This window comes from Serratia sp. DD3 (assembly GCF_000496755.2).
Window position 1 is genome coordinate 1 of sequence record NZ_AYKS02000041.1, and the last position, 57,671, is coordinate 57,671.

Annotated in this window: 51 protein-coding genes, 2 tRNA genes and 3 pseudogenes; 32 read left to right on the forward strand and 24 right to left on the reverse strand. The window is 49.4% G+C overall.

The features are described 5' to 3' along the window. From IO95_RS06280 to IO95_RS06290, 3 genes and pseudogenes are all read left to right on the forward strand, one after another. Window positions 1-215 (forward strand): annotated as a pseudogene (locus tag IO95_RS06280) (IS4 family transposase); the annotation flags it as partial. 511 nt (window positions 216-726) lie between these two features. Next, on the forward strand, window positions 727-5,754 hold the full coding sequence (locus IO95_RS06285; protein ID WP_081878526.1) for a phosphodiester glycosidase family protein: 5,028 nt from the start codon (window positions 727-729) through the stop codon (window positions 5,752-5,754). 155 nt (window positions 5,755-5,909) lie between these two features. Continuing rightward, window positions 5,910-6,214, forward strand: a pseudogene (locus IO95_RS06290) (RNA-guided endonuclease InsQ/TnpB family protein); the annotation flags it as partial. A 92-nt stretch (window positions 6,215-6,306) separates the two neighbouring features. On the opposite strand, the gene IO95_RS06295 reads toward IO95_RS06290, so the two are convergent. After that, on the reverse strand, window positions 6,307-6,582 hold the full coding sequence (locus IO95_RS06295; RefSeq protein ID WP_051791132.1) for a type II toxin-antitoxin system RelE/ParE family toxin: 276 nt from the start codon (window positions 6,580-6,582) through the stop codon (window positions 6,307-6,309). Further along, on the reverse strand, window positions 6,582-6,773 hold the full coding sequence (locus IO95_RS06300) for a hypothetical protein (RefSeq protein ID WP_037384417.1): 192 nt from the start codon (window positions 6,771-6,773) through the stop codon (window positions 6,582-6,584). The genes IO95_RS06295 and IO95_RS06300 overlap by 1 nt, the downstream gene beginning before the upstream one ends. Window positions 6,774-7,119: 346 nt before the next feature. On the opposite strand from IO95_RS06300, the pseudogene IO95_RS26425 reads away from it, so the two are divergent. Beyond that, a pseudogene (locus tag IO95_RS26425) lies at window positions 7,120-7,302 on the forward strand (transposase); the annotation flags it as partial. 111 nt (window positions 7,303-7,413) lie between these two features. Here IO95_RS26425 and IO95_RS23445 read toward each other — a convergent pair. From IO95_RS23445 to aspA, 9 genes are all read right to left on the reverse strand, one after another. After that, window positions 7,414-8,016, reverse strand: a complete 603-nt coding sequence (locus IO95_RS23445; RefSeq protein ID WP_051791135.1) for an FISUMP domain-containing protein — start codon at window positions 8,014-8,016, stop codon at window positions 7,414-7,416. 266 nt (window positions 8,017-8,282) lie between these two features. Beyond that, window positions 8,283-8,358: transfer RNA gene (locus tag IO95_RS06310), tRNA-Phe, on the reverse strand. A 195-nt stretch (window positions 8,359-8,553) separates the two neighbouring features. Further along, window positions 8,554-9,129 carry a transcriptional regulator gene (locus IO95_RS06315; protein ID WP_023491065.1) on the reverse strand — a complete coding sequence of 192 codons (576 nt, stop codon included), beginning with the start codon at window positions 9,127-9,129 and terminating at the stop codon, window positions 8,554-8,556. Between the two features lie 40 nt (window positions 9,130-9,169). Next, a complete protein-coding gene (locus tag IO95_RS06320) occupies window positions 9,170-10,888 on the reverse strand; it encodes a protein-disulfide reductase DsbD (protein ID WP_037384420.1) in 1,719 nt (572 codons plus the stop codon). Then, window positions 10,864-11,187: a divalent cation tolerance protein CutA gene (gene cutA, locus IO95_RS06325; protein ID WP_023491063.1), complete on the reverse strand. Its 324-nt coding sequence runs from the start codon at window positions 11,185-11,187 to the stop codon at window positions 10,864-10,866. The genes IO95_RS06320 and cutA overlap by 25 nt, the downstream gene beginning before the upstream one ends. Before the next feature lie 213 nt (window positions 11,188-11,400). Further along, entirely contained in the window at window positions 11,401-13,587 is a 2,187-nt protein-coding gene (locus IO95_RS06330) for a metallophosphoesterase (protein WP_023491062.1), read from the reverse strand. Between the two features lie 84 nt (window positions 13,588-13,671). Continuing rightward, window positions 13,672-14,025, reverse strand: a complete 354-nt coding sequence (locus IO95_RS06335; protein ID WP_037384426.1) for a hypothetical protein — start codon at window positions 14,023-14,025, stop codon at window positions 13,672-13,674. 4 nt (window positions 14,026-14,029) lie between these two features. Then, a complete protein-coding gene (locus IO95_RS06340) occupies window positions 14,030-15,331 on the reverse strand; it encodes an anaerobic C4-dicarboxylate transporter (RefSeq protein ID WP_023491061.1) in 1,302 nt (433 codons plus the stop codon). 124 nt (window positions 15,332-15,455) lie between these two features. After that, a complete protein-coding gene (gene aspA / locus IO95_RS06345; RefSeq protein WP_037384429.1) occupies window positions 15,456-16,892 on the reverse strand; it encodes an aspartate ammonia-lyase in 1,437 nt (478 codons plus the stop codon). A 348-nt stretch (window positions 16,893-17,240) separates the two neighbouring features. Here aspA and IO95_RS06350 point away from each other — a divergent pair, with 348 nt between their 5' ends. The 4 genes from IO95_RS06350 to IO95_RS06365 all read left to right on the forward strand — a co-directional run bounded on the left by IO95_RS06350 (window position 17,241) and on the right by IO95_RS06365 (window position 20,609). Beyond that, the gene (locus IO95_RS06350; protein WP_023489034.1) at window positions 17,241-17,732 is read left to right on the forward strand and encodes an FxsA family protein; all 492 of its coding nucleotides are present in this window, start codon (window positions 17,241-17,243) and stop codon (window positions 17,730-17,732) included. 248 nt (window positions 17,733-17,980) lie between these two features. Next, window positions 17,981-18,274 carry a co-chaperone GroES gene (locus IO95_RS06355; RefSeq protein ID WP_023489035.1) on the forward strand — a complete coding sequence of 98 codons (294 nt, stop codon included), beginning with the start codon at window positions 17,981-17,983 and terminating at the stop codon, window positions 18,272-18,274. 49 nt (window positions 18,275-18,323) lie between these two features. Further along, complete coding sequence (gene groL / locus IO95_RS06360; protein ID WP_023489036.1) at window positions 18,324-19,976, forward strand: chaperonin GroEL; 1,653 nt, start codon at window positions 18,324-18,326, stop codon at window positions 19,974-19,976. Window positions 19,977-20,264: 288 nt separating this feature from the next. Further along, a complete protein-coding gene (locus tag IO95_RS06365) occupies window positions 20,265-20,609 on the forward strand; it encodes a DUF4156 domain-containing protein (protein ID WP_023489037.1) in 345 nt (114 codons plus the stop codon). A 79-nt stretch (window positions 20,610-20,688) separates the two neighbouring features. Here the strand turns inward: IO95_RS06365 and epmB are convergent, their stop codons facing one another. After that, window positions 20,689-21,717, reverse strand: a complete 1,029-nt coding sequence (epmB, locus tag IO95_RS06370) for an EF-P beta-lysylation protein EpmB (protein WP_023489038.1) — start codon at window positions 21,715-21,717, stop codon at window positions 20,689-20,691. 42 nt (window positions 21,718-21,759) lie between these two features. Between epmB and efp the strand changes: the two genes are divergently transcribed. Together efp and sugE are read left to right on the forward strand one after the other, a co-directional pair. Further along, the gene (efp, locus tag IO95_RS06375) at window positions 21,760-22,326 is read left to right on the forward strand and encodes an elongation factor P (protein WP_037384432.1); all 567 of its coding nucleotides are present in this window, start codon (window positions 21,760-21,762) and stop codon (window positions 22,324-22,326) included. 153 nt (window positions 22,327-22,479) lie between these two features. Then, entirely contained in the window at window positions 22,480-22,794 is a 315-nt protein-coding gene (sugE, locus tag IO95_RS06380; RefSeq protein ID WP_023489434.1) for a quaternary ammonium compound efflux SMR transporter SugE, read from the forward strand. A gap of 11 nt (window positions 22,795-22,805) precedes the next feature. Here the strand turns inward: sugE and blc are convergent, their stop codons facing one another. The 5 genes from blc to frdA form a co-directional block, all read right to left on the reverse strand. After that, on the reverse strand, window positions 22,806-23,339 hold the full coding sequence (gene blc / locus IO95_RS06385) for an outer membrane lipoprotein Blc (RefSeq protein ID WP_023489435.1): 534 nt from the start codon (window positions 23,337-23,339) through the stop codon (window positions 22,806-22,808). Between the two features lie 127 nt (window positions 23,340-23,466). Next, window positions 23,467-23,826, reverse strand: a complete 360-nt coding sequence (gene frdD / locus IO95_RS06390; RefSeq protein WP_023489436.1) for a fumarate reductase subunit FrdD — start codon at window positions 23,824-23,826, stop codon at window positions 23,467-23,469. A gap of 12 nt (window positions 23,827-23,838) precedes the next feature. After that, entirely contained in the window at window positions 23,839-24,231 is a 393-nt protein-coding gene (gene frdC, locus IO95_RS06395; protein ID WP_023489437.1) for a fumarate reductase subunit FrdC, read from the reverse strand. Between the two features lie 16 nt (window positions 24,232-24,247). Beyond that, window positions 24,248-24,982 (reverse strand): succinate dehydrogenase/fumarate reductase iron-sulfur subunit, encoded by a 735-nt coding sequence (locus IO95_RS06400; RefSeq protein ID WP_023489438.1) that lies wholly within the window; start codon window positions 24,980-24,982, stop codon window positions 24,248-24,250. Beyond that, a complete protein-coding gene (gene frdA, locus IO95_RS06405; RefSeq protein WP_023489439.1) occupies window positions 24,975-26,771 on the reverse strand; it encodes a fumarate reductase (quinol) flavoprotein subunit in 1,797 nt (598 codons plus the stop codon). The genes IO95_RS06400 and frdA overlap by 8 nt, the downstream gene beginning before the upstream one ends. Window positions 26,772-27,179: 408 nt before the next feature. Between frdA and epmA the strand changes: the two genes are divergently transcribed. Then, window positions 27,180-28,157: an elongation factor P--(R)-beta-lysine ligase gene (epmA, locus tag IO95_RS06410; protein WP_023489440.1), complete on the forward strand. Its 978-nt coding sequence runs from the start codon at window positions 27,180-27,182 to the stop codon at window positions 28,155-28,157. A 59-nt stretch (window positions 28,158-28,216) separates the two neighbouring features. Here epmA and mscM read toward each other — a convergent pair whose 3' ends face one another. From mscM to rsgA, 3 genes are all read right to left on the reverse strand, one after another. After that, window positions 28,217-31,558, reverse strand: a complete 3,342-nt coding sequence (gene mscM, locus IO95_RS06415) for a miniconductance mechanosensitive channel MscM (RefSeq protein ID WP_023489441.1) — start codon at window positions 31,556-31,558, stop codon at window positions 28,217-28,219. Window positions 31,559-31,570: 12 nt separating this feature from the next. Continuing rightward, window positions 31,571-32,467 carry an archaetidylserine decarboxylase gene (gene asd / locus IO95_RS06420; protein ID WP_023489442.1) on the reverse strand — a complete coding sequence of 299 codons (897 nt, stop codon included), beginning with the start codon at window positions 32,465-32,467 and terminating at the stop codon, window positions 31,571-31,573. Between the two features lie 133 nt (window positions 32,468-32,600). After that, window positions 32,601-33,647 carry a small ribosomal subunit biogenesis GTPase RsgA gene (gene rsgA / locus IO95_RS06425; RefSeq protein ID WP_023489443.1) on the reverse strand — a complete coding sequence of 349 codons (1,047 nt, stop codon included), beginning with the start codon at window positions 33,645-33,647 and terminating at the stop codon, window positions 32,601-32,603. Window positions 33,648-33,829: 182 nt separating this feature from the next. Here rsgA and orn point away from each other — a divergent pair, with 182 nt between their 5' ends. Together orn and IO95_RS06435 are read left to right on the forward strand one after the other, a co-directional pair. Beyond that, on the forward strand, window positions 33,830-34,375 hold the full coding sequence (gene orn / locus IO95_RS06430; protein WP_023489444.1) for an oligoribonuclease: 546 nt from the start codon (window positions 33,830-33,832) through the stop codon (window positions 34,373-34,375). A 184-nt stretch (window positions 34,376-34,559) separates the two neighbouring features. Continuing rightward, window positions 34,560-34,635, forward strand: a tRNA-Gly gene (locus IO95_RS06435). Between the two features lie 310 nt (window positions 34,636-34,945). Here the strand turns inward: IO95_RS06435 and IO95_RS06440 are convergent. Both IO95_RS06440 and queG read right to left on the reverse strand, forming a co-directional pair. Continuing rightward, on the reverse strand, window positions 34,946-35,176 hold the full coding sequence (locus tag IO95_RS06440) for a DUF2798 domain-containing protein (RefSeq protein WP_023489445.1): 231 nt from the start codon (window positions 35,174-35,176) through the stop codon (window positions 34,946-34,948). Between the two features lie 368 nt (window positions 35,177-35,544). Then, window positions 35,545-36,684, reverse strand: coding sequence for a tRNA epoxyqueuosine(34) reductase QueG (queG, locus tag IO95_RS06445; protein WP_023489446.1), 1,140 nt, complete (start codon window positions 36,682-36,684; stop codon window positions 35,545-35,547). Here queG and nnr point away from each other — a divergent pair. From nnr to rplI, 18 genes are all read left to right on the forward strand, one after another. Further along, complete coding sequence (gene nnr / locus IO95_RS06450; RefSeq protein WP_037384437.1) at window positions 36,683-38,197, forward strand: bifunctional ADP-dependent NAD(P)H-hydrate dehydratase/NAD(P)H-hydrate epimerase; 1,515 nt, start codon at window positions 36,683-36,685, stop codon at window positions 38,195-38,197. The two genes, queG and nnr, sit on opposite strands and share 2 nt — an antisense overlap. Before the next feature lie 11 nt (window positions 38,198-38,208). Beyond that, a complete protein-coding gene (tsaE, locus tag IO95_RS06455) occupies window positions 38,209-38,679 on the forward strand; it encodes a tRNA (adenosine(37)-N6)-threonylcarbamoyltransferase complex ATPase subunit type 1 TsaE (protein ID WP_037384440.1) in 471 nt (156 codons plus the stop codon). Between the two features lie 7 nt (window positions 38,680-38,686). Continuing rightward, window positions 38,687-40,459, forward strand: a complete 1,773-nt coding sequence (amiB, locus tag IO95_RS06460; RefSeq protein WP_023489449.1) for an N-acetylmuramoyl-L-alanine amidase AmiB — start codon at window positions 38,687-38,689, stop codon at window positions 40,457-40,459. A gap of 22 nt (window positions 40,460-40,481) precedes the next feature. Beyond that, the gene (mutL, locus tag IO95_RS06465) at window positions 40,482-42,350 is read left to right on the forward strand and encodes a DNA mismatch repair endonuclease MutL (protein ID WP_023489450.1); all 1,869 of its coding nucleotides are present in this window, start codon (window positions 40,482-40,484) and stop codon (window positions 42,348-42,350) included. After that, window positions 42,343-43,284, forward strand: coding sequence for a tRNA (adenosine(37)-N6)-dimethylallyltransferase MiaA (gene miaA / locus IO95_RS06470; protein ID WP_023489451.1), 942 nt, complete (start codon window positions 42,343-42,345; stop codon window positions 43,282-43,284). Before mutL ends, miaA begins: the two co-directional genes overlap by 8 nt. A 114-nt stretch (window positions 43,285-43,398) precedes the next feature. Next, on the forward strand, window positions 43,399-43,701 hold the full coding sequence (hfq, locus tag IO95_RS06475; RefSeq protein ID WP_023489452.1) for an RNA chaperone Hfq: 303 nt from the start codon (window positions 43,399-43,401) through the stop codon (window positions 43,699-43,701). A gap of 98 nt (window positions 43,702-43,799) precedes the next feature. Beyond that, window positions 43,800-45,080 (forward strand): ribosome rescue GTPase HflX, encoded by a 1,281-nt coding sequence (hflX, locus tag IO95_RS06480; RefSeq protein ID WP_023489454.1) that lies wholly within the window; start codon window positions 43,800-43,802, stop codon window positions 45,078-45,080. Between the two features lie 234 nt (window positions 45,081-45,314). Beyond that, entirely contained in the window at window positions 45,315-46,580 is a 1,266-nt protein-coding gene (hflK, locus tag IO95_RS06485) for an FtsH protease activity modulator HflK (RefSeq protein ID WP_023489455.1), read from the forward strand. Window positions 46,581-46,583: 3 nt separating this feature from the next. Further along, the gene (hflC, locus tag IO95_RS06490; RefSeq protein ID WP_023489456.1) at window positions 46,584-47,594 is read left to right on the forward strand and encodes a protease modulator HflC; all 1,011 of its coding nucleotides are present in this window, start codon (window positions 46,584-46,586) and stop codon (window positions 47,592-47,594) included. Window positions 47,595-47,702: 108 nt separating this feature from the next. Beyond that, window positions 47,703-47,903, forward strand: coding sequence for a DUF2065 domain-containing protein (locus IO95_RS06495; protein WP_023489457.1), 201 nt, complete (start codon window positions 47,703-47,705; stop codon window positions 47,901-47,903). 97 nt (window positions 47,904-48,000) lie between these two features. Beyond that, window positions 48,001-49,299, forward strand: a complete 1,299-nt coding sequence (locus IO95_RS06500) for an adenylosuccinate synthase (protein ID WP_037384442.1) — start codon at window positions 48,001-48,003, stop codon at window positions 49,297-49,299. A gap of 345 nt (window positions 49,300-49,644) precedes the next feature. Then, window positions 49,645-50,070, forward strand: coding sequence for a nitric oxide-sensing transcriptional repressor NsrR (gene nsrR, locus IO95_RS06505; RefSeq protein ID WP_023489459.1), 426 nt, complete (start codon window positions 49,645-49,647; stop codon window positions 50,068-50,070). Between the two features lie 59 nt (window positions 50,071-50,129). Next, on the forward strand, window positions 50,130-52,616 hold the full coding sequence (gene rnr / locus IO95_RS06510; protein WP_023489460.1) for a ribonuclease R: 2,487 nt from the start codon (window positions 50,130-50,132) through the stop codon (window positions 52,614-52,616). 59 nt (window positions 52,617-52,675) lie between these two features. Further along, window positions 52,676-53,407, forward strand: coding sequence for a 23S rRNA (guanosine(2251)-2'-O)-methyltransferase RlmB (gene rlmB, locus IO95_RS06515; protein ID WP_023489461.1), 732 nt, complete (start codon window positions 52,676-52,678; stop codon window positions 53,405-53,407). 217 nt (window positions 53,408-53,624) lie between these two features. Beyond that, entirely contained in the window at window positions 53,625-54,020 is a 396-nt protein-coding gene (gene rpsF / locus IO95_RS06520; protein WP_023489462.1) for a 30S ribosomal protein S6, read from the forward strand. 8 nt (window positions 54,021-54,028) lie between these two features. After that, the gene (priB, locus tag IO95_RS06525) at window positions 54,029-54,346 is read left to right on the forward strand and encodes a primosomal replication protein N (RefSeq protein WP_037384444.1); all 318 of its coding nucleotides are present in this window, start codon (window positions 54,029-54,031) and stop codon (window positions 54,344-54,346) included. 4 nt (window positions 54,347-54,350) lie between these two features. Then, window positions 54,351-54,578, forward strand: coding sequence for a 30S ribosomal protein S18 (gene rpsR, locus IO95_RS06530; RefSeq protein ID WP_023489463.1), 228 nt, complete (start codon window positions 54,351-54,353; stop codon window positions 54,576-54,578). A gap of 39 nt (window positions 54,579-54,617) precedes the next feature. Next, window positions 54,618-55,070 (forward strand): 50S ribosomal protein L9, encoded by a 453-nt coding sequence (rplI, locus tag IO95_RS06535; protein WP_023489464.1) that lies wholly within the window; start codon window positions 54,618-54,620, stop codon window positions 55,068-55,070. A gap of 218 nt (window positions 55,071-55,288) precedes the next feature. Here rplI and IO95_RS06540 read toward each other — a convergent pair whose 3' ends face one another. Further along, window positions 55,289-55,957: an OapA family protein gene (locus IO95_RS06540; RefSeq protein ID WP_037384447.1), complete on the reverse strand. Its 669-nt coding sequence runs from the start codon at window positions 55,955-55,957 to the stop codon at window positions 55,289-55,291. A 227-nt stretch (window positions 55,958-56,184) separates the two neighbouring features. Here IO95_RS06540 and IO95_RS06545 point away from each other — a divergent pair, with 227 nt between their 5' ends. Beyond that, window positions 56,185-56,805, forward strand: a complete 621-nt coding sequence (locus tag IO95_RS06545; protein ID WP_023489466.1) for a peptidylprolyl isomerase — start codon at window positions 56,185-56,187, stop codon at window positions 56,803-56,805. Between the two features lie 45 nt (window positions 56,806-56,850). Here IO95_RS06545 and ytfE read toward each other — a convergent pair whose 3' ends face one another. After that, the gene (ytfE, locus tag IO95_RS06550) at window positions 56,851-57,525 is read right to left on the reverse strand and encodes an iron-sulfur cluster repair protein YtfE (protein WP_023489467.1); all 675 of its coding nucleotides are present in this window, start codon (window positions 57,523-57,525) and stop codon (window positions 56,851-56,853) included. Window positions 57,526-57,671 lie beyond the last annotated feature (146 nt).

The window sequence follows — 57,671 nt, forward strand, 5'->3', positions numbered from 1 at the left end:
CGCTGCTGGGCAAGGCAGGAGACAGCGCGGGTCTGGAGCGAACGATCAAGGTCAATACCAGCAAAAGCCGAACATATTCATTTTTCCGACAAGGTGTTATCTACTATCAATTACTGCCTAAAATGAAAGAAGCCTACGCGATATTGTTGATGGAGAAGTTTACTTATTACCTGAGGCAGCATCGGTTATATACCCGCACACTTGGCATTATTTGAGTCTCTAAAAATGAGGGGATCTCTGAGCTTTGGACCTCATCATTGAACGAAACGCCCGCGCAATCCCGCTCTTTTAGGGTCGGGTCAAGCGGGAGGTAAATTGTTTTTGGTCAAGGCCTTAGACCGCTGCTGCAAAATGGCGTCTGAATCGATCACGGTTTGGCATGCATCCCCGATCATGGTTTGGCATCCTGCCGATCACCCCGGGAATTAACTCTTTCTTACACGGTCTCTATGGCTGATGTTTACGCTGATGGAGGCATTGATGTCCAAAAAGAGAAAAACCAGAAGTGCCATGGAAACCTGTTTTAAGGTCCTTGTCCGCTTTAAAGCCACGTCTCTGCCATGGCCTCTCGCCACAGCAATGTCCCATTGATACCCTTGAAAAACAGCTCTTTCTGAGAAAGTCAGGTTGTTTAATATACATCAACCATAATCAAATAAATTTGTAACAAACCTTAGCTATTATCAAATCCACATTCAAATTCAAATTCAAGTACATAGGACGTTAATGATGAGAAATATGTATGTTCGCCAGTTTTGCCTGATGTTCGCAGGTTTGGCCTTGATGGCATGTGATAATGCATCATCCCCCGCTGGGGAAAACATAGAACCAGTGTCTAGTTATAAAATAACGTTGGAAGCCACCCCATCGGCGGCCGGGCATATCACTATTTCACCAGAAAAAAGTGAATATCCGCAAGGGAGTGAAGTCACTTTAACTGCGATACCTAGCAGTGAGGATTATCATTTTGCCAGTTGGGGCAACAGCGTGACTGGCAGTGAAAACCCTATCACCATTCGCGTCCAGAATAACATGGATATCACCGCACAATTCAGTGAAACGGTGAAGCCGCCAGAACCTGTTGATTATAAAGTATCACTGGATGTCGCCCCCAAAGAGGGTGGAAAGGTCACCATCAGCCCAGATAAAAGCGAGTATGCGGCAGGTTCCTTAGTCACATTAACCGCAGAAGCAGCAGAGGACGGCTATGAATTCATCGGCTGGGTTGGGGATATCACCAGTGATAAAAACCCCCTACAAATTAATGTGGATAAAAATCTGGCTCTCACAGCTAACTTCCGAAAAAAGGAAGATGAAGATTGGGTAGCTCGGGTTATTAAAACGCCAGAAAATATTGATGCACGTTTCACTGTAGCGATACCCCCTAAGGTGATAGGGACCACTAGCCATCAGAATGAAAAACAAGAAACAGAAATTACAGATTTCAATCGTTATCAAGTCAACGATGATTTTGTTATCACCATGGGGCGCTTGAATCATAGTAAAAATGAAAAAATTCTCTCGATGGAGTTCAAAACGGGAACCGGTCTTGCTTTACATCCGTTAGAGCGTTCAACGGGTCAATGGAGTATGGAATCAACCACGAAAAGCATGGGAAGTGCCCTGGCTAAAGGGGTTAACATTATAGGGGCGATCAATGCGGATCCTTATAACATGTTTAATGGCTGGAACGTGGGTATTACCACTATCAACGGGGTTAACTACTCAGGAGCCAATACTTCACATACTTCCAGAGACTTTACTGAGAGTGCAGTTATTGTAAAAAATGATGACACCGTTGAGATTTGGGGGAAAGAGCGGTTACCACTTTTCACCATGAATTGGTATCACAATGGGCAAGCTATGGGAGGAGCCAGGGCCGTTTATCATTTCGACAAAGAGAAAAATGAGAATAAATTTAAATTTTTTGCAGACCAAAGTGATAAGTCCATTAGCGTTTACAGCGGTGATAACTACCGTTCCATCGTTAATATAAACAATAAAAGGGCTGTATTGGTAAGACCAGAAGCGAATGAAGTGACCGTTATTGCCAATAAAGAGGGGTCCAATCGCGTTCAATACCCACCCTTTAGCAGCAAAGTAGTCAAAATTGTTTCCCAAAGCTCTCTGGTTATCCCTTCTGGCCACGCGCTGATTGTGACAGACGGCAATGCGCTTGCTAACGTGAACCCGGGTGATAGCCTGGATATTCGTTATGAAACGGATGATCCCGCCTGGCTTGAGGTTAAGCATGCGTTAGGCGGCGGGTTCATGAATGGTCTATTAGTAGAAAATGGTTCTCTATCCCGGGGGGCTGAGGATCAATCAGCAATCAGTTCCAGAACCGCCTTAGGCGTCAGAGCAGACGGTAGTGCTTTCTTTCTTACGGTGGATAAACCGACGCTTTCACCTTCTGATGGCGTTACTTTGAAAAAACTCGGCCAGATCATGTTGGCTTATGGCGCTAAAACCGCCATTGAGCTTGATGGTGGCGGTTCTACAACCATGGCTTACCGTATGCCAGGTAGCCAAAAGGCCAGCCTGCTAAATACCCCCTCGGATGGCAGTGAGCGCCCAGTAGCAACAAAATGGGCATTGATGCTTACCGGCAGTGGTAACTATGCCAACCAGCTTCAATTATTCCCAAAATCACTTACCGTCTTGGCTGGAGCAGAATACCGAGATTTACTGGCGATTGGTTACGATGGCAAATTTGATTCGCTATCCGGGGATCTCGTATTAGGCACCTCTGATGCCAAGCTTGGGCGGGTACACAAAAGCGATCTTGCCTTTACGGCCGGGCAGGAGGCTTTCAGCGGTTATCTTCTGCTACAGTCAGGTGAACAAACTTCTGGTTCTAAGCTTAACGTGGTGACCGAGGTAGATAGCCTGAATTTTGCTCTTGATTCCCTGGTTCTGGAAGCCGGTGAATCGCGCAGCCTACAACCTACACTGCGCAAAAATGGGGAGCCGGTTTTTTATAATCCTTCCCAACTTACTTATCACCTCGATACATTGGAAAATGGCACGATTGATCCCGAAACGGGTATTTTCACCGCTAAAAAGGTGCAGGGCGGCGAAACCAGAGTCACGATGAGCTACGGTGGTCAGTCAGCATCGATCCTGATTAAAGTAGGTGTACCACCAACGTTGATTGAAGATTTCGAAAAAGGCATCCAACACTACACTGCAAAGGGCGCTAGAGCCATTAGTCTTGCTTTGGATGAAAGTACAGATATTTTTTACTCTGGTAAAAAATCTGCAAAATTACAGTGGAAAGCAGATCCTGCGCAGCCCGGCACTTTTGGTGCTTATTTAACCGATCCTGTCAAGTTAACCAAGATAGAAGGATATCCTAAACGCTTGGGCGTTAATATTTACATTCCAGAGGAGTTGGCGGAAAAGAACTGGTGGATGCGTGGCTTGATAAGAGACAATAAAGGCAAAAGCGTCACTATTGATTACAATCAGTCTTCGGATCCTCTGCCAGCAGCGGGTTGGCACTATGTGGATGCCAAGATCCCTGAAGGTTTTGAGCCCCCATTCTTTTTCGATCAGCCGTTCCGTTTTTTAGTAACCAGTACTGCAGAACGTATAGACTCATCCATTTATCTTGATGATTTTATTGCTGTTTATAGTGATAGTACCGACCTGCATGGACCAGATATTGAAATAACGCCAGCTAAAGGCGAAACCGTGTCGACCCATTCACCCGCAATCAAATTGAAAGCTGCCGACACATCGGGGATAAATCCTGAAACCGTGCTATTAAAACTGGATGGCAAAGAGGTCTCTGCGGCAGCTCAGTTTGATGGCATAGATACCTTTACCTACCAGACTAGCGGCTTAAAAGACGGCTGGCACAAAGTTGACTACAGTCTTGGGGATCGCTATGGAAACATCACTACCGGGGATTATCTGTTTAATATTGTGACCGGCGCTCCCCGTATTTATGTTGATGACAGTCAGGTTGATTCGTTTTCTCCCGGTACTACCTTCCGCTTACCTATCAGGGTTATTGGTGGTGATGCTTTCACCCAGCTCAATTTGACATTGGGTTTTGACAGCACCAAATATGCGCTTAAGGTTGTCGATAATCACCTTAAAGGTGCCAACATCAATCTCACTTCGAATAGTTGGTCCGCTGAGTTCAGTGGTTTTTCCCAGGAAACGCAAACGCTCGCCACTATCGAAATAACATTACATGATTACATCAGCCGCGGCGATGCCGCACTGACTATCTCTGGCACCCTTGATGGCAAACCATTCTATTATCCGGTGATCAAAAAAGAGATCTCCAGTTTGTATCGCTTATTCAATCGTTGGATTGAGAAAGACGGTATTAATGAACTGATTGTGGTGGATAAAAATGGGCAGGTTGTTTCAGGCGTAAAAATTGAAAAGGTGACCTATAACGCTGCAACGGATACCGTTTCTGGTATTGAATTGCTGGGTGTGACCGACATCAATGGCCGGTTATCGTATCCCTTGGATTGTCATTCGGAGCCAGGTGACTGTTCCACCACCCATACGTTCCGTATTTTTGACAGTAAAGGAAGCTCACTGATTCATGGAATTTCAGCACTACCAGAAAACTTGACATCGCAGCCACGTTACATCTACCTGACACCAGGTAAACGTACGGATAACGTCAACCTGACTTGGTACACCAACACCGCGAATACAGACTCAACGGTCATGTTTGGCGAAGGTAGCCTGGTGAACAAAACTCAGGGAAGCAGTGAGGTTATCCCCTTCTTGTATGGCCCAGAGGCGGGTTTGGTACGTGTACATCATGCTAGTCTATCTGGATTGGCAGCAGGCACACAGTATCTTTATCAGATTGGTGAAGGTACAGATAGAAGTGAGATTTATCAGTTCACTACAGCGAGTAATAGCGATGAGGTTCGCATCCATTTATTGGGTGATACACAGACGCTGGATAACAACAATATTAATAATGGTGCCCCATTAATTGGTGAGCTTTTGGCTAAAATGGATAACCAATTGCCACAAAAAGATTTAATTCTGCATGTGGGGGATTTCACGGATGACCTAAGTCTATACCAATTGGTTCGCAAATTCTTCGAACAGGTTGAAGGGCAAGATAAGGCCTCATCAGTGCCACTGGTCATTGCCCAAGGTAACCATGAAGTGATCAATGATGGTGCTACCAAATATGCTTCTATGTTTTCCTACCCCTATGCTCGCGGTTTACCGTTTCCTGTGTCAAAAGCGGTGTACTCTTTTGATTACAACAATGTGCATATTGCAGTGATCACCGCTGAGGTAAGCACTGATAAGGGATGGCAAGATATGATGGAGTGGTTACGTAATGACATGAAAAACAGCAACAAGCAGTGGAAAATCCTGATATCTCATCGTCCTCCTTATGAAGCAAACCCTGCTTCAGGTAACGGATTGGTGAAAAAATATTTGCCTTCAGTCGTCGATGAAGTCGGAATCGATCTTGTTTTGTCTGGACATGATCATATTTATAGCCGCAGCGTGCCTTTAAAACAGGGGCAGCCAGACCCCGCTGGAGCTACGTATCTTATTGCTGGATCCGATTCGGCAAAATTCTACGATGCTGGGTTGGCGGGTATTGTTCCCGTTGCTGATGTGTTATTTGATACCAATATCCAAGTTTTCACTACGCTACATATTAAAGGTGATGCCATGGAGGTAGAAACCCGAACACTCTATGGGGAGTTGGTTGATAGCTATACATTGTATGCCAAACCTGACCAGTAACAGAAAGTGTTGATATCAACAAGGTAGAGGAGTGTTCGTGGTCCCGGGGTGATCAGCGTCTTGATTTGATCACCCCAGGCGCATCGGCTCCGGTATTTCGGGGCCATTGCAGAGGAAGACTCCTTCTTTATGATTGGGTCTCCCTGCCTCACACTCTAGCTGTCAGCCAGTCATGCGGTAAGTGGTACGTCACAGTATCCAGACGGAATACGACGTCACTGAACCAGCTCATACCTCAACGTCGATGGTGGGTCTTGATGCGGGTGTGGCAAAGCTCGTTACGCTATCAAATGACACCATTTTTGAGCCTGTAAACAGTTTTAAATCCAACCAGAATAAACTTGCCAGACTCCAGCGTGAAATGAGCCGTAAGGTGAAGTTCAGCAACAACTGGAAGAAAGCCAAACGCAAAGTACAAAACCTGCACTCACGTATCGCAAATATCCGCCGCGACTATCTTCAATTTGAATAAATTGAAAATTTCACCAGTTTCTGTCAAAAATTCGTTGTCAGAATGGATATTGACCTATTGTGCGACCAACAGGTCAGGCATTACGGGTATTCCTGACGGGCGTGTAGAACATCAAGTACTTCAATACAATCGAGCAGTACCCGATACACAACGATATAGTTGGGGTGAGCGACGATTTCTCGTGTGCCAGGAACTCGACCAGGGCGAAAAATATAGGGATGCTCCGTTGCCGGAAGCGTTGAGTCCTGAATACGATGTAGCAAAGACTCAGCAGCGAAAGGGTTTTGTTCGGCAATAAAACCGATTAGTGTGTAAAGTGCAGTTCTGGAATCGTCAGTCCACTTGACTGGTAACATCAAGCTGGTTTCCTTTTCATTTTAGCTTCTTCAATAATCTTCCACGCGCCAGCCATCACTTCATCGTGAGGTATACGTGGCTTGGTACTGTTCATCGCTGCTTCTACTCTGGCACGGAACCAGCGGTCATAGCTGTCAGCCTGCTCCTGAGTTTCAAACTCGGATACGATGGGGGACAGTTTGGTTACCATATGACTTACTCCTTTCTTTGCTGCTCTTTTGACCAGTATAGCCTGTTACGCTGTTCGGACCAAGTGGATGACAAAGGCCTGCTGTTGTTCCTTACCAAAATTTTCAACATCCCCCTTCTCGTTGTTTGCTGGTACCTAGTGGAGTGGGTTGTCAGCTCTCGGCGAAGCCAGTTCAGGGCAGCGAGAAAGACGAGTTGGCGCTGGCCCTTAAAGTATTTGAGCGGAGCCTGGAGCAGTCGAGAGGTGGGGTTCAGGGGCAGTGGCCTAGGCGGCCATAACGACCAGCAATCTACCAGCAAAAACCCAGCCATAGGCTGGGTTCTCTGAATAAGCAGTCAGCCAGTAATGCGGTAAATGGTACGTCAGTATCCAGACGGAATACGACGTCACTGAACCAGCTCATACCTCAACGTCGATGGTGGGTCTTGATGCGGGTGTGGCAAAGCTCGTTACGCTATCAAATGACACCATTTTTGAGCCTGTAAACAGTTTTAAATCCAACCAGAATAAACTTGCCAGACTCCAGCGTGACACGCAACCAGCGGTCATCGCTTTCCATAAGGGGAACTCATCAAGATGTGGGTACAAAGCTCATCGAGCTATTACCGAAGAAAAATCTGTTTCATGTTTTAACAATATGTTATTCCACTACCGGGCGAATAGACAACGCATTACTGGATGCAAGAGCATGTAGAGTTGAATGATTGCCAGCAATCATCAAGCAGACGGCAGCTTTTGATGCAAGACTATTGTTGGTATTGCTCCAATAATAACCGATTGAGCCCACCTTGTGGAGTGTGCTAAATGAACTGTCACGTAAACCTACCGCTGGTAGGAAAATGCTATTACCATTCTCTTTGTCGGTAAATTTTGTGCCGTCTATTCCGTTTTGGGTCGCTTGCTGGTAACTGACTTTTTCTTTATCAAATAAAGACATCATTTCATTCATCGTAGGTACTCGCCAACCTGGAGGGCTAGGGTCGTTATCCTTTTCCCATTCGGTACCTTCGGGGTCAGTATCATTCCAATCGGTCACTTTATTATCAGTGGTATTCCATGCCTTTTTTCTGTTCCATTGGTAAAATTTTCCTGCATTTTCTGGGGATTGGGCAAAAGTACCTACTTCGTCTACATTTCGGGTTGCCCACGTAACACCATTAATGACTACGCGGTCATCTGCTGACGCGAGTCCAGTAATAATCATTATAAAGCATAGGGTTAAAAAGGTTATTACTTTTTTCATGGTGTCATTCCTTCTAAAAAACAGTGAATCTTATCTGCCCCTTGTTGAAATTTTTGCACATATTCAGGTTTTTCAATTTTATCGTATTATCAGCACGTACACGAAAAAGCCCACCTGCGCTAACAGGTGGGCTTTTCAAGAACCGAGTTTTAACAACCGCTATACAAGTAGTCGAGCTGCCTGATAGGTTACAGTGTGTTAACAAGGTCTTATTTCGTACCCGTCATTTTATCATCCTGAAAGAATGACGGGCGCTTCTGAATAAGTGGTGCCCGGACTCGGAATCGAACCAAGGACACGGGGATTTTCAATCCCCTGCTCTACCGACTGAGCTATCCGGGCAACGGGGCGCATTAAACCGTATTGCTGATGTGGCGTCAACGGGTTTATGGAAAAAAAACTGAAAACAGAGCTGATTGCTGGCTTTTCAGTCAAGGTGTTCAAAATGCTATCTTTATCCTGCATGCCATAAAACCTCGGCTTGCAGTCCGGGGATATCAGGCACGGTTTTCCACCTAACGGGGTGTTTGCTGTTGCTTAACTTAATGCACCGAATTTACGGCACTGAGCAATCTGTAGAATATCTGCTGCTAGACGTTTAGCGACAGCGACATCCTGCAACTGCCGGTTGACGAGCAATTTACTGAGACATCCCTCTTGCACCAGTTCCATTTGTTGGGCAACCAAATCGGCATCATCGACATCCATCTCTCGCAATAGCTCACGGGTGAAATGGAAAGAAGCTAATTTCTGTTGCTCAGCTAACTGGTGAATAGGGTGGTCGCTGGCGGGGAACAAACTACAGGCGGCAATAAACAGACAACCAGGATAACGCTCATTGAGAACATGTGCGGTCAACACATCATAACGTGCCAACAGCTTTTGCTGTACGCTCAAAGCTTCATCAAGTTGCAACTGGCGGCGCCAAGTATCAATTTGTTGACCATGATAGCGTAAGCAGTCATACAGCAAAGCTTCGCGATCTGGCCAGAATGGCTGTATATCATGGATTGAAACACCCAACTTGGTGGCCAGCATATCGAGTGTGGTGATCGCCAGCCCCTGCTTTTCCAACAGCTTCAGCGCGGTATTTAAAACTTGTTCACGTTGCACTTGTGCTTCCTCTCAGAAGAATGTTGAACCACTGCACCTGTTATTGATTAATGTGTTTCTGCAAATGTGCGTTGAATGCCGCTGCATCCATAAACCCGGTGACACGAGCGGCGGGTAACTCTTGTCCCGCAGAGTCAAAAAAAAGAATGGTGGGTAGCCCAAGCACCTGCAAGTGTTTTAGCAAGGCCACCTGTTCGGCGCTATTGGCAGTAACATCAACCTGCAATAGCACTGAATTCGTTAGTTGACGTTGTACTGCTGGATCACTGAACGTGTATTTTTCAAATTCTTTGCAGGCGACGCACCAATCAGCATACAGATCCAACATCACCGATTTACCCTGTGCCTGTTGTAGTGCCAAATTCAGTTGTTCGAGGTTATTAACCTGGGTGAAACCTAGCTGGTTTTGCGCTTGTTTTTGGGGGGCGCTGCTGTGGCCAAATGCCCAGTCTTGCAAGGGGCGCCCGGCGATCACCAACATCACCAATAATATAACCTGCACAAGTCGCACCCAACCATGGGATGATTTCAAGCTGAGAACGAATGCCCAACCCAAGAATGCCAGCCCCAGTAGACTCCAAAGACGTAGCCCCCAAACGTCACCTATTACTCGCTCAAGGAGAAATACCGGTAGCGCCAGGATAACAAAACCGAAAGCTTCTTTAACATATTGCATCCAAGGGCCACTGCGTGGTAGCAGGCGGTTACCGAACAGGGTGACTATCACCAGTGGGATCCCCATCCCTAGTGCATAGAGATATAACGTACCACCACCTACCCACATATTGCCGCTTTGAGCAATGTAGAGCAGGATGGCACTGAGAGGGGCGGTGGTGCAGGGGGAACAGATCAACCCGGCCAACGCACCCATAACAAATACGCCGAGCAGTGAGCCCCCCTGTTGAGTATTGCTCCAGTTCGCCAGCCGGGTTTGTAGGCCGGCGGGCAGTTGCAAGGAGAAGCAACCAAACATGGATAAGGCCAAGGCGATAAACAGTACAGACAACCCGATCAACACATAAGGGTGTTGCAGTGCAGCCTGAAATTGTAGCCCGAGAGCGGCAACTACCAGGCCAAGCAAGGTATAGGTTAATGCCATACCTTGTACATAAACCAAGGCCAACACCAGGATGCGTCTACTACTCTGTGGTCGTTCTCGGCCAAGAATAATGCCGGAAATCAACGGGTACATGGGTAGCACGCAAGGTGTGAATGCAATGCCGATACCAACCAATAGTGCCCAGAGTGGGGAAAAGGGCAGTCCGATTGGTTCTGCGGCGGCAGGTGCTGTAGCCAGCGGCTCTGTGGCTGCGGCTGCAGCGACGGCACGCAAAGGAATGATCCGTGTCTCGGGTGGATAACAGAACCCCGCTTCGGCACACCCTTGATAGGTGACGCTCAAGCTGGCGTTACTGTCGGCTTGCAACAGCGGAATGGTCAGGGTCAACGGCTGCTTGAAAATGGCCACATCACCAAAGAACTCATCTTTATGATTCACCCCAGCCGGTAACTCAAATTGGCCCAGAGTTGCATGCTGTGGCACCAGTTTGATTTGATGGCGATACAGGTAATAGCCCGGGCGAATTTCCCAACTCAGTGTCAGTTGGTGGTCCTGCTGTTTAAAATCAAAAGCAAAGGCTTGATCGACAGGCATAAACTGGTTACCGCTGTTTTGGTTAAACAGCGAGGCCTGAACGGCTTGCGGCAAGAAAAACAGGCTGCAAAGCAGTAATATCAGTTTAATGAGGCGTTGATCCATGACAGGTAATCTTTATCTCCAGCCAACACCGGTAGCACCAATAGTTCGGGTGTTTGATATGGGTGATGTTGTTTCAGGTAGGTAAGCAGCGCTTGCTGATGTTGTTGGTCGCTCTTGAACAGCATTTGTACTTCGTATTCCTGCTCTAATTTGCCTTCCCAGTAATATAACGAGGAGGCACCGGGCAACAGTGTGGCACAGGCGGCCAGTTTTTCAGCCAGTACTCTCGCGGCCAACTCTTGCGCTGTCGCTTCATCGGGTACGGTACAAAGTATGACAATAGCTTCGCAATCAGACATATTCAGCCCTCTTAGCCAGGTTATCTGCAGGATAGCATACCCTGAGGCTATACTCTTTAATCTTCAGGTTGCCAAGATGAGGACAATGAACATTAACGCTGTCCATGAGTAGCGTTCAAAACTGTGTATTGTAGATAAAATTCAATTAGTTGGTTTCATTACCAAAAAGTGTAACACCCAACACCAATCAGCCAGCATTGGGTGTTAATACGATTATTCCGCAAATCCCTTTTTATCACTCAGATTGATAACCTCACGCTGCTCGAGATTAATCATAAAGTGGTCACTGGGTGGCAATGAAGTTCCTAATTTACGCAAAATGGCAAATAGGGCGCCAAAGCGGTTCTGAAATACTTGGCTGACACTATTGTCATCCAGCACTTTCTTATCAGAGAAATGAACGGTGGCTTGGGTATTCGCCAAGGCATCAGCCAGCACGCTGTATTGACCAATCCGTTCAGGAGTGATGTCATCCAGCGCCAGATCGCCAGCGTTAGCCAAGCGATAAAAATCGGTGGCCAGATCAAACCCGCTCCATGCAGCAAAATCATCTAGCTTGAGGTTATTTGCCTGCGCCAGTGATGCTGCCTTAGCTTGGGCACGCTCCCAGTCTGCGGTTATTGTCTCTGGCGTTACGCTTACAGGTACCTGAGGCGAAGCCGCAGTACACTTGGCTAGCGTGGTTAGCGGCGACAAAGACGGATTAGCCTGTAACTGGGCCAACGTCACAGCGGTGTCCAACTGTGAGAGGATCAGCATATCGCGCCCACTCATGCTGAACAGCATCTCGCGCATTTCACAGGGCCATTCGCTGGGTAAAAACCGCAGGCGGGTCAGCTCCGAGAGATACAGGTTATTGAACTCATGGTAATCCTTACTGGCGAGGATATCGGCATTCCATAATTTTGCCGAACCCTGAGCCGCTAGATGTTGGTGTTCCATCTGATAATGTTCAAACAGTTCGTCGAAACGCGGAACCTGATTCAATCGAACGGTTTCCACCTCGATGGTACTTTTGTTATTGAGAGTGAGTAATTTATAGGCAGGGACGTAAGCCGCCATCGAAGGTGCCTGAATGTTGACTAGAAAACCATCGTCGTACTTGCGAATACCGGTGTCATTAAAGTGCATATGGCCCCCGACGTGGATCTCGATCCCTGCTTTAGCCAATGCGTGTACAGTATCTTCTGCAGGCCGACGAGCCATTTGGAAACTGCCGGTGCCAAACAGCGCTTCAATATCGTCAGATGCCCCGTTATAAAATTCGGTCATCGGGAAATGGCTGAAGGTGATCAACTGTTTATTCTGCTCTTTGGCACGCTGCGCCACGGTTTTGATCCATTCAATCACGTGAGTTTTATGCGTCAGCATACGGTTATATCCCGCATTGCCTGAACCATTAAAGTTTTTAGGGTTGGCAGGGTCTGCGTCATCGGCGGAAGACTTGGGGATATAGACATTGGCATCAATCGCCAGCAACCAGACCCCAGAAATGGGCTCGACCAGATAGCTGGCGTCCGGCACCTGCAAGCAGTGGGTGTAATCACTTTGCTTGTAGCGGCCACCGGTTCCTTCGGCACAAATCTCATAATGGCGGTACTGCCAATCGGCCTGCTGGCGCGCGGTATCAAATGTGTAGCTGGTGGTTGAATAGGTGCTGTATGGGGTTTCCCAATAAAGATAGGAGGCTTTGGGCATAAAACCGTGTTCGGCAAGAGCCGCGGTCACCCCTTCATAGCCCAACTCACGGATATCTTCCGTACAGACGGTGGGTAATTCATATCCTGCGTCAATAATCGCCCAGGCATCGCTGTAACCAGTGCATTCAGCAGCGCCCTTGCTATAGATACGCTGTTCTTTCCCCTCCTCACCGAGAAAATCGCTTTTCCCACCGGGGCGTTCAAACGGCACATTAGGATCATGATTGCCGGGAGCGGCGAAAAACTGAATACCATAGCGCTGGGAGTATTCATCCAGAATTTTTTTCAGCCCCCGCATATGGATTGGCTGGCCATCATCACTGAAATCGCCGGGTAGCGCGACCAACTTGATCCCACGCTGTGCCGCATCGTCCAACGCCGCCAGAAAAGCGAAATAGTTCTCATTGAATAACCGGGTCGATGTCAGTTGCGCATACATGGTGCGGATCATGGCTGACTGGCCGCTTTTACTGTTCATCAGGCCAGCGAAGGCGTTGCCTTCGAAGGAACCATAAACATCATGAAAATGGACATCTGGCATAAACGCCACGGTTACCGGGCTCTTATCTATTGGAGGTTCTGTTATTGGTTTTTCTTCCGTCGGAGTAGGTGACAGTACCTGCTTGCTGTCGGTATCGCCACATCCCACCAGAAAAGCGGCGGAGATAAAGAGAGCGCCAATTGGCCAAACTGTTTTCATAAGAAACTCCATTTACAATAAAAAATTTTTTGAGCAATAGTAGATTCTCCTTGTGTCATAAATATGATGGATACAGCGTCGACGTTAAAAAAAGCAGTAAGTTAAACCGCTCTCCGGCAACAAACCGGATAGCGTTATTGAGGATGGGCACTTATTTTTTGGTAAAGAGAGAGCCCCTTCCACCAAGATGAATTTATTGCGCAGGTTCGAATATATTTTGCCCATGATCATCACCGCTGCCACAAGGAGCAGGGTGATAAATATCACCACCTTCCAGTGCCAAAGTCGCATATTTTTGGCATAAACTTCTGGCACCGACAAAAACAGCATCGCAGCAGAACGAATATTGGCTTCAATCAGGGACAGACTCAGCGGCAGATAGGCGGTATAGGCATTAATAGGCGAGAGTGCAGAAAAGCGGGGCCGAAACCCCGCCAATCAATTACAAAATCATGCCACCTATCAGGAAGCCAAAGATTACCGCAAATACCACACCCATGGTGCCAGGGATAAAGAATGGGTGGTTAAATACGAAACGCCCAATGCGTGTGGTGCCGGTATCGTCCATTTGTACTGCCGCCACCAGTGTTGGGTAAGTTGGCAGAATGAACAGGCCGGAAACCGCAGCAAAGGAAGCGATAGCCGTCAGTGGGGTAACGTTGAGTGCCAGAGCCATTGGCATCAGAGCTCTAGCGGTAGCAGCCTGAGAATAGAGCAGTGCAGAACAGAAGAAGAAAATGACTGCCAGCAACCAAGGGTGTGATTGGATCACGGTGCCTGCAGTGGCTTTGATCCAATCAAGGTTAGCCTGCACAAAGGTATCACCCAGCCAGGCAACACCCAGAATACAAACACAGGCACTCATGCCGGCTTTGAAAGTGCTGGAATTCAATATCAGGTCGGTATCAACGCGGCACAGAATAGTGGTTAGGGTGGCCACACTCAACATGATGATCAAAATGGCATTAGTGGTATTCATTAGTGGTGTTGCCACCAAACCCATGCTTGGGCTGTTGATAATGGCATAAGCCACCACACATAGCACGCCAGCCAGGAACATCAGGACCGACATTTTTGCCTTGGGTTTGATCTCCAGAACGCGGTCACCGCGCAGGGCAATCAGGCCCTCTTCAAAGCGTTTTTGGTAGACTGGATCGTCAGACAATTTGGAGTCAAACAGCCAGGTGACCAACAGCGACATCAACAACACCGCGAGGAAAGTGGATGGGATTACCACCATCAGCAAATGCAAATAGCTGACACCGTGCCCTTCCATCACCGAAGACATATACACCACGGCAGCAGAGATGGGGGATGCGGTAATGGCAATCTGGGCGGAAACAACGGCGGTAGACAGTGGGCGGCAAGGTTTGATGCCTTGCTCTTTGGCTACTTCGGCAATCACTGGCAGCGCAGAAAGCGAGATATTACCAGTACCGGCGAAGATGGTCAGAAAATAGGTGACGATCGGGGCCAGAATGGTGATGTATTTCGGGTTCTTACGTAGCAGTTTTTCCGTCTGCTGTACCAGATAATCCATCCCACCAGCGACTTGCATGGCGGCGATAGCGGCAATAACGGCCATGATGATTGAAATAACATCGAACGGTATGCTGCCTGGCTTTACGCCAATCATTGCCAGCACCAACACCCCAAGACCCCCAGCAAAACCTATTCCAATACCGCCCAGCCTAGCCCCTAGGAATATGGCCAGTAGAACGATGATTAATTCCACGACTAACATAATATTTACCCCATTCAAAATGATTTTTTATGAAAATAAAAGGTTAAAAAACTGTGACGCAAGAAAGAAAAAAGGCACGCGATCCAATGGATTTGCGTGCCTTTCGGGCTACCGGATGAGTCTATTATTGGTCATTTTCATCAGTATAGCGTTTCGCTTTATAGGCCGGGTGCATCAAGTTCTCCACAGAGAAGATATCATCCAGCTCAGCTTCGGTCAGTAACCCGCGTTCCAGCACGACTTCACGCACACTCTTACCAGTTTCGGCGCAGATCTTGCCAACAATGTCACCATTGTGGTGGCCAATGAATGGGTTTAGATAAGTGACGATGCCGATAGAGTTGAAGACATAGTGCTCGCACACTTCCTTATTGGCAGTAATGCCATTAATGCATTTTTCCAGCAGGTTATAACAGGCGTTGGTCAGAATGTGTATCGACTCAAACATCGCTTGACCAATGACTGGCTCCATTACGTTGAGTTGTAACTGGCCTGCTTCGGCTGCCATAGTAACGCAAGTGTCGTTGCCGATCACTTTAAAACACACTTGGTTGACGACTTCTGGGACTACCGGATTCACTTTGGCTGGCATAATAGAAGAACCCGCCTGTAACTCTGGTAGGTTGATTTCATTCAGACCAGCGCGTGGGCCGGAAGAAAGTAACCGTAGATCGTTACAAATTTTGGAAAGTTTCACTGCCAGGCGCTTCAGCGCGCTATGTACCATCACGTAGGCACCGCAGTCTGAGGTGGCTTCGATCAGGTCTTCTGCTGGAACGACGGGCAGGTTACTGACTTCTGCCAATTTTTGCACTGCCAGATGCTGGTAGCCTTCTGGGGTGTTCAGTGCGGTACCGATTGCTGTAGCACCCAGGTTGACTTCCAGCAACAGCTCGGCAGTGCGGTGCAGGTTGCGCGTCTCTTCTTTCAGCAGGATGCTGAAAGCATGGAACTCCTGACCCAGCGTCATCGGGACAGCATCTTGCAACTGGGTACGGCCCATTTTCAGAATGGTGGCGAACTCCTGGGCCTTGCGGTCGAAGCCTTCTCGCAGTTGGTTAATGGCATCGATCAATTTCTGGTTGGAGGCGTAGACCGCGATACGGAAGCCAGTTGGGTAGGCATCGTTGGTGGACTGGCACTTGTTGAGATGGTCGTTAGGGTTCAGGTACTGATATTCCCCCTTCTGGTGTCCCATCAACTCCAGACCGATGTTAGCCAACACTTCGTTGGTATTCATGTTCAGTGAGGTGCCAGCTCCCCCTTGAAACACATCCACGGGGAATTGGTCCATGCACTTGCCTTTATCCAGCATTTGGTCACAGGCTTGGATGATGGTGTCAGCAATTTGACGAGGAATGGTTTTCAGCTCTTTGTTGGCCATTGCTGCGGCTTTCTTCACCATAACCATGCCGCGAATAAACTCAGGAACATCGCTGATTTTACTGTTGCTGATATAGAAATTTTCAATCGCACGCAAAGTATGAATACCATAATAGGCTTCTGCGGGTACTTCACGTGTTCCTAACAGGTCTTCTTCGATACGAATGTTGTTTGACATGAGAACCTTCTCTAAATATCGCTGCCGAATAATTATATGTGTGATAACAAAATAATGTTGCCGATAGCATCAAGTATGGAAGTATTAACCACACTGATTGTTGCTGCCCAGATCATATGCTGCTTGGTAATAAATGAGTGGGCGCAGATCACTATCTGATGTTTCAAAAATGGCGGCGTGTTGTTTCTGTGGTTCACTTCACATTTTTTAACGGGGTAATAAAAATATCCGTCAGATTGAAATGACTCTATGATGTCCCCATTGTAGTAAAATAGGTCTGTTATAGAACTTATTCGTGGTGTATGCGCTATTGTGCGGATACGCCGACTCTATCGAGAGGAGAAGCCGGTGCGCTGGTTACCGTTATTTCTGATATTTCTGTTGGTTTATATAGAAATATCCTTATTTATCAAAGTGGCTGCGGTATTAGGCGTACTAACAACGCTCTTGTTGGTGCTTTTTACCTCTTGTGTTGGCGTCTCCCTGGTGCGTAATCAGGGGGTGAAAACCTTTGTGCAGATGCAACAGAAACTGGCTGTGGGGGAAAGTCCTGCAGCAGAGATGGTAAAAAGTGTTTCCTTGGTGTTGGCGGGGTTCCTGCTATTGATCCCAGGTTTTTTTACCGATTTTCTTGGCCTGCTGCTGTTGTTGCCACCCGTGCAGAAATTGCTGACATTAAAATTAATGCCACACCTTTCCATTTATCGCACAGGTGGGGGGAGCCAGAATGGGGGGGCGGCCAGTGGCAATACCTTCGACGGGGAGTTCCAGCGTAAAAATGATGAGCGTTACACGCTGGATCATCAACCGGATGATCATGATAAACCTAAAGATCGATGATTTTTTCTCGAATGCGGCTAACAGGCCGCATTTTTGTCTCTATCCCCATCATAATGTCAACCTTAGGAGCATTGCAGGACTAACAAACCTGGATAGAGAGCCGATAATTGGCAGTAATTAAAATTTTTTTTGATTTTGCCCCTTGAAGGGAAATGGAACGCCCCCATTTCAAATCCCACGGAGCCGGTATCAATAATCCGGTGAACAACCCTAAATCTGATAGAAACTTTCTTACAGGAGAGCGTTCAATGAGTATTCGTCCATTACATGACCGCGTTATCGTCAAGCGCAAAGAAGTTGAATCAAAATCTGCTGGCGGCATCGTTCTGACTGGCTCTGCAGCGGGTAAATCCACGCGTGGTGAAGTTGTAGCCGTTGGTAAAGGACGCGTTCTGGAAAGTGGTCACGTCCAGCCGCTGGATGTGAAGGTGGGTGACATCGTAATTTTCAACGACGGTTACGGCGTGAAAGCAGAGAAGATCGACAGTGAAGAAGTGTTGATCATGTCTGAAAGCGACATTTTGGCGATTGTTGAAGCCTAATTACGCTTTATATCTTCTAATAACCTGAACAAGTTGAAGGGAAATACTAATGGCAGCTAAAGACGTAAAATTTGGTAATGACGCTCGCGTGAAGATGCTCCGTGGCGTGAATGTACTCGCTGATGCAGTGAAAGTGACCTTGGGCCCTAAAGGGCGCAACGTCATACTGGATAAATCTTTCGGCGCACCTTCCATCACTAAAGATGGCGTATCTGTTGCTCGTGAAATCGAACTGGAAGACAAGTTTGAGAACATGGGTGCTCAAATGGTGAAAGAGGTTGCCTCTAAAGCCAATGATGCTGCAGGTGACGGCACCACCACTGCCACTGTTCTGGCTCAATCCATCATCACCGAAGGCCTGAAAGCTGTAGCTGCAGGTATGAACCCGATGGACCTGAAGCGTGGTATCGACAAGGCCGTTATTGCGGCGGTTGAAGAGCTGAAAAAGCAGTCTGTACCTTGCTCTGATTCTAAAGCTATCGCTCAAGTAGGTACCATCTCTGCAAACTCCGATGACACCGTGGGTAAATTGATTGCAGAAGCGATGGAAAAAGTGACTCAAGAAGGTGTTATCACCGTTGAAGAAGGCACTGGTCTGCAAGATGAGCTGGATGTAGTAGAAGGTATGCAGTTCGACCGTGGCTACCTGTCTCCTTACTTCATCAACAAGCCAGAAACCGGTTCTATTGAACTGGAAAGCCCTTATATCCTGCTGGCTGATAAGAAAATTTCCAACATCCGTGAAATGCTGCCAGTACTGGAAGCGGTTGCCAAAGCAGGTAAGCCACTGTTGATCATCGCAGAAGATGTTGAAGGTGAAGCGCTGGCGACCCTGGTGGTTAACACCATGCGTGGTATCGTCAAGGTGGCAGCGGTTAAAGCACCGGGCTTTGGTGATCGCCGTAAAGCCATGCTGCAAGATATTGCTATCCTGACAGCCGGTACCGTCATTTCTGAAGAGATTGGTCTGGAGCTGGAAAAAGCGACTCTGGAAGATCTGGGTCAGGCAAAACGCGTGGTTATCAACAAAGACACCACCACGATTATTGATGGTGTGGGTGATGAGGTTGCCATTAAAGGCCGTGTTACTCAGATCCGTCAGCAAATTGAAGAAGCGACTTCTGACTATGATCGCGAAAAACTGCAGGAACGCGCCGCTAAACTGGGCGGTGGTGTGGCAGTTATCAAAGTCGGTGCCGCAACTGAAATTGAAATGAAAGAGAAGAAAGCCCGTGTTGAAGATGCCTTGCATGCGACCCGTGCAGCGGTAGAAGAAGGCGTGGTTGCTGGTGGTGGTGTGGCCTTGATTCGTGTAGCAGGCAAGATTGCTGGCCTGAAAGGCGATAACGAAGACCAGAATGTGGGTATCAAAGTGGCTCTGCGTGCCATGGAGTCTCCACTGCGTCAAATCGTGATCAATGCGGGTGAAGAAGCCTCTGTGATTGCCAATAAAGTGAAAGCAGGTGAAGGCAGCTTCGGCTATAACGCTTACACCGAAGAATACGGCGATATGATCGCTATGGGTATTCTGGATCCAACCAAAGTGACCCGTTCTGCACTGCAGTATGCGGCTTCTGTCGCTGGTCTGATGATCACCACCGAATGTATGGTGACTGATCTGCCGAAAGACGATAAAGCCGATATGGGTGCTGGTGGTATGGGTGGCATGGGCGGTATGGGTGGTATGGGCGGTATGATGTAATCCCCCCAAGCACCGATGTGTATTGAGACCCGGCTTCGTGCCGGGTTTTTTTATGGCTATGTCCCAATAGTGTGACGGGTGAGCAGAAATTGCTTCGCGATGGGGGATAAATGCCGCTGTTGCACATATTTTTGCAGATCATGTTGATTTAGCGTGTAAACTGATAGCTCATCAACTGTCGCTCAAGGTGTTGATCAGGCTCCAGTGGCCGCTGGCAATGGATGCTAGAAACATAGCAGCGTTCTTTGATAAGTTTTGCGTCATTCTCAATATTAGATGGGGGAAAAAATGCGGATTAAAACCTTACTGGGTCTATCGGCAGCATTGTTGCTGGCGGGTTGTAGCACTAGCAACGAACTGAGTACTGCAGGGGAGCAAGTTAAATTTACTGAGACCAAACCTACCGCAGAATGCCAATTTATCGGTGAAGTAACCGGTTCTCAAAGTAACTGGTTGGCAGGCAATGACGGTGAAAGTGGTTCCATGCGGGGTGCAGCCAATGATTTGCGTAACAAGGCCGCCGCAATGGGGGGCAATGTCCTTTATGGCGTGAGCAGCCCAAGCCAGACGTTTCTCTCCAGCTTTGTGCCCGGAGAAAGCAAAATGATTGGCCAAGTGTATAAGTGTCCCTAACACCAGAATGACTACTTAGTACGACTTAGGTAGGTTCAAAGAGGAGTGCGCTGGCATTCCTCTTTCGTATAACAAGCCATTATTTTTCCATCAGATGCAGATCCAGCGGTGTTTTGCTGGCTTCCCCACCGACTTCGCGGGTTAAGCGTGGTACCAGGTAACCTGAAACCTGGCTTAACAAGCCTTTCATAATCACTCTAGCTTTATCATCACTGACCATAAAATGAGCGGCGCCTTGTACTTTATCGAGCAGATGAAGGTAGTAGGGCAAGATACCTGCATCGAACAGGGCGTGGCTGAGTGCAGCTAGCGTATCGGGACAATCATTGATGCCTCGCAGTAATACGCTTTGATTGAGTAATGTCACACCAGCGTGGCGTAACTGCGTCATCTTGGCGCACAGTTCCTGGTCAATTTCATTGGCATGATTGATATGGGTCACCATCAATACTTGCAAGCGCGATGCTGATAGACGCTGGCAAAGCGTGGTGGTGATGCGGGCGGGGATCACCACTGGTAAACGGGTATGGATACGTAGCCGCTTGAGATGCGCAATGTTCTCCAGTTCACCTATCAGCCAATCAAGCTCCTGGTCTTTGGCCATCAATGGATCGCCACCGGAGAAAATAATTTCATCCAGTTCCGGGTGTTGGCGGATATAATCCAACGCTTGTAGCCAGTTTGCTTTGTTACCCTGATTATCCTGATAAGGGAAATGGCGGCGGAAGCAGTAGCGGCAGTTGACGGCACAACCCCCTTTGACCAACAGAAGGGCGCGATTACGATATTTATGGAGTAAACCCGGTACTACGCTGCGTTGTTCATCTAACGGGTCGACAGTAAAGCCGGGGGTGTTGATAAACTCAGCACTGCTGGTTAAAACTTGTCGCAGTAATGGGTCGTTGGCATCGCCATGGCGCATACGGGCGGCAAAGGTACGGGGTACGCGCAGGGCAAATAGGCGGCGAGCGTCACCCCCCTGCAGTAGTTCGGGGTGATTATTCAGTGATAAAAGCTGCAGCAATTCATTGGGATCGGTAATAACATCGGCAAGTTGATGTAACCAATCTTCTCTATGCAGTGTATTTCGGGTTATAATGTGTGCCATTTTTTTGGCTAAGCTACCAGTTTAATTATTCAGAGGGCCATCATGGCGACTTATTCTAGCAACGATTTCCGTCCGGGTCTTAAAATCATGTTCGAAGGCGAACCTTACGCTGTCGAATCCAGCGAGTTCGTCAAGCCCGGCAAAGGTCAGGCGTTTGCACGTGTTAAAATGCGCCGTTTATTGACCGGTACCCGTGTTGAGAAAACGTTTAAATCTACCGATTCTGCCGAAGGTGCCGATGTTGTTGATATGAACCTCACCTACTTGTACAACGATGGTGAGTTCTACCACTTCATGAACAACGAAACTTTTGAACAGTTGGCTGCGGATGAAAAAGCGATTGGTGATAGTGCCAAGTGGATGCTGGATCAAGCAGAGTGTATTGTGACGTTATGGAATGGTCAGCCAATTGCGGTGACACCACCAAACTTTGTTGAACTGGAGATCGTTGATACTGATCCTGGTTTGAAAGGTGATACAGCGGGTACAGGTGGCAAACCCGCTACGCTGAGCACCGGTGCTGTTGTTAAGGTCCCACTATTCGTGCAGATTGGCGAAGTGATCAAGGTTGACACCCGCTCTGGCGAATACGTTTCTCGCGTTAAATAAGCCGTTGTTGAAAGAGGTCACCCCCTGTGGCCTCTGCAAATTATCCCCATGGTCATTCAAACCCTAGGGGATAATTATCTACTCAGCCAGATGGGACGACCCACCTGCGCTTCTTTTATCCGGGGACGACCCTATTTGTTTGGGAGCCGTTTCATGGCGTGGATTATCCTCATTTTTGCCGGGCTGTTAGAGGTCGTTTGGGCTATTGGCTTGAAGTACACCCACGGTTTTAGCCGCTTAATGCCCAGTTTGATTACGCTTGCCGCTATGGCTGCCAGTATGATATTGCTGGCCAATGCGATGAAAACATTACCAGCAGGTACCGCTTATGCCGTGTGGACCGGTATTGGGGCGGTGGGGGCGGCGATAATGGGCATGATACTACTTGGCGAATCTGCCAGTATGATGCGTATTCTTAGCCTGTGCTTAATTATCGCCGGCATTTTAGGGCTGAAATTTAGCAGTTAGTGGGTCAGTGGTTATTGGCCGGGGCGCTGCTCGACCCAGAGCAGGGCTTCAGTGTTAAAACCATATCCTTTGGCGATATGAACCAATCTTTCCCGCGTAGCGCTATCGAGTGTCGGTGTACGCGCCAGGATCCACAGATAATCTTTACTTGGCCCAGAAACCAGAGCGTAACGGTATTCAGGATCCAGTTCGATCACATGGTAGCCACCGTAAAAAGGGCCGAAGAAAGAGACCTTTAATGAGGCGGTCTGTGGTGAGCCAATGAAATAAGCTTTACCTTCGCTGGCTTTCCATTGTTGTTTTTTAACGTCAAAACCGCGGTTAATCACCTTTATACCCCCATCTTCTCGTGGGCTGTAATTGGCGCTGACTTGCTGTAAACCCCGTTCAAACCGATGGTCCAGGCGAGCGATTTCATACCAAGTACCAAGATAACGTGTGCTGTCGAAGTTATCGACAACCTTGACATCCTTTGGCGGGCTGACGCTACAGGCCACCGCAAGCAGGGCAGATAATATGACAGAAAGCTTTGACCAGAAGTTCATGGCTTATTCCTATTTATCGGTACAGATAAACAGTATAGATCCGCAATCAACTAAACAGCAGAAGAGAAAAATTCAGGTAGAGCTGTAGGGAGAATTGGCGGCCAACGAAAGTTGACCGCCAGAGAGGTTACAGAGTAGCAACCCCGATCAGGGTAACCACACTCAGGATGGCTGCCAGACCATAAAAGACCCACTTGCCAGCAGGCACATGGATTTTCAGGTCATGCATGGCGTGGTGGATGCGGTGCAGTCCACACCATAGTGGCAGAATAATCATCAGCAGCAGGAACAGGCGGCCAATCCAGCTTTGGCAAAATGCCAATACGCGGTCATAGCTCAAGGCATCGCCAGGGAACAGGCCTAGCGGTAGCAAGATCCCGACTAGCAGCACGATTGCAGGGGCAACAATCGCTCCCCACATACCACCTGCGCCAAATAATCCCCAGAAAACCGGCTCATCAGAGCGTTTAGGTGATTGATTTATCATGTTTCCTCCGGATTACAGTAACGCTACGGCGAGAATGACTACCGTAACGACAATTGTCACCGCCCACAGGGCTTTAACAATTGGCTCCGGCCCCATTTTCTCGTCTTTTACGATGATATTGGCTGCCTTGGGTGCTAAATCGAACCAGGTTTTAGTGTGCAGTGCTGCAGCCAACAGAGCCACGATATTAATCAATAGCACGATTGGGTTTTGCAGAAAACCGACAAACCCAGCCCAGCCTTCAGGGCCACCTTTAAGCGCAAATACGCCGTAGAGCAGCACGATACTGAACCACACGGCCATGAATGATGTGCTTTCACGCAGCATATAGAAACGGTAGAAACCCAACTGTTTCCACCAGGTCGGCGTCATGGTACGTACATAGGGTTTACGTTGTGTTGTCATTGCTGTCTCCCCTCCCTTATTGCGGTTTCAGCATTGCTATCATGAAGTCTTTGGCACTATCCACCTTGCCCTGCTGTACGGCAGCGGCGGGGTCGACATGCTTCGGACAGACTTCAGAGCAGTAGCCAACAAACGTACAGGCCCAGACACCGTTTTGCCCGTTGAGTTGCGGCATACGTTCTTTCTTGCCGTGGTCACGGCTGTCAAGATTATAACGGTGTGCCAGGGTAATGGCGGCTGGTCCGATAAATTCCGGATTGAGTCCAAACTGCGGGCAGGCGGCATAGCACAAGCCACAGTTGATACAACCGGAGAACTGGTGATACTTGGCCATTTGCGCAGGCGTTTGCAGGTTGGTCCCTTCTGCTGGTTTGCGATCATTGCCGATGATGTAGGGTTTAATCGCTTCCAGGCTTTCGATAAAGTGGGTCATATCGACCACTAGATCTCGCTCAATCGGGAAATTGCCTAACGCTTCTACCTTCATGCCCGCAGTGTATTCACGCAGGAAGGTTTTACATGCCAGTTTCGGCACGCTATTGACCATCATGCCGCAGGAGCCGCAGATAGCCATACGGCATGACCAGCGGTAGGACAGGTCGGGTGCCAGGTTATCTTTGATATAGCCCAGTGCATCCAGCAGCGAAGTCTGCTCATCGTAAGGTACGCTAAACGTTTCGAAATGCGGCTCAGCGTCGCTTTCCGGGTTATAGCGCATGACTTCGATTTTTATGGTTTTCATCTCAGCCATTCGCTTGCTCCTTATCCTTTTTCTCCTGTGCTTCAGCTTCTGCGCCATAAACACGCTTCGCTGGTGGCAATTTGGTAATTTTCACGTCGCTATACTCCAGGCGTGGTGCGCCATCCGGGTTATGGAACGTCAGTGTATGCTTCAGGAAGTTCACATCGTCTCGTTCGGTACAGCCTTCATCAAGACGCTGGTGTGCACCGCGTGATTCTCTACGGTTCAACGCGGAGTGGGCCATACATTCGGCAACATCCAAGCCGTGGCCCAATTCGATGGTATACAGCAAATCGGTGTTGAACACATTGGTGGAGTCGGTGATCTTGACGCGCTTGAAGCGCTCTTTCAATTCAGCCAACTTATCGACGGTCTTTTGCATCAGTTCAGGTGTACGGTAGATCCCGCAACCTTCTTCCATTGACAGACCCATTTCATCGCGGATTTTAGCCCAGTTCTCATTACCTTCTTGCTTCATCAGGTTGCTGAGACGTGTTTCAACATCGCGACCTTGTGCGTCGAGAGCACTGTCGTTAGCAGGGGGGGCTTCCAGTGCGCGACGAGCTGCATTTTCACCCGCTACACGGCCAAAGACCACCAGTTCAGCCAGTGAGTTGGAGCCCAGACGGTTGGCACCGTGCAGGCCGACGGAAGAACATTCACCGACAGCGAACAACCCTTTGATACGCGTTTCACAGTTTTGATCAGTTTCGATCCCACCCATGGTGTAGTGCGCGGTTGGACGAACCGGGATCGGCTCTTTAACCGGGTCAACGCCAACATAAGCTTTTGCCAATTCACAGATAAATGGCAAACGTTCCAGCAGCTTTTTCTCACCCAGATGACGGAGATCCAGGTAGACCACATCGCCGCGTGGCGTAGGGATGGTGCGACCAGCACGCCATTCGTGCCAGAAAGCCTGCGAAACTTTGTCACGCGGGCCCAGTTCCATATATTTGTTCTTTGGCTCGCCCAATGGGGTTTCTGGGCCCATACCGTAGTCTTGCAGGTAACGGTAGCCATCTTTGTTGACCAGAATACCGCCTTCACCACGGCAGCCTTCGGTCATCAGAATACCGGAACCCGGTAGACCTGTTGGGTGATACTGAACGAACTCCATATCACGCAAAGGAACACCGTGGTGGAATGCCATCCCCATACCGTCACCGGTGACGATGCCGCCGTTGGTGTTATAACGATAAACACGGCCAGCACCCCCGGTCGCCAGAATAACCGCATTGGAGCGGATCAGGACGCGGGTACCTTCCATCATGTTCAGGGCGACTACGCCACGAGCCTGACCATCATCCACCAGCACATCCAGTACAAAGTGCTCATCAAAGCGTTGGATTTGTGGGTATTTCAGTGAGGTCTGGAACAGGGTATGCAGCATATGGAAGCCGGTTTTATCGGCGGCGAACCAGGTACGTTCGATCTTCATGCCACCAAAACGACGAACGTTAACTGAACCATCCGGTTTACGGCTCCAAGGGCAGCCCCATAGCTCAAGCTGGGTCATTTCCTGTGGGCAACTGTGGACAAAATGATCAACAACATCTTGTTCACACAACCAGTCGCCACCAGCAACGGTGTCCTGGAAGTGATAGTCAAAGCTGTCGTGGGGCTGAGTGACTGCTGCAGATCCTCCTTCGGCGGCCACAGTGTGGCTGCGCATTGGGTAAACTTTTGATATAAGAGCAATTTTTATCTGGGGATTGGCTTCTGCGGCGGCGATTGCTGCCCGTAAACCTGCTCCCCCTGCGCCAATAATGGCTAGGTCGGCGTTAAAGGTTTGCACTGCACTCCTCCAAAGTTCTTGTTAATACTATCAATTTCATATCTATACTTAATATTTATAACATAATTCGCCTGCTAATTTATTGCGGCGATTCATTAATCTGACAACTTAAAAACTAAGGATAGATAATCCCTACTGGGTATGAGGACGTAATTATAACTAATCTTAAGTAGGATAAATTTGATGTGATCGATTATTTTGCCTTTTAACCATAAAACGAAAGGCATTTGGGCAAAAAATAATAAGATATCTTGGCGTGGCTTTCGAGCGAGGTTATTACCTGTGATTTGTATAGTTAATATGTTCTTTATGATTTTAATTAGGCGCCCAACGCTCGCTTTCTTATGATTTGTTTGCTTGGCTGGATACGAGTAGACTGCACCCCTGTTTTATTTCGGAGTAATAATCATGAGCGAAACGGCAAGCTGGCAACCCAGTGCCCCAATTGCCAATTTGTTGAAGCGTGCGGCGATATTGGCAGAAATCCGGCGTTTTTTTGCTGATCGTGGCGTGTTAGAAGTGGAAACACCGACAATGAGTCAAGCGACAGTGACTGACCTCCATCTGGTCCCCTTCCAAACACGTTTCGTTGGCCCAGGTGTGCCAGATGGCCTGACGTTATACATGATGACCAGCCCGGAATATCACATGAAACGCCTGCTGGCTGCCGGGAGCGGGCCGATTTATCAGTTGTGCCGCAGTTTCCGTAATGAAGAAGCGGGTCGGTATCACAATCCTGAATTCACTATGTTGGAATGGTATCGTCCGCATTTCGATATGTACCGTCTGATGAATGAGGTGGATGATCTGTTACAGCAGGTATTGGACTGCAGCAGTGCAGAAACACTCTCTTATCAGCAGGCTTTCCAGCGCCATTTGGCGATAGACCCCTTGTCGGCCGAGAAAGCGCAATTGCGTGAGGCTGCCGCGAAGCTTGATTTGAGTAATATCGCTGACACGGAAGAAGATCGCGATACGTTATTGCAACTGCTGTTCACCGTGGGGGTAGAGCCCTACATTGGCCAGGATAAACCGGCATTCGTTTATCATTTTCCTGCTTCTCAGGCGGCTTTGGCCGAGATTAGTACCGAGGATCACCGCGTAGCGGAACGATTTGAGGTCTATTTCAAAGGCATTGAACTGGCGAATGGTTTTCGTGAACTGACGGATGGTAATGAACAGCGTCAGCGATTTGAGCAGGAAAACCGTAAGCGCGTGGCGCGCGGTTTGACGGCTCAGCCGATTGATAATAACTTGCTGGACGCGTTGCAAAAGGGCATGCCTGAGTGTGCTGGGGTCGCGGTGGGTGTTGACCGCCTGGTGATGTTGGCCTTAGGGGCGGAAAAGTTAAGTGACGTGATCGCGTTTCCGGTTGATCGAGCATAAGCGTGAGTGGGTATTGTCACTTGTGTTATCAGGGTTCAGTTGACTGAACCCTGATTGTTTTATAGCTCACCAGGTTCGCGGCCAGGGTTTCCTTGCGCGGGGCGGCCATTATTGTTCAGGCGTGAGAGGGTTTCGCGACGAACCTGGAAGGGCGGGTATGGCAAGGTGATACCGTGCTCACGGTAACCGCTGAGGATCAACTGGTGGAGCTCGTGACGCAGCGGCATACGATGCACCATTTCGGCGGCATAAATACGCAGCTCGAAGATTTGAATACCCTGTTGCAGATCCACCAGATAGGCTTCCGGTGCCGGGTTATCCAGCACCAGCGCGCAGCGTTCTGCTGCCGTCATCAGGAGCCTGGTGACCTCTTCACTGTCAGCCTCAGCGGGGGCCGGGACGGTCAACACCACACGAGAGATGGAGTCAGACAGCGACCAGTTGATAAACTGCTCGGTGATAAATGCCTTGTTGGGCACGATGATCTCTTTGCGGTCCCAATCTGAAATGGTGGTCGCCCGGGTGTTGATTTTGGTGATATTCCCCGTCAGGTTGCGGATGGTCACTGTATCGCCGATACGAATCGGCTTTTCAAACAAAATAATCAGGCCCGAGATAAAGTTGGAGAAGATCTCTTGCATACCAAAGCCCAAGCCCACACTGAGTGCGGTAACTACCCATTGCAACTTTGACCATTCAATACCAATCCAAGAAAAACTGAGAATTGCGCCAAATAGCAGCAGCAAATATTTAGTGATGGTGGTGATGGCGTAGCCAGTGCCAGGGGTCAGATCCAAGTGCTGCAACACCACCAATTCCAGCAGTGCAGGCAAATTACGCACCAGTTGCATGGTAACGGTGATGACCAGAATGGCGATCAACACGGCACCCATGGTGATGGGTAGGGCGGTCTCGACTCCATTGACGGTAGACATCACATCCCAGAGCTTAATATTTTCCAGAAAAGCGAATGCGGAATGTATTTCGGACCATAAAACAATCACTGAAACCAGGGCAATCATGGTCAGGATTGAGCGTACCAACTGCAGTGACTGTGCACTGATTGTATCAAGATCAATTTCTGTCTCATCAACCTCAATTGCCCCCTCTGTGCTGCTGGGCGCCGGTGTTGACTCACCTTCACCTTTGGCTCGTTGGGCCAGAATATCAGCACGGCGCTGCTTGGCTCGTTCAAATGCAATGCGGCGCCGCTGGATCAACATCCAACGGCGGATAATATGATAAACCACTAATAGCAGGAACCAGATGGCCACCGAGGTTTCTAAACGTGCCAGTAGTTTCTGGGCGGTAGTCAGGTAGCCGATGGCCGAAGCAAATGCGGCAATCAGTGGGGCGGAGAGTAATAATCCCCACAATGCGCTATTGACGATATTCTCACCACTCCCTTTTTTATCCAGGTACAACGGAATACCGGCGCGTTTCAGGCTGTTAGTAAGTAGTGCCAGCGCCAGGCATAACAAGATAAAACACAGGCGTCCGAGGGTGCTGGCAAATTCACGATCATTAAAATTGTCAAAAGTAATCAATGCCATAATCAGCGGCACAATCAGCCAGATCGACATCTTGTAATAACGCATGGCGAGGGAGATCTGTTTCACTGGCCAACCGAAATGAGCGATAAACAGCCCCTGCGGATGGGCAAAGGCTGCGCTGATCATACACACCCATAACACGGGCAGTGTCGCGGTGACGCCATCCCCTATCGCGACAGCGACGGGATACGGCCAAGCATTTTGCAGGCCAAAACCCATTGCCGCCCATAATACCGGTAGGGGTAAGGCCACCAGAATTGACCAGAATACAGTACGTAACGTTAGCGAAAATTCGTCTTGTGTCACCTTACCCACTTTACTGCTGGCCCGGGCGAGAAATGCGTGGTAGTGCCTGCGTGAACTGATGCTCAAGATCACCAACAAGACGGCCCCAAAAAGGGGGATTATTGTTTCCCGGCTGGTCACCATCATCATAAAGGCGCCGCTGAGCTGGGTGAGGGTATCCAGTGACAGCAGTCGGGTCAGGTCAGAGGCGACATTAAGTGGGTAAGAGAGTGTTATCGGGCTGACATCCGCGACCCAAAACAGGTAGCGATGTGTCGCATCACGGATGTCATTAAGTGCATCCACCAACTGAGTGTTGGCAACTTTTAGCTTGGTCAGCTCAAGAATTTGGGTATCACAGCCAGACAGGAGTGAATTCAGCAGTTCACGTTGTGTTCGTATCTGGGCATCAACAATGCGTTGTTGGGCATCGGTCAGTGGAGAACCATCATCCTGTTTCAGATTTCTCGCCTGCTGGGGTAACTTTTCCAACTGACTTTCAAACTGTAAACGTTGTACCCGCAGATTGGCCATAGTGCGATCCAACTGCTGTGGTTTGGGTGCATCTGGCAACGTAGCTACTTGTGCACGCAGTGTCTCGCCCAAGGCCGTAGAGGCTCCAAGCCATTGTGCTTGCTCCCTGATTGAGGTGAGCGCCTGACGGACCTGCAGTGTCTGAGCCGCGGCTTGGCGTTGTTGGGAAGAGATCAACTCCATCTGCTGAGCCTGATTGTTCAGGGCGGTAGACAGCTCGCGGTTGATTTGTAACTGCTGGCTGATGCTTTTGGGCAGATCGTTATTCTGCTCTGCTAATTGCTCGGTTTTCTCTAGTGCGAGCTCAGCTTCACGCTGGCGTTGGCTATTAAGGCTATTGCGCAAGGCCTGCAGTTGTATATCTGTTTTTTCATGGCGTTTTTTATGGATTTCGGCACGGACACGTGCCAATTCCTGACGGTTATTAGCGGAAAGTTGCGCCAGTTCCAGTTCATCGACTCTCGCTTTTCTGGCTGCCAATTCAGCTTGTGATTGTGCCAACTGCGCCAGTGCCAGTGGCGTAGTTTGGTTTTTCCCATGGGATTGTAGCCGCTGTTGCACTTCTGCTAATAAGCGTCTCGCCTCACTTTGCTGGTGTGGCAATTGGTTGAGAGAGTCGCTGATATCCCGTGAGCGTTCCTGCTCTTGTTGTAACAGACGTGCCTGCTCTAATAACTGACTACTGGTTTGCAGGATCAGTTGTTCCAGTTCGCTGGTTGGCAGATTGTCGCCATTGGACGGGGTTTTGCTTTCTTCTTCGGCGAGTTGCTTATGCAACTCTTGTATCATCTTCGGAAAGCCGTCGATCACCCGCTGGAACTGTTCAGCGTTGCTTTGTGACTCTTTACGCTCATTAAGCCAGTTTAGCGCACTTTGCAACGCCTCAATGGTTTCCGCCTGATTAGGGGCATTTTTGTTACTCTCAACCTGTTTTAATTCCTGCTGTAATTGCGATTCGTTGGGGACCGTCGCCCCCAGAACCGGTTGAACGAATAACAGGCTGAACAGTAATGAAATAATCAGGCGCACAGCGTCAGCTCCTTAGCTTGGCGAAGTGATGTTAGCGTCTGGCATGGACACGATTTGCGCGAAAGCCTGGCCCATACGGGTCACGGTGCCATTGTTCAGATGAGGGGCGAACTCCACGCTGCCGGCAGTGAACAGATTGATCACAGTAGACCCCAGTTTGAAACGGCCCATCTCGTCACCTTTGACCAACGAAATTGCACCTTCCATCCCTTCTGCAGGATAGGCCCAGCGTTTGATAATGCCTTCACGTGGCGGTGTGACAGTACCTGCCCAGACGGTTTCGATACTGCCAACAATAGTTGCACCTACCAGGATCTGCACCATTGGGCCAACGACGGTATCAAACACGCAGATCACGCGTTCATTACGGGCAAACAGGTTTGGCACGTTGGCGGCAGTTAATGGGTTCACGGAGAACAGATCCCCTGGCACGTAAATCATTTCACGCAATGTGCCATCACAAGGCATATGAACACGGTGATAGTCACGGGGGGCGAGATAGGTGGTAGCAAACAGGCCATTGCGGAATGATTCCGCGAGCAAGTAGTTGCCTGCCAATAAGGCTTCTAGCCCATAGTGGTGGCCTTTAGCCTGGAAAATCTGATCATCAAGGATCGGGCCTAATTGGCTGATAGCACCATCGGCAGGCAGGGTTAGCACATCAGGTTCTGCAACGATGGGGCGCGCACCCTCGCGCAATGGACGCACGAAAAAGTCATTGAAGGTAGCGTAGGAATTCAGGTCAGGGTTCTGTGCTTCCTGCATATCCACACGATAATAGCGGGCGAAGAGTTTCACCACCTGTTGCGTCAGCCAACCGGCTTCTTTTTCTGCTCCCCAACCCGCAAGACGGGTCAGTGCCAGTTTTGGCAGCCAATACTGTAATTTAATTTTGAGACTATCTAGCACGTTAACCTCTTGAAAACGTATAAAAATGCACATAATCATAATGTCGAAAACACAACACCATTGTGTTGCTGGTTTTACCAGCGAATTGCCTTTTAGTGGTCGCTTGCGTGAACCTGTGTTCTATACCAGCAGATCAGTTATCGCTATCTGGGAAGTGTTTGCGAGTTTTAACTTGCTCCATGCTTTCCAGAATACGGTGATAATTATCAAAACGTTCTTGCGCTATGGCTCCATTCTCGACGGCTTGGCGAATAGCGCAGCCCGGATCGGTATCGTGGCGGCAATCGCGGAATTTGCACCCGCCTAAATAGTCGCGGAATTCCACATAGGCACGCGTGATTTGTTCAGGTTCCAGATGCCACAGACCAAACTCACGCACGCCAGGGGAGTCGATAACATCCCCGCCATGTTGAAAGTGATACAGTCGTGCCGCTGTAGTGGTATGTTGCCCCAGGCCGGATACCTCAGAAACCTCATTTACCAGAATTTGCTTTTCTGTCGATGGTAGCAAGGCATTCAGTAAACTGGATTTTCCAACGCCGGATTGCCCGGCGAAGATGCTGATACGCCCAACCAGTGCCTGCTCAAAAACGTCCATACCTTCACGGGTCTGGCTGGAGACTTCCAGAACGCGATAACCGAGATGACGGTAGATACCCATCATGTTATTGACCCGCTTGCGCCCACCATCATCCAACAGATCGATTTTGTTCAGCACAATCAATGGTTCCACAGCCAGTGTTTCACAGGCAACCAAGTAACGATCAATCATGTTGAGTGAAAGTTCCGGTAGAATCGCTGAGACGATGACGATCTGATCAATGTTGGCGGCGATGGGTTTGACACCATCGTAGAAATCTGGGCGATTGAGCACTGAAGTGCGTTCATGTACCGCTTCGACGATGCCTTTGACACCTTCGAACGGCCCCACCCCTGGGCGCCATACTACACGATCACCGGTGACCAGTGAACGAATGGTACGGCGGATATTACAACGATGTTGTTTGCCATCGGCTGCTTCCACGTCGGCATGCATGCCGAAACGGCTGATGACGATACCATCCTGCGGTTCACCGAGTTGGTTGTCATCCAGCTCAGGTTTATTGTCACTGCGGAGGCGGCGCTGATGATTCGCCTGCACTCGACGCTGTTGGCCTTTGGACAGTTTGTTCTTAGTCACTACGCCTCACTTGAGTCTTGGGCTTTTATCGCTCGGGGTGAGCAAAAAGGCTATGATACACACTATTTTATACCCAAGTTCACTCAAGTTGCAGTCAGAGGGTAAATTACCTGTCCCGATGAGCTTGAAAGGACAATCTATACCCAAAATAATCCGATTTACTTGTTAAGTGGGGAAGCATCATGGCAGGAAAAGAGAATAACCTGATTTGGATCGATCTGGAGATGACAGGGCTGGATCCTGAACGTGACCGTATTATCGAGATTGCGACTCTCGTGACGGATGCAGATTTGAATATCTTGGCTGAAGGCCCGGTGATCGCCGTACACCAATCTGATGAGCAACTGGCGTTGATGGATGATTGGAATGTTCGCACTCATACCGGGAGTGGGTTAGTGGAACGGGTCAAAGCCAGCCAGTTTGATGATCGTGCCGCTGAACTGGCGACGATTGCTTTCTTGCAAGAGTGGGTTCCTGCGGGTAAATCCCCCATTTGTGGTAACAGCGTTGGCCAGGATCGCCGTTTCCTGTTCCGTTATATGCCGCTATTAGAAGCCTATTTCCACTACCGTTATCTTGACGTCAGTACCTTGAAAGAACTGGCTCGCCGCTGGAAACCGCAAATATTGCCCGGTTTTCAGAAACAGGGGACTCACCAGGCACTGGATGATATCCGTGAGTCAGTGGCAGAACTGGCTTATTATCGCGAACATTTTATTCAGTTGTAATGCGTCAAATCCCCCTGCAATGCCTTGCCGTGGAGATTAATTATTCACCTTGGCGCTTAAAACAGCGATTAAACAAAATTCGCGATTTTTTTGCTTTCGGGGGCTTGCGGCGAAAAAGATTTCTCGTATAATGCGCACCCCGTACCGATGAACAATTATGACATTGCCACCATCGATACGCCGGGCGGGAATAGCTCAGTTGGTAGAGCACGACCTTGCCAAGGTCGGGGTCGCGAGTTCGAGTCTCGTTTCCCGCTCCAATTTTCCGGTTTTAGACTTCCATTGATGTCTAAAACCGTTTGAAAATTAAAGTGATAAGTCATTTTTAAATTCAGGGTTATCCCCTAAAAGCCATGTGCAAGAAGTCCCTATTCAAGTACATCGGCCTGTTGCAATAACATCGTCCGTACTTTTCTCTATTGCCAGTCTAAGCACACAATGCCGCCCTGTGGTTTGCTGTAACCAACGTCAAAATACGCGGTGCCAAACCTCAACTCACCCCTTGAGCCTCAAAGAATAACAACAGCAAGATCTTCGCGGTTAACGAAGACCTTACTCTGTGAGGAAGGGTCAAGACTCGGATTGTAATAATCGGCGAGTGATTTTTTGCACTGTCGGGGCAAATAAAGCAACGACAGTGAAACCGACTGGCCATGCCAGCAGAAAAGCGTGCATCCATTGCCGGAAAAAACCGGGGTGATAACCGAGGTTGATAAAAGTCACCCAGGCAGGGATTAAAAAAGTCATTAAACCTGACATTAATAATGAAAACAGCAAACGGTACCGTAATGCTTCAGACATTTCTTTCTCCTGTAAGACGTCATTCGTCAGCCTGAATAAGAATGTTATTGTTGACTTGATTAATGGTGAGCAGATACCGATCACCACGCAAGTGGCAGAGGGATTAACTGCAACTTGAAACATATCCAGATAAAATGTTGTGAACAGAGTTATCCACAACTTGTGTACATTCCGCCTGTCGCTAAAAAATACAACGCAATCTAAGTGAATTTTATATCTCATTGATAAATATTTAGTTTTATTTATCAAAAAATGTTATCCAGATCACTTGTTCTTTTTGTGACGGTTGAAAGACAACACATTTTTATTTTTATGCACAAATCCACAAAGGGCATTGCGAGGTGGGAATGATAGGCCTGCCATTGGCCTTAAGCATCCCTTGGTAATCCTTTTTCTATGGTGCGAACTAAACGTTTTTGCTGTGTGGTTTGTACCTCAATCCCTAATGTTTCACGTCGCGTCAGTTGTTGTGTCACTGCCCAGGTGATGTGTTCATCCAACATCGGATTTTCACCCAGTCGGGAGCGTAATGCGATGACAATAATATCCTGATAAGAGGCGTTACCGAGAGCCACTGCGATATTACGTAGCCAGCGCAGATGTCCGATACGGCGGATGGCGGAACCTTCGGTGATGCGCAGGAATTTTTCTTCGTTCCAACTGAATAACTCGATGAGAGGTGGGGCATGTAACGCCGCCCGTGGGCTAAAATCTGCTTCATCGCTGAGTGGTGAAAAGCGATTCCATGGGCAAATCAGCTGGCAATCGTCGCAGCCATAGATACGGTTACCTATCAATGGACGGAATTCTTCAGGGATTGTGCCTTCCAGCTCGATGGTCAGGTAAGAAATACAGCGGCGGGCATCAACGGTGTAAGGTGCGACAATCGCCCCTGTGGGGCAAGTGGTGATACAGGCGACACAACGGCCACAGTGATCTTCCACGGGCTTATCCACTGGCAAGGGCAGATCAATCAGCAATTCCCCGAGAAAGAACCATGAACCCACCTCACGGTTGAGGAGTAGTGAGTGTTTACCCACCCAGCCAATACCGGCCTTGGCGGCCAGAGGGCGCTCCATGATGGGGGCCGAATCAACAAACGGGCGGAAATTTAATTCACCGCAATAGGCCTGGATCTGCTCTCCCAGCTTTTTTAGTCGTTGGCGTAATAGCTTGTGGTAATCACGCCCCAGTGCATAGCGGCTGATATAACCCAACTCGCTGTTTTTCAACGTACTGGCGAATCGTGCGTTGGCAGGCAGGTAATTCATACGTACTGTGATAACCCGCAGTGTACCGGGTAATAACTCGTGTGGTCGCGCACGTAACATGCCATGCCGTGCCATCCAGGCCATTTCACCGTGGTACTGCTGATCCAGCCAGGCCTGCAATTTAGGTTCTTCAGCAGTCAGATCGGTATCGCAGATCCCGACTTGTTGGAATCCTAGCGATTGCCCCCATTGCTTGATATGTTGGGCAAGTTGATTGAGATCGAAGGGGTGTGTCATGACGAGCCATAATAAGGAACAGTACAGCTCCAGTTTACCACACTCTGTCTGGTCTGCAGATTGGATCAGGCAGGCGGAGCCGCTAGCGGCAGCAGCACAGGGTATTTCACTCTATTCATTGATGCAGCGAGCAGGTGCTGCGGCTTATACGCTGGCCCATGAGCGCTACCCGCACAGTAACCATTGGTTGGTTTTGTGTGGGCACGGTAACAATGGGGGTGATGGCTATGTTGTCGCTCGTTTGGCTGCAGCAGTAGGTACTCAGGTCACGGTTATTGCGGTACAAAGCGCTCACCCCCTACCGCCGGAAGCTGCGGCTGCACGGCAAGCCTGGCTTGAGTGTGGTGGCGAAATTCAGTCGGCCAATAGCCACTGGCCAGAGAATATTGACCTGATTATTGATGGTTTGTTAGGGACCGGATTAGCGGCTGCGCCAAGAGCACCTTATGATGGGTTGATCGAAACGGCTAATAAAGTGGGTGTACCGATTATTTCATTGGATATCCCTTCTGGCTTGCTGGCTGAAAGTGGTGCCACACCAGGAGCCGTGGTTCGCGCGACACAGACATTAACGTTTATTGCGCTCAAACCGGGGTTACTTACCGGGCAAGCCCGCGATTGGGTGGGGCAATTGCACTGTAATACGCTAGGATTAGCAGACTGGTTGGTAACACAACCGCTACAAATTCAGCGGATTACCGCGGACAACCTGGGGCAGTGGCTGAAACCGCGTCGTCCATGTTCCCATAAAGGGGATCATGGGCGCTTGCTGCTGGTGGGGGGCGATCATGGTTTGGGTGGTGCGATACGCATGGCCGCCGAAGCCGCACTGCGTAGCGGTGCAGGTTTAGTGCGAGTACTTACTCACCATGAACATGTCGCGCCGTTATTAACCGCTCGCCCAGAACTGATGGTGCAGCCGTTAACGGATGATAGCTTGCACCAGGCTATCGAGTGGGCGGATGTGATCGTGGTGGGGCCAGGGCTAGGCCAAGGTGATTGGGGCAGGAATGCGTTGCAGCGGTTGCAATCCAGTGATAAACCAGCGTTATGGGATGCTGATGCACTTAACATGCTGGCATTAGCGCCAGAGAAGCGTCAGAATCGTGTGATTACCCCACACCCAGGTGAAGCCGCGCGTTTATTAGGCTGTAGCACCGCTGATATTGAGAGTGACCGCTTACTAGCAGTACGTAAACTGGCTGTGCAATATGGCGGTGTGGCGGTGCTGAAAGGGGCGGGTACATTGATTGCCGGGCCGCAAGGGGAAATGGCGATTGCCGATGTGGGCAATGCAGGTATGGCGTCCGGTGGTATGGGCGATGTGCTGTCGGGTATTATCGGTGGTTTGCTGGCACAAAAGCTCTCACTGTATGATGCCGCCTGTGCAGGTTGTGTGGTTCATGGCGCAGTGGCAGACAACATTGCGGCGAAGCAAGGAACAAGAGGATTATTGGCAACCGATTTGTTGCCGATGATTCCCCATTACGTTAACCCTGAATGGGTAAAATAGACATTAATCGAATGAAAGAGCTTGTTTTACCTCTGCCGGATGAGGCAGCGACAGTGGCATTAGGGGCCACTTTGGCCAAGGCATGTGATCGTGCCAGTGTTATTTATCTTTATGGCGACTTAGGTGCCGGTAAAACCACCTTTAGCCGGGGTTTTCTGCAGGCATTGGGGCACCAAGGTAAGGTGAAAAGCCCCACTTATACCTTAGTTGAGCCTTATACCTTGCAGCCGCTACCCGTCTATCACTTTGATTTGTATCGTCTGGCCTCACCAGAAGAGCTTGAATTTATGGGGGTTCGTGATTATTTCGCCCAAGATGCCATTTGTTTGGTTGAATGGCCGCAGCAGGGGTCTGGTGTACTCCCTACTCCAGACCTGGAGTTACATCTTGCTTATCATGACCAAGGTCGACAAGCGCAGATCCAGGCTGTTTCCTCCTATGGTGGGCAGTTGCTAGAACGAATTCACCGACAGCAAGGATGACAGGGCAATGATGCATAGATTAAGAACATTTGCTGTCATCGCCTTGCTTGCACTGTGTTGGCCAATGGGGGCCTGGGCAGCGTCTTTTTTAGCTGATATCAAAGTGACCAATGAGCAACGCGAGGCCGTCGTATCGGTAAGCTTTACCGGCCCACCAGAGTATACGTTTTCTTCGGCGCATAGCCCGGAGCGCGTCCTGCTGGATGTGAAACAGAGTGGGAAAGTGGGTGGCCTACCCTTAAATTTTAGTGGTAAGAATCTGGTCAAAGGCATTCGTAGCGCTAAGGCGCCGGATGCTCAGAAGGTACGCTTGGTGTTTGATCTCACCCAACGGGCGAAAACCCAGGCGGTTATGCGTCAGGAGGGGAACACCTATATTGTGGTCTTCACCATTACTGCCGAAGAGAGCCCGAAGCAGGACATAGCTGGTAAGGAAACAGTTGGCAAGGACATTGTACGTCGAGTGCCCACGTCAACTTCGACAGTCAGCGAGGCTGGGCGTAAAGCACCTGCAGGGGTTAACCCCTTTACCAATAAGCCAGCAGTAACATCCACGTCCACATCGACTACCACGACAACGCAACCGACAGCGCGCAGTAGCCGCTCTTCTGGCGGCTCTGGCGATCGTGTGGTGGTAGCGATCGATGCGGGTCATGGTGGGCAAGACCCAGGCGCCATCGGGCCCAATGGGCTCAAAGAGAAAAACGTGACCATCGCTATTGCCCAGCGTCTACGAGCCCTGCTGGAAGCTGATCCGATGTTCAAACCGGTAATGACACGTAATGGCGATTATTTTATCTCGGTGATGGGGCGCTCCGATGTGGCGCGCCAGCAGGCGGCTAATGTCTTGGTGTCCATCCATGCCGATGCGGCACCTAACCGTAAGGCCAGTGGTGCTTCGGTTTGGGTTCTCTCTAATCGTCGGGCGAACAGTGAAATGGCGGGTTGGTTGGAACAAAACGAGAAACAATCTGAGCTATTGGGGGGAGCGGGTGATTTGCTGGCAAATAGCAAAGCAGACCCTTATCTTAGCCAGGCGGTGCTCGACCTGCAATTTGGTCATTCACAACGCGTCGGTTACGACGTCGCAGTGAGGGTGCTGAACCAATTGCAAACTGTGGGTGCAATACACAAACGCCGCCCGGAGCATGCCAGTCTGGGGGTGCTGCGTTCACCAGATATTCCATCGCTGTTGGTAGAAACCGGTTTTATCAGTAATAGCAGAGAGGAGCGACTGCTGGGCAGTGGCGCTTATCAGGATAAAATTGCGCGGGCAATCCATAACGGTTTGCGCAATTATTTCCTGGCGCATCCGCTACAAGCCGACCCAAAGGTGGAAGACCGTCCGCTGGGCGTCACAGCGGCGGTTAGTCCAAGGACGCAAGATTTAAGACAACCTCAGCCTGTGGGCCGCGCCAGCAGTGCGAAAGTGAGTGTCGGGAAAACGCAAATCCATGTGGTAAAACCTGCAGAGACACTTTCTGGTATTGCCGAAAGTTACGGTACTAGCATGGCGACGCTGCGCGAGCTGAATAAATTGAAGAAAGAGGGAGTCTGGGTCGGCCAACGTTTGAAAGTGCCCGCTGGGAATAAAACAGCCGCACCAGCGCAAACCAAGGCAAAAAGTACCAAGGCGACTAAACACAAAGTGACGCGTGGCGATACGTTATCATCCATCGCGACGCGCTATGGTGTTAGTGTGAGTGAGCTTAAACGGGTTAACAAATTAAAATCGGACGTAGCGCCGCTCGATCGCACGCTCATTATTCCGCAGGATTGATGCCAAAAACAGAGGGGTCCGTATGCCTATCCAGGTATTACCGCCACAATTAGCTAACCAGATTGCTGCCGGGGAAGTGGTTGAACGCCCGGCATCGGTAGTGAAAGAACTGGTCGAGAACAGCCTGGATGCAGGGGCGACGCGTATTGATATCGATATTGAACGTGGTGGTGCCAAGCTGATTCGTATCCGTGATAATGGCTGTGGAATTGGTAAAACGGATTTGGCTTTGGCGCTGGCCCGTCATGCAACCAGCAAAATCAGCACGTTGGATGACCTTGAAGCGATCATCAGCCTGGGTTTTCGTGGTGAGGCGCTCGCCAGTATCAGTTCAGTATCACGTTTGGTATTAACTTCACGGACCGCCGAGCAAGGGGAAGCCTGGCAGGCGTATGCGGAAGGGCGAGATCAGCAAGTGACCGTCAAACCGGCCGCACACCCAGTGGGTTGTACGGTTGAAGTGCTGGACCTGTTTTACAACACACCCGCCAGGCGTAAGTTTATGCGCACGGAAAAAACCGAATTTGGTCATATCGATGAAGTGGTGCGGCGTATCGCTCTGGCTCGTTTGGATGTGACCCTCAATTTGAGTCACAACGGCAAACTGATACGCCAATATCGAGCTGCCAAAGATCAGAGCCAGCATGAGCGACGTTTGGCAAGCATTTGTGGCCCGGCTTTTTTACAACATGCGTTAGCGGTGTCCTGGCAGCATGGTGAGCTCAGTATCCGTGGTTGGGTTGCCGATCCACAAGGGTCGGCCCAACTGGGTGAAATGCAGTATTGCTATGTTAATAGCCGAATGATGCGTGATCGACTGATCAATCATGCCATTCGTCAGGCGTATCAGGACCAGTTGAAAGACGAGCAGCAACCTGCCTATGTACTCTATCTGGAGGTGGATCCTCACCAGGTGGATGTCAATGTTCATCCAGCCAAGCATGAAGTGCGCTTTCACCAAGCACGGTTGGTGCATGATTTTATTTACCAGGCGGTGACCACGGTACTTCAGCAGGCGGCCCATATGCCATTGCCACTTGCCGAACCCAACGGACAACCCACGCCAGCCTGGCAACCGGAAAACCGCATTGCTGCTGGTGGTAACCATTTTGCACAGCCAGCGCCACAGCGAGAGCCATCGCCAGCGACGGAAACGACAGCAACGACAGAGGCGCGTGAGCGTGCGCCGCAACCGAGCTATCAGGCAGGTCCTGGTTATCAAAAGCGTGAAGGTGAATTGTACGGTAAGTTATTGCAGGCCACACCAATAGGTGAGGCAAAAAAACCGCTATTTCCAGCAGCCAAGACCGAACAACAAATACCGCTGGCGGGTAACCAACATAGTTTTGGTCGGGTATTGATGATTTATCCCCCCAGTTATGCGTTGTTGGAGCAACGCCAGCAGTTGGTGCTACTCAATTTGACGATTGCTGAGCAGGGGTTACGCCAGGTGCAGTTATGCCCCCCGGAAGAGGGATTACGACCACAACCATTACTGATCCCGATTAAGCTGACGTTGAATAAAAATGAAGTGGCTGCGTGTGTACAGCATCAGGCTTTACTGGTCAGCATGGGGCTGGAACTACAACCTGAACATGGGTATGTGATGTTGCGCGCAGTCCCTTTACCATTACGCCAACAAAATTTACAAAAGTTGATACCTGAGCTGTTAGGCTACCTCGCCGAATGTCAGGAGGTATCACCTGCCTCATTGGCTTGCTGGGTTGCGGGGCAACTCAGCAGTGAGCATGAGCAGTGGAACAACTCGCAAGCGATACAATTGTTGACTGACCTTGAGCGGTTGTGCCCACAATTAGTAAAGTCTCCGCCAGGTAACCTTTTACAGCCTGTAGATTTACACGTTGCTTTGGCGGCACTGAAACATGACTGAAATTGAAATGAACTCTCGTCCATCGGCTATTTTTATTATGGGCCCGACCGCATCCGGCAAGACTGCGTTGGCAATGGCACTACGTGAGCACTTGCCAGTGGAGCTGATCAGTGTAGATTCTGCATTGATTTATCGTGGTATGGATGTGGGTACCGCCAAGCCCTCGGCAGAAGAGTTGGCTCGAGCACCACACCGGTTGATAGATATTCGTGATCCGGCACAAGCCTATTCAGCGGCAGATTTTCGTCGCGATGCGCTGCAACAGATGCACGACATCACTGCTGCTGGTCGTATTCCCCTGTTGGTGGGGGGGACCATGCTTTATTTCAAAGCACTATTAGAAGGATTATCGCCGTTGCCCTCGGCGGATCCGGCGGTGCGTGAACAGATTGAACAGCAAGCTGCGGAGCAGGGTTGGCAAGCGATGCATCGTCAATTGCAGCAAATTGACCCAGTGGCGGCAGAGCGTATTCATCCAAATGATCCGCAGAGACTGACCAGAGCACTGGAAGTTTTTTGTATTTCGGGTAAAACTTTAACGGAACTGACTAAAATTGCAGGTGAATCGTTGCCGTATCAAGTTCACCAATTTGCAATAGCGCCATCCAGTCGGGAGTTGTTACATCAACGTATCGAACTGCGGTTCAAGCAAATGTTGGCTGCAGGGTTTGAAGCGGAATCGCGTGCTCTGTTCTCTCGGGGTGATTTGCATCAGGATTTGCCCGCTATTCGCTGTGTTGGTTATCGCCAGATGTGGTCATATTTATCGGGCGATATTAGTTATGATGAGATGGTTTTTCGTGGTATTTGTGCAACACGTCAATTGGCTAAACGCCAAATGACCTGGTTACGGGGTTGGGAGTCGGTTTATTGGCTAGACAGTGATAAACAGGGAGAGGCTTTGAACACAGTAATACAGGTTGTTAGTGCATAGGTTGGGCGATTGTGTACAATTGACAGATATTCGGCGCGCAAATTTTTTAGGTCGTTTATTTTAGAGCCAATAGGTTCTTTGTTACAAACAACAAGCAAATAAGGAAAAGATAGAATGGCTAAGGGGCAATCTTTGCAAGATCCGTTCCTGAACGCATTGCGTCGTGAACGAGTTCCGGTTTCTATTTATTTGGTGAATGGTATTAAGCTGCAAGGCCAGATTGAGTCTTTTGACCAGTTTGTCATTCTGTTGAAGAACACGGTAAGCCAGATGGTTTATAAGCATGCGATCTCTACCGTTGTTCCATCGCGCCCGGTGTCGCATCACAGTAACAATCCGAGTGGCGGTACGACAGGTGGTTATCACCATGGTAATAATCCATCTGCACCGCAGCAGGAAAGCGATGACGCTGAATAAAGCTTATCGCGAATTAACCATGACGGGGAGCCTAGGCTGCAATGTGCGGTTTATGCCCCCCGAACCCGCGGTTTTTTTCCGTTTGAGAGGTCGCACGTTTGTTTGACCGCTATGAAACTGGTGAACAGGCCGTACTGGTTCATATTTATTTCTCGCAAGATAAAGATAGTGAAGATCTCAGTGAGTTTGAATCACTGGTCTCTTCTGCCGGTGTCGAAGCTTTGCAGGTGGTGACAGGTAGTCGCAAAGCGCCGCATCCTAAATACTTTGTCGGTGAAGGAAAGGCCCAAGAAATCGCCGAGGCGGTGAAAGCTGCTGGTGCGTCTGTTGTTTTGTTTGATCATGCCCTTTCCGCTGCGCAGGAGAGAAATCTTGAGCGCTTATGTGAATGTCGGGTGATTGACCGTACGGGTTTGATTTTAGATATTTTTGCTCAGCGTGCTCGTACCCACGAAGGTAAGCTGCAGGTAGAGCTGGCGCAGTTACGCCATATTGCTACGCGTTTGGTGCGTGGTTGGACCCATCTGGAACGTCAGAAAGGTGGCATAGGCTTGCGGGGGCCGGGAGAAACCCAGTTAGAAACTGACCGCCGTCTGTTGAGAGACCGCATCAGTTTGATTCTGCGCCGTCTGGAACGCGTAGAGAAGCAACGTGAACAGGGCCGGCGAGCTCGCACCCGTGCTGATGTACCGACAGTCTCATTGGTAGGTTATACCAACGCCGGTAAGTCAACCTTGTTTAACCGAATTACTTCTGCCGATGTTTATGCGGCGGACCAGCTATTTGCCACCTTGGATCCCACCTTACGACGTATTGAAGTAGCGGATGTGGGTGATACCGTGTTGGCGGATACAGTAGGTTTTATCCGGCATTTGCCGCATGATCTTGTTGCTGCTTTTAAGGCCACTTTACAGGAAACGCGCCAAGCCTCTTTATTGTTACATGTGATCGACGCAGCGGATAACCGGGTGGATGAGAACATTGAGGCAGTGAATAGCGTGTTGGCAGAGATTGAGTCGGATGAGATCCCGACACTGTTAGTGATGAACAAAATAGATATGCTGGATGATTTTGTCCCGCGTATCGATCGCAACGATGAAAATTTACCCATCCGAGTGTGGTTATCCGCCGCCAGTGGTGAAGGTATTCCGTTGTTATTTCAGGCGTTGACAGAACGCTTATCGGGGCAGATCGTGCATCACCAACTGCGATTGCCACCACAGGCCGGTCGTCTGCGTAGTCGTTTTTATCAGCTTCAGGCAATCGAGAAAGAATGGAATGAAGAGGACGGTAGTATCGGTGTGATAATACGTATGCCGATCGTGGAGTGGCGTCGCCTCTGTAAACAGGAACAGGATCTGATTAACTTTATCGTATGATTGTATCCTGTTACATTTAGCCGCTCGTTTTAACAATTGACTAGGCTATACCCATAGTTTTCAACATGTCATTGGCAGAGTGAGGCCCCTGGCTCTCGGTAAATCCGGTAACAGGGGAATGAGGATCTCTCTTCCTGCCGTTGGCATGACAATGGGGATAACCCTTGCATTTTCAAAGACGAAGGGCAAAGCGTTAGCCTGAAGTACCTAATCACAGAATAATGGAGCTAAAACATGGCGTGGAATCAGCCCGGTAATAACGGACAAGACCGCGACCCGTGGGGGAGCGGCAATAATAATGGCGGCAACTCTGGCGGTAACAATAATAAAGGTGGGCGCGACCAAGGGCCCCCGGATTTAGATGATATTTTCCGTAAGCTGAGCAAGAAATTGAGCAGCCTGGGCGGGAATAAGGGCTCCAACAGCAATAACAGTGGTGGTACTGGTTCAGCCAAGAATTTCAGTGGCAGAATCATCGTTATTGCCGTGGTTGCCGCTGTGGTGGTTTGGGCCGCAAGTGGCTTCTATACCATTAGAGAAGCTGAACGTGGTGTCGTCACTCGATTCGGTAAATTGAGTCATCTGGTACAACCGGGTTTGAACTGGAAACCGACATTTATTGATCAGGTGATCGCGGTCAACGTGGAGTCCGTGCGTGAACTGGCGGCATCAGGCGTGATGCTCACGTCGGATGAGAACGTGGTGCGCGTGGAAATGAACGTTCAGTATCGTGTCACGGATCCGGCGGCTTATCTGTTCAGCGTTACAGATCCCAATGATAGCTTAAGACAAGCGACAGATAGCGCATTGCGTGGTGTTATTGGTAAATACACCATGGACAAGATCCTCACCGAAGGCCGTACCATTGTACGTAGCGATACGCAGCGTGTACTGGAAGAAACCATTCGTCCGTACAAAATGGGGATCACTTTGCTTGACGTCAACTTCCAGGCTGCTCGTCCGCCGGAAGAGGTGAAAGCGGCGTTTGATGATGCTATTGCCGCACGTGAAAATGAACAGCAATTCATCCGTGAAGCAGAGGCTTACGCCAACGAAGTTCAGCCGCGCGCCAATGGTGCGGCACAGCGTTTGTTGGAAGACGCCAGAGCTTATGAAGCACGTACTGTTCTGGAAGCTCAGGGTGAAGTAGCGAAGTTTACCAAGCTGCTGCCGGAGTATAAGTCTGCACCAGAACTTACGCGTGAACGTCTGTATATCGAGACCATGGAAAAAGTCTTTAGCCATACCCGTAAGGTGTTGGTGAATGACAAAGGCAACAATAATCTGATGGTGTTACCACTGGATCAAATGTTGCGTAACCAGGCCGGTCCGACAGTAAGCCAAGGTAATAGTGATACCAGCCTGATTCGTCTCAACCCTGCTCCATCCACTGACAGTGTTTCGGATGCCAGTCCCAACAATACCACGAGTGGTTCAACTATGGACCAACGCCGTGTCAATACGCAGCGTAGCGACAATACTCGCGTAGGGAGAGAATAATCAATGCGTAAGTCATTTATAGTTATCGTTGCCGTGGTGCTGGTAGCGCTGTATACCTCCTTGTTTGTGGTACAGGAAGGTGAGCGTGGCATTGTGTTGCGTTTTGGCAAAGTACTGCGTGACAACGAAAATAAACCACAGGTGTATGCACCAGGGTTACATTTCAAGATTCCGTTTATTGAAACTGTGAAAACCTTGGATGCACGTATTCAGACCATGGATAACCAGGCGGATCGCTTTGTCACTAGCGAGAAGAAAGATCTGATCGTTGACTCCTTCCTGAAGTGGCGCATCAGTGATTTTAGCCGTTACTACCTGGCAACGGGTGGTGGTGATGTTTCTCAGGCCGAGGTTCTGTTGAAGCGTAAATTTAGTGACCGTCTACGTTCGGAGATTGGTCGTCTGGATGTGCGTGATATTGTTACTGACTCCCGTGGCCGCTTGATGGCCGATGTCCGTGACGCATTGAATACTGGTACTGTGGGTGATGGTGAGGTGGTGGCTACCACTGAAGCTGATGATGCTATCGCTTCTGCTGCAGCCCGCGTTGATCGCGAAACCACCGGTAAGCAGCCACAGATTAACCCGAACAGCATGGCTGCATTGGGTATTGAGGTGGTTGATGTGCGTATCAAACAGATCAACCTGCCAGCGGAAGTGTCTGATGCAATATTCCAGCGTATGCGTGCAGAACGTGAAGCAGTAGCACGTCGTCATCGTTCTCAGGGTAAAGAAGCTGCGGAGAAGCTGAAAGCGACTGCCGACTATGAGGTGACCCGCACCATTGCAGAAGCTGAGCGTCAGGCACGTATTACTCGTGGTGCTGGTGATGCACAAGCCGCCAGATTGTTTGCGGATGCATTTAGCCAGGATCCTGATTTTTACTCCTTTATCCGTAGCCTGCGTGCTTATGAAACCAGTTTTGGTTCAGGTAACCAGGATGTGCTGGTATTGAGTCCGGACAGCGATTTCTTCCGCTATATGAAGTCGCCGGAAGCAACACGAAATAGATAAAATACCTAATGTCTTTCTGACCATGTATTGAAAGAGAACGGTTTTGAAAGAGAAGGGTAGGTATCGGGGCTCGTTAAATGCGAGCCCTGATTTTTTTGAGGGATCATGATGAATTTAACGATCTGGCTGGCACTCGGATTGGTTTTGGTACTCGAAGGGTTGGGGCCAATGCTGTTTCCACAGGCTTGGCGTAAAATGATCCTGGCGATGACCCAGTTGCCAGATTCAACTTTACGGCGTTTTGGTGGTGGACTAGTGGTTGCTGGCTGCGTGATCTACTACATGTTGAGTAGCCGTGCCGGGGGATAAACGGGAGTCGAAAAAGTAGGCAGTTGTCGGTTAAAAGTGCTGAAACTCACAAATTACGGTGTTAGAATCCATTTTTAAGCAACCGGTGATGGTAAAAATGGGTAACAACGTCGTCGTACTGGGCACCCAATGGGGTGACGAAGGTAAGGGTAAGGTCGTAGACCTGCTGACCGAACGGGCTAAATATGTTGTGCGCTACCAAGGTGGCCATAATGCAGGCCATACTCTCGTTATCGACGGTGAAAAAACCGTTCTTCATTTAATTCCCTCAGGTATCTTGCGTGAAAACGTGACCAGTATCATTGGCAATGGTGTGGTTCTGGCTCCAGATGCATTGATGAAAGAAATGGGGGAGCTCGAAGCGCGTGGTATCCCGGTGCGTGAGCGGCTGTTATTGTCTGAAGCCTGTCCGCTGATCCTGCCTTACCACGTCGCCTTGGATAATGCGCGTGAGAAAGCGCGTGGTGCTAAAGCGATCGGGACCACGGGTCGTGGTATCGGCCCGGCTTATGAAGATAAAGTGGCTCGTCGTGGTCTGCGTGTGGGTGATCTGTTTGATAAAGAGACCTTCGCGGTTAAGCTGAAGGAGGTCATCGATTACCACAACTTCCAGTTGGTTAACTACTACAAGGTCGATGCGGTTGATTACCAGGCAACGCTTGATTACGTGATGTCTATCGCAGATGTCCTGACCTCAATGGTGGTGGATGTTTCCGAATTGCTGGACGGTGCGCGTAAACGCGGTGAACGCGTGATGTTCGAAGGCGCACAGGGTACCTTGCTGGATATTGACCACGGTACTTATCCCTATGTTACCTCGTCTAATACCACCGCAGGTGGTGTCGCAACCGGTTCTGGCATTGGCCCACGTTATGTGAATTATGTGCTGGGCATCGTGAAAGCCTATTCTACCCGCGTGGGGGCTGGCCCATTCCCAACTGAACTGTTCGATGAAACAGGTGAATATCTGTGTAAGCAAGGCAATGAGTTTGGTGCTACCACTGGTCGCCGTCGTCGTACCGGTTGGTTGGATGCAGTTGCAGTACGCCGTGCTGTGCAACTGAACTCGTTATCGGGCTTCTGTTTGACCAAACTGGATGTTCTCGATGGTCTGAAAGAAGTGAAGATCTGTGTGGGTTACCGCATGCCAGATGGTTCTGAAATCACCACTACGCCGCTGGCGGCAGAAGGTTGGGAAGGTATTGAACCGATTTATGAGAGCATGCCTGGCTGGAGTGAAACCACCTTTGGGGTGAAAGACTACAGCCAATTGCCACAGCCGGCGCTAAATTATATCAAACGTATCGAAGAGCTGACGGGCGTGCCAGTAGATATTATTTCTACCGGGCCAGACCGTAGCGAAACCATGATATTACGTGACCCGTTTGATGCATAATCTGTTGTTATGTTTGGATGTACCTGTCGTTCAGGTTGCAGAAGGTATTTCTGTAACTTGAATGATACTAGCGATAAAGCAAACCGGGTTCTGTCCCGGTTTGTCTGATCACCGTTCCCCGATAACCCCTTCGTATTGAAAATTCTTTATACCTAAAATCATCTGGCTCTCTGTCGCTTGGATGATAACCGGTAGAAATAATTAGCAACGGGCTCTCTGGCTGGTTTATTATCCAATCAGATATCAATTCCAGGTTGTGTCTCAGCGGCCTGCATGATGATGAAATATTAAGAAATCGCCGAGAATCGGCATATTAAATGGGTAAACAGTTACCCAGAGGTAGACGTGCAGTTAACCAGTTTTACGGACTATGGCCTGCGGGCATTGATCTATATGGCATCATTACCGGCAGAGAGAATGACCAGTATCTCTGAGGTGACGGAAGTGTACGGTCTTTCACGCAACCATATGGTAAAAATTATCAATCAGTTAAGCCATACAGGCTTTGTCACTACCGTGCGGGGCAAAAACGGCGGTATTCGCCTGGGTAAACCTGCCAGCACTATTCGTTTGGGCGATGTAGTACGTGCCCTGGAGCCACTTTCACTGGTGAATTGTACCAGTGATTTTTGCCACATAACGCCAGCCTGTCGCTTGAAGTCGGTACTTCAACAGGCGGTACAGAATTTCCTTAAGGAGCTGGACAATTATACTTTGGCCGATATGGTTGAAGACAACTCACAGCTCTACAGGCTTTTGCTTGTCAAATAAAGCGTTGCTGAGCCAATCAGGCTCAATGACATCCTGCTGATGACAACCGAGGAATCCTAATGTCACAAGATCCATTTTTGGAACGAGAAGCAGAAAAATATGAATCCCCAATTCCGAGTCGCGAATTTATTCTGGCTCATTTGGCGAAACGTGAAACGCCAGCCAGCCGCGAAGAGTTGGGTAATGAACTGAATTTATCTGGAGAAGAACAACTTGAAGCTTTGCGCCGTCGTCTACGGGCGATGGAGCGTGATGGCCAGTTAGTGTTTACTCGCCGCCAGTGCTATGCCTTGCCAGAGCGACTGGACTTGCTGCGTGGCACCGTGATCGGTCATCGCGATGGCTACGGCTTTTTGCGTGTTGAAGGGCGTAAAGACGATCTGTATCTTTCCGCCGAACAAATGAAAATGGCGATCCATGGTGATGTGGTATTGGCGCAGCCATTGGGTGAAGACCGCAAGGGGCGCCGCGAAGCGCGGATTGTGCGTGTGTTGGTGCCTAAAACCAGTCAGATTGTCGGGCGTTATTTCACTGATGCCGGTACCGGCTTTGTGGTGCCTGATGATGGCCGCCTCAATTTTGACATCCTGATACCGGCTGACGCCATTTGTGGTGCGCGTATGGGGTATATGGTCGTCGTCGAGTTGACTCAACGCCCAACGCGTCGTACCAAAGCCGTGGGTAAGATAGTCGAGGTACTGGGGGATAAAATGGGCACGAGCATGGCGGTAGACATCGCTCTGCGTACCCACGAGATCCCGCATACTTGGCCGCCGCAGGTGGAAAAACAGGTTGCCGACCTCAGCGAGCAAGTGCCAGAGGCCGCTAAAAAAGGGCGTGTGGACCTGCGTGAACTGCCACTGGTGACCATTGATGGTGAGGATGCCCGCGACTTTGATGATGCGGTGTATTGTGAGAAGAAACGTGGTGGCGGTTGGCGTTTGTGGGTCGCCATTGCTGATGTCAGCTATTACGTGCGTCCACGCACCGCGCTGGATGATGAAGCCCGTAGCCGAGGTACATCGGTCTACTTCCCTTCAGAAGTGGTGCCGATGCTGCCGGAAGTGCTCTCCAATGGCCTGTGTTCTCTCAACCCGCAGGTAGATCGTCTGTGTATGGTTTGTGAGATGACCATCTCTGCACAGGGCCGTCTCTCTTCATTTAAATTTTATGAAGCAGTGATGAGTTCTCATGCACGTTTAACCTATACCAAGGTGTGGCATATCCTTCAGGGGGATCAGGAACTGCGTGAACAGTACCATCCTTTGGTTAAACACCTGCAGGAGTTACACGCGCTGTATAAAGTGTTGGACCAGGCTCGTGCTGAGCGTGGCGGTATTGCCTTCGAAACAGAAGAAGCCAAGTTTATCTTCAATGCTGAACGCCGTATTGAACGTGTTGAGCCAACGGTACGCAATGATGCGCATAAGCTAATTGAAGAGTGCATGATCATGGCAAACGTTGCGGCAGCACGTTTTGTTGAAAAGAATAATGAGCCTGCACTGTTCCGTGTGCATGATCGCCCCAGTGACGATCATATTACGGCATTGCGTAGTGTGCTGAGTGAGCTTGGTCTGACTTTGGGTGGGGGAATGAAACCGCAACCGAAAGATTACGCCACTTTGATGGACGAGGTCTCTGAGCGTCCGGATCGGGAAATGCTGCAAACCATGCTGCTGCGTTCGATGAAACAGGCGGTTTATGATCCCGAGAATCGTGGTCACTTCGGTTTGGCATTGGCGGCTTATGCTCACTTTACTTCGCCAATTCGCCGTTACCCAGATTTGTCGTTACACCGGGCTATCAAATATCTGCTGGCTAAAGAGCATGGTCAGCCGAAGGAGCGCTGGACACCTACCGGTGGTTGGCACAGTGAATTCGAAGAGATGCTGCAACTGGGCGAACACTGTTCGATGACGGAGCGCCGTGCGGATGAAGCTACGCGTAATGTCGCGGACTGGTTGAAGTGTGATTTCATGCAGGATCACGTCGGTGAAGTGTTCAGCGGGATTATTGCCAGTGTCACTTCATTTGGCTTTTTTGTGCGTTTAAACGATCTGTTTATTGATGGTTTAGTGCATGTCTCAACCTTGGATAACGATTACTACCGCTACGATAATATTGGTCAGCGCCTGATAGGTGAATCCAGCGGTATGGTTTATCGTCTGGGTGATGCGGTGGAAATTCGTGTTGATGCAGTGCATCTGGATGAGCGCAAGATTGATTTTGCTTTGGTATCGAGCACGCGCAAGCCAAGGGGGGAGGGTAAAACTGAACGACAACGCAGCAAAAGCGGTAACCCTCGTAGATTACGTGATGGTAAGGGGGCAGAGCCAGGCCAGAAGCCACGTAAATCCCGCAGTGGTAAAGCACCTGCGAATTTTGAGGCAGATAGCGTTTTTCGTAAGAAAGAGGCTAAGCCTGCTGATAAGGTGAAAAAGGACAAAAAGGCGAAAGCCAAAAAAGTGTCTGATAAAACCCAAAAGATAGCGGCGGCAACCAAAGCTAAACGTGCCAGCAAGAAGAAAGCTGCAGAGCATAAATAATCTGCCGCATTTGTTATCACCGGCCAGGAAGACCCTGGCCACACAGTTAAAAGATCATCATGAGCGAAATTATTTACGGTATTCACGCCGTCAAAGCCCTATTAGAACGAGATCCACAACGTTTCCTGGAAGTATTTATTCTCAAGGGGCGTGACGATCGTCGCTTGCAACCATTGATTGCTGAGCTGGAAGCTAGCGGTATCGTTATCCAGGTGGCAAACCGCCAATGGCTGGATGAGAAGGTGGAAGGGGCAGTCCATCAAGGGATTATTGCGCGGGTACGTGAAGGGCGGAAGTATCAGGAAAACGACTTACCGGGCCTGTTGGAAAATATCGATACCCCATTTTTGTTGGTATTGGATGGCATTACGGACCCACATAATCTGGGTGCCTGTCTGCGTAGTGCCGATGCGGCTGGGGTTCATGCGGTAATTGTCCCCCGTGATCGTTCTGCCCAATTGAATGCAACGGCAAAGAAAGTCGCCTGTGGGGCAGCAGAAAACGTGCCATTGATCCAGGTCACCAACCTGGCGCGTACCTTGCGGTTATTGCAAGAGATGAATATTTGGGTGGTAGGCACCGCAGGTGAAGCGGACCATACTTTATACCAAAGCAAAATGACCGGCCCGATGGCCCTGGTGATGGGGGCGGAAGGGGATGGTATGCGGCGTTTGACCCGTGAACATTGTGATGAGCTGATCAGCATTCCGATGGCAGGGACGGTTTCTTCGCTTAACGTTTCCGTCGCAACCGGTATCTGCTTGTTTGAAGCGGTACGTCAGCGCAGTTGATAAGCTAAGTTGATACCCGTCGCCATGCCAAGCCCACGGCAATTGGCATGGCGACGGGTAGAAAACTGTAATAAATCCCATTCATCCCTTGAGTTTCCAGCGCTCCGCCAGTATGATTACGCGTCATTTTTCAGCCGCACACATACACACGTTCCTTGCTTCCATGGGCCGCGGTTGACCCTGACAGGAGGCTGAATAATCCGTAAGGAGCAATTCGATGCGTCATTACGAAATCGTTTTTATGGTCCATCCTGACCAAAGCGAACAGGTTCCGGGCATGATCGAGCGTTATAGTGCTACTATCACTAACGCGCAAGGTCAGATCCATCGTCTGGAAGACTGGGGCCGCCGTCAACTGGCTTATCCGATCAACAAACTGCATAAAGCTCACTATGTTCTGCTGAACGTTGAAGCTCCGCAGGAAGCGATCGATGAGCTGGAAACTAACTTCCGCTTCAACGACGCCGTTATCCGTAGCATGGTTATGCGCGTTAAGCACGCGGTAACTGAAGCATCTCCGATGGTTAAAGCGAAAGATGAACGTCGTGGCGATCGCCGCGAAGACTTCGCTAATGAAATCGCTGATGATGATGTTGGGGATTCTGAAGAGTAATTGCCGCCGTGACGGCTAATCGTCTGGTGTTGTCTGGCACAGTGTGCAAGACGCCGGTACGAAAAGTAAGTCCTTCCGGGATACCCCACTGCCAATTTGTGCTTGAGCACCGATCAACGCAGCAGGAAGCCGGATTCAGCAGGCAAGCATGGTGCCGAATGCCCGTGGTTGCCAGTGGACAACAGTCACAAGCTTTAACTCAAAGATTAACGGTCGGCACTCAGGTCACTATTCAAGGCTTTGTTAGCTGCCATCAAGGGCGCAACGGGTTGAATAAATTGGTCCTGCATGCCGAGCAGATTGAATTGATAGATTCTGGAGACTAGCCAAATGGCACGTTATTTCCGTCGTCGCAAGTTCTGCCGTTTCACTGCGGAAGGCGTTCAAGAGATTGACTATAAAGACATCGCTACGCTGAAAAACTACATCACTGAAAGTGGTAAAATTGTCCCGAGCCGTATTACCGGTACTCGTGCAAAGTATCAGCGCCAACTGGCCCGTGCTATCAAGCGCGCGCGCTACCTGTCTTTGTTGCCGTACACTGATAGTCATCAGTAATCGGCCACTGTCCATTAACGACTTTGAGAGGATAAGGTAATGCAAGTTATTCTGCTTGATAAAGTAGCAAACCTGGGCAGCCTGGGTGATCAGGTTAACGTTAAAGCGGGTTATGCCCGTAACTTCTTGGTACCACAGGGCAAAGCTGTTCCTGCTACCAAGAAAAACGTAGAGTTCTTTGAAGCACGCCGTGCTGAACTGGAAGCCAAACTGTCAGAAGTTCTGGCTGCAGCCCAAGTTCGCGCAACCAAGATCAACGAACTGGCCACGGTAACCATCGCGTCTAAAGCAGGCGACGAAGGTAAACTGTTCGGCTCTATCGGTACCCGTGACATCGCTGACGCAGTGACTGCGGCTGGTGTTGAAGTTGCCAAGAGCGAAGTTCGTCTGCCAAATGGCGTTCTGCGTACCACTGGTGAGCACGAAGTGCATTTCCAAGTACACAGCGACGTGTTTGCACAGCTGAATGTAGTTGTGGTTGCAGAAGCTTAATCGCTGCTGTTAGCCAAGTTAAAACGCCAGCCTTGTGCTGGCGTTTTGCTTTTTAATCACCGCTAAAAAGTATTATTTCGTCTGTTTTGCATAAGTAAATTGCAGCAAGGCCAGACGTTGACACTGTTGTATTGCAGCAAAGACACACAGCGCAACCAAAGGATTGAACTGTACCTATGAATTGTACTGCGTGATTTTCTGCAGGAACAAAGTAAAACCTAACGCAGGCGAAGGTAGCTGCCATCAGTCTGGCGCCGAAACAGTGCTTCGCTATTATCCGCCGTAGTGATAGCGAGAGTGGTAATCACCCCATTGGCATTACGCTCGATACGTACTTTTTGTCCCGCCTTAAGATTACTGAGCGGTTTATCGCGACCCTCTACCTGCGCCATGGCAAAAACATCATTAACCGGTAAGCCATTGTCGCGGAATAGTTGCGCCAGAGTCTGTCCTGCCTTGATCTCATAGCCTTGCCAGTTAGGGCTACCCGTCGTGGTGGGTTGCTGTTGTTGTGGCTGTTGCGCGCCATTATTCAGTAATTGAGCCTGCATAAGGGCACTATTTTCCTGGTTGGTCACCGGGAATGGACGTGGTGCGCTATCGTCGGAGTAGGGCCACAGTAATGAAAGCAGCAAGGTGGTACCAAAAATAATCACCCAACGGCGGTGAAAATTGGGTAAAGGTTCCATCCATTGGAAGCTGTCTGGCAGGTGCCATATTCTCAACAACAAGGCTTTTAGTCTATTTTTAAAGCTTGGTGTCTGGATCGTTTCTTGCTCTGTGGGTGTCAGCCTAGGCTTGAAACGCTGGTTCAGATTCAGCCAGAGGCGCGATAGCGTCTGATAGACCCAGGGGGTTTTCCTTTTCCTGGGCGCGATTCTGCCCATGGTGACCTCTCTTCGACTACATCAGAATATGTAAGCTGCCGATCATTGGCTGCGTTACTTGTCTCACCCATTTGGGTGTTGGCGAGGGGAATGGCCCCAAGTGTTAACAATAACTTATTGTTTCTTTTTCTACGACAAAAGTCATCATTATCTACACAAGATTTTACCCGGCTTTCAGGCACTGTTATGCTGCATCTTCGACTTTTTACAGATTAAAGGAAAAACCCATGACAACCCCTTCTTTTGATAGCGTTGAAGCGCAAGCAAGTTACGGGATTGGTTTACAGGTCGGTCAGCAACTGCAAGAGTCTGGTCTGGAAGGTTTACAACCAGAAGCTTTGTTGGCTGGCTTGCGTGATGCGTTGGAAGGGAACGCACCGGCTGTACCGGTCGATGTGGTTCACCGCGCACTACGTGAAATCCATGAGCGTGCAGATGCGGTACGCCTTGAACGTCAAAAGGCAATGGCCGTAGAAGGTCAGAAGTTCTTGCAGGATAATGTCAAACGTGACGACGTGACGCAGACTGAGTCGGGTTTACAGTTCAGCGTATTGGAGCAGGGTAATGGCCCTATCCCATCCCGTCAGGATCGGGTACGCGTGCATTATACTGGCCGCCTGATCAATGGTGATGTGTTCGACAGTTCTGTTGAGCGTGGTCAGCCAGCAGAGTTCCCGGTTAGTGGAGTGATCCCCGGCTGGATCGAAGCGTTGACACTGATGCCTGTGGGATCAAAATGGCAGTTATATATTCCACATAACCTGGCCTATGGTGAACGTGGCGCCGGCGCATCAATCCCACCTTTCAGCGCATTAATTTTTGACGTTGAATTGCTGGAAATTTTGTAATAGGTTACGGCCTTGAAGCATGGGCGCCTTAGTGACGCCCTGACTTTATTGACCATTAAGGGCCCGCGGGAACAACAAATTGTTCTCCAGATGGATATGCTCCATCTGGTCGGCAATAAACGTATTGATCCCATTATATAATGCCTGCCAGGTATTGCAGGCACCTGCCGGTGGCGTCACGTTATTGGTGAGGAATTTCACAACCTCCAACTGTTCGTCCACTTCATTATGTTCATACTCCATCACCGAAATTGGCCCCGCCGCCTGTTGCCCCATACCTTGTTTGATCAGCGGGAACAGGATCTGCTCTTCCTTCATCATATGGTTTTCAAGGCTGAGATTGATCAGATTTAACTGTTTCGCCAGCCCGCGTGGGCAAGTGGGCTTGTCGGCATGAACACGTTCGACCTTTTCTGCCATTAATACCAGCTCTGGCAACTGTTCGCGGTGACGTTGGTGGAAGCGTGGCAGAATGTAATCGATGATCTCCGACAGCGGGGCCTGATGCCAGTCGCGGTTATCTACGGAGTCTGCTGCCAGTGCAGCCAGTGCAGCCAGTTCACTTTCCAATCTCTCCAGATCCAAATCTTTGCGGCTGGCAGCTCGCTCCAAGGTTTGGTTTCCTCCGCAGCAGAAGTCCAAGCCATAGTCGCGGAATAGTTTACTGGCTTGCGGGATAGCGATGGCGAGTGCGCCGAGGGATTGGCTACGATAATCCATGTTAGTGCCTCTTAAAGTGAATAAACTTATAACATGCATTTTAAATGCAATTTAAAGGGTGTGCCATCAATAAAAGAGGTTAAATGGTAAGGGCGCATGGAAATGTGCCCAGTTATGTAATTATTTTTTGTATATCAATATGATAG

What these genes read in the sequence shown, in the direction of transcription:
- IO95_RS06285 (WP_081878526.1), top strand. Translation starts at nt 727, where the DNA reads ATGATGAGAAATATGTATGTTCGCCAGTTTTGCCTGATGTTCGCAGGT.
- IO95_RS06295 (WP_051791132.1), bottom strand. Translation starts at nt 6,582, where the DNA reads ATGTTACCAGTCAAGTGGACTGACGATTCCAGAACTGCACTTTACACA.
- IO95_RS06300 (WP_037384417.1), bottom strand. Translation starts at nt 6,773, where the DNA reads ATGGTAACCAAACTGTCCCCCATCGTATCCGAGTTTGAAACTCAGGAG.
- IO95_RS23445 (WP_051791135.1), bottom strand. Translation starts at nt 8,016, where the DNA reads ATGAAAAAAGTAATAACCTTTTTAACCCTATGCTTTATAATGATTATT.
- IO95_RS06320 (WP_037384420.1), bottom strand. Translation starts at nt 10,888, where the DNA reads ATGGATCAACGCCTCATTAAACTGATATTACTGCTTTGCAGCCTGTTT.
- cutA (WP_023491063.1), bottom strand. Translation starts at nt 11,187, where the DNA reads ATGTCTGATTGCGAAGCTATTGTCATACTTTGTACCGTACCCGATGAA.
- IO95_RS06330 (WP_023491062.1), bottom strand. Translation starts at nt 13,587, where the DNA reads ATGAAAACAGTTTGGCCAATTGGCGCTCTCTTTATCTCCGCCGCTTTT.
- IO95_RS06340 (WP_023491061.1), bottom strand. Translation starts at nt 15,331, where the DNA reads ATGTTAGTCGTGGAATTAATCATCGTTCTACTGGCCATATTCCTAGGG.
- aspA (WP_037384429.1), bottom strand. Translation starts at nt 16,892, where the DNA reads ATGTCAAACAACATTCGTATCGAAGAAGACCTGTTAGGAACACGTGAA.
- IO95_RS06355 (WP_023489035.1), top strand. Translation starts at nt 17,981, where the DNA reads ATGAGTATTCGTCCATTACATGACCGCGTTATCGTCAAGCGCAAAGAA.
- groL (WP_023489036.1), top strand. Translation starts at nt 18,324, where the DNA reads ATGGCAGCTAAAGACGTAAAATTTGGTAATGACGCTCGCGTGAAGATG.
- IO95_RS06365 (WP_023489037.1), top strand. Translation starts at nt 20,265, where the DNA reads ATGCGGATTAAAACCTTACTGGGTCTATCGGCAGCATTGTTGCTGGCG.
- epmB (WP_023489038.1), bottom strand. Translation starts at nt 21,717, where the DNA reads ATGGCACACATTATAACCCGAAATACACTGCATAGAGAAGATTGGTTA.
- efp (WP_037384432.1), top strand. Translation starts at nt 21,760, where the DNA reads ATGGCGACTTATTCTAGCAACGATTTCCGTCCGGGTCTTAAAATCATG.
- sugE (WP_023489434.1), top strand. Translation starts at nt 22,480, where the DNA reads ATGGCGTGGATTATCCTCATTTTTGCCGGGCTGTTAGAGGTCGTTTGG.
- blc (WP_023489435.1), bottom strand. Translation starts at nt 23,339, where the DNA reads ATGAACTTCTGGTCAAAGCTTTCTGTCATATTATCTGCCCTGCTTGCG.
- frdD (WP_023489436.1), bottom strand. Translation starts at nt 23,826, where the DNA reads ATGATAAATCAATCACCTAAACGCTCTGATGAGCCGGTTTTCTGGGGA.
- frdC (WP_023489437.1), bottom strand. Translation starts at nt 24,231, where the DNA reads ATGACAACACAACGTAAACCCTATGTACGTACCATGACGCCGACCTGG.
- IO95_RS06400 (WP_023489438.1), bottom strand. Translation starts at nt 24,982, where the DNA reads ATGGCTGAGATGAAAACCATAAAAATCGAAGTCATGCGCTATAACCCG.
- epmA (WP_023489440.1), top strand. Translation starts at nt 27,180, where the DNA reads ATGAGCGAAACGGCAAGCTGGCAACCCAGTGCCCCAATTGCCAATTTG.
- orn (WP_023489444.1), top strand. Translation starts at nt 33,830, where the DNA reads ATGGCAGGAAAAGAGAATAACCTGATTTGGATCGATCTGGAGATGACA.
- IO95_RS06440 (WP_023489445.1), bottom strand. Translation starts at nt 35,176, where the DNA reads ATGTCTGAAGCATTACGGTACCGTTTGCTGTTTTCATTATTAATGTCA.
- nnr (WP_037384437.1), top strand. Translation starts at nt 36,683, where the DNA reads ATGACGAGCCATAATAAGGAACAGTACAGCTCCAGTTTACCACACTCT.
- queG (WP_023489446.1), bottom strand. Translation starts at nt 36,684, where the DNA reads ATGACACACCCCTTCGATCTCAATCAACTTGCCCAACATATCAAGCAA.
- tsaE (WP_037384440.1), top strand. Translation starts at nt 38,209, where the DNA reads ATGAAAGAGCTTGTTTTACCTCTGCCGGATGAGGCAGCGACAGTGGCA.
- amiB (WP_023489449.1), top strand. Translation starts at nt 38,687, where the DNA reads ATGATGCATAGATTAAGAACATTTGCTGTCATCGCCTTGCTTGCACTG.
- mutL (WP_023489450.1), top strand. Translation starts at nt 40,482, where the DNA reads ATGCCTATCCAGGTATTACCGCCACAATTAGCTAACCAGATTGCTGCC.
- miaA (WP_023489451.1), top strand. Translation starts at nt 42,343, where the DNA reads ATGACTGAAATTGAAATGAACTCTCGTCCATCGGCTATTTTTATTATG.
- hfq (WP_023489452.1), top strand. Translation starts at nt 43,399, where the DNA reads ATGGCTAAGGGGCAATCTTTGCAAGATCCGTTCCTGAACGCATTGCGT.
- hflK (WP_023489455.1), top strand. Translation starts at nt 45,315, where the DNA reads ATGGCGTGGAATCAGCCCGGTAATAACGGACAAGACCGCGACCCGTGG.
- hflC (WP_023489456.1), top strand. Translation starts at nt 46,584, where the DNA reads ATGCGTAAGTCATTTATAGTTATCGTTGCCGTGGTGCTGGTAGCGCTG.
- IO95_RS06495 (WP_023489457.1), top strand. Translation starts at nt 47,703, where the DNA reads ATGAATTTAACGATCTGGCTGGCACTCGGATTGGTTTTGGTACTCGAA.
- IO95_RS06500 (WP_037384442.1), top strand. Translation starts at nt 48,001, where the DNA reads ATGGGTAACAACGTCGTCGTACTGGGCACCCAATGGGGTGACGAAGGT.
- rnr (WP_023489460.1), top strand. Translation starts at nt 50,130, where the DNA reads ATGTCACAAGATCCATTTTTGGAACGAGAAGCAGAAAAATATGAATCC.
- rlmB (WP_023489461.1), top strand. Translation starts at nt 52,676, where the DNA reads ATGAGCGAAATTATTTACGGTATTCACGCCGTCAAAGCCCTATTAGAA.
- rpsF (WP_023489462.1), top strand. Translation starts at nt 53,625, where the DNA reads ATGCGTCATTACGAAATCGTTTTTATGGTCCATCCTGACCAAAGCGAA.
- rpsR (WP_023489463.1), top strand. Translation starts at nt 54,351, where the DNA reads ATGGCACGTTATTTCCGTCGTCGCAAGTTCTGCCGTTTCACTGCGGAA.
- rplI (WP_023489464.1), top strand. Translation starts at nt 54,618, where the DNA reads ATGCAAGTTATTCTGCTTGATAAAGTAGCAAACCTGGGCAGCCTGGGT.
- IO95_RS06540 (WP_037384447.1), bottom strand. Translation starts at nt 55,957, where the DNA reads ATGGGCAGAATCGCGCCCAGGAAAAGGAAAACCCCCTGGGTCTATCAG.
- IO95_RS06545 (WP_023489466.1), top strand. Translation starts at nt 56,185, where the DNA reads ATGACAACCCCTTCTTTTGATAGCGTTGAAGCGCAAGCAAGTTACGGG.
- ytfE (WP_023489467.1), bottom strand. Translation starts at nt 57,525, where the DNA reads ATGGATTATCGTAGCCAATCCCTCGGCGCACTCGCCATCGCTATCCCG.